The organism is Shewanella sp. SP2S2-4 (assembly GCF_031932025.1).
Lineage (GTDB): Bacteria > Pseudomonadota > Gammaproteobacteria > Enterobacterales > Shewanellaceae > Shewanella > Shewanella baltica.
Window position 1 is genome coordinate 115,343 of record NZ_JAUOER010000004.1, and the last position, 57,671, is coordinate 173,013.

A 57,671-nucleotide genomic window follows, 5' to 3' on the forward strand; every position below is an offset into this window, starting at 1 on the left:
TTGCCAACTGGTTATAAGGTGCGCGATAACCGCGCGTAGGGTTGCCGCCTTTTTCTTTCTCTGCACGCTCAAGCTCCCGGGCTTGATTTTCTTTTTCCAGCCACTGCTCTAACACACCACGAATATCACTAACAAACACTTCACTTAAATAATGGTGAGAGTAAAAGTCGTTTTCGTTGCAAATACCGACTAATGCCATAGTTATAGCCCCTCCGAGCCGGTTAGTACTGCCACCAGTTGAATATATGGCGAGGTTTCTGTGGTCATGGTGTCTTCAATCCAGCGTAAATATTCATCAAAAATGTGTTCAATTTCACGTTGGCGCCGGGCTTTTTTATCATTGACGAGCTTTTCAGCTTGTTTACTCTCACCAAATTCCAGCTCTAACTGCTTAATTTGTTTATCACGTAGCTTATCGAGCTTCTCCATTTGCTCATTGAGCTTGTGGTTTAACTCAGCCTCTTTTTCGTTACGCAGCTGCAGTAAATGTGGCCGTACCGCATCAATTGCATTGCTTAACAGCGCTTCCTGACGCTCGTGACTACGCTCGCCCCCTTTGTTCGATAAAGTGTGCAGGTGGAATGGATAACGCTGAATAAAATCTTCAAACCGCTCGATACCGGTGAGCTCACCGTCTTCAAAGCTCACCACCAGCCATGGGTTCACCACTGGGTGCGATTTGCGGTTAGGGAACAAGCCTGAAAGCACAAAATGATCTTCGTAGCTGTCGAACAGGGCCGGCAGACGCAGCACCGGCGCTTGATGGCGGCCAAATGCCCCCATCATTTTATCGCCCAACCATTGTGATACCGGGTTAATAGGCCAGAGATATTGGATTTTCGGCCAAGCTGTTTGCTCACTGCGACAGCGCACAATTTCCTGGTTGATCACATCAAGCTGGTTGCTTAAATAAAGCGTGTGGTTGTTCTCTTCTTTGGGCTGAATTTCCACTGGCAAAAACTTAAAGCGTTGACGAAGATCTTTAGGCGCAAACAGTGAAACTACGCCGTTACTATCCTTTTCATATTTGAGTTTCTGCCCCTGTTGGTTGAGATACTTTAGCGCGTTTTCACAGTAATCAAGATCATCTCTGAACAAGGAAACTGACAATGCAATATCATCTCCCTCTTCAGTGTGAGACACCGCGTTTGCAAACCCGGCAAACAAGTCATCTTCTTCAAGCTCGCTATTCTGGCTGTAGAAGTTATCTATCCAGTCTGCAGGGTCAAAGCTGATGTCATCATTCATCATTTGCTCAGCAATTTGCGCTTCTTCCTCTTCCTGAGAATAAGCACGGGTGAACTCTGAGCTATCGCCAATGTTTTTCTGCGCTTGATCATCCTTATTGATCAATACTTCCAGTACGCGGGTATCACCGCTGATACGAGGGTTATTACTCTGTGTAAGCAGATAGCGAATTTCAGGCTGATGTTTCTGACCATAACGATCGATACGCCCATTACGCTGTTGGAATACCATAAGCGACCAGGGCACATCGAAGTGAATCATTTTATGACTGAGGTGGTGTAAGTTAATACCTTCTGATGCCACATCAGAACAGACAAGTAAGCGCAGTTTGGAGTTTACTTTACCAAACTCTTCCACCACGTTCATGATGTCAGTATCAGGCATGCCACCATGCAATTGAGCAATGGCCTCGTCGGTTAAGTTAAAGTCTTGCTTCAGGTTTTGATAGAGAAACTCTAATGTTTTGAGGCTTTCAGTGAAAATAACTAAGCGATCATCTGTTTGGTTTTTCTTCCACTGCAGATCTTTTTGCATCGTCGTAAGCAGCTGTTGGTACTTACTAAAACTGACTTTATCTACGTTACGCAGTGCCGATGCAAGATGCTCAAGTTCATTAATGTCTTCTTGGTAATCTGTATCGTTATGCTGTTTGATTTTTTGTTCTAACTTTTTAATGCGGTTTTCAACTGTAGATAAACAGGCCATAGGGCTTGAGAAAAGCGCTTTTTCTAAGGTCACTTTGAATAATTTGGCGCCTTTGTTGCCAGATTCTAAATTGCGTAATGACATATCCACTAAGCGGCGATAAACCTCTTCTTCTTGCCCGCTGGCCTTTGCATACACCCTTTCGATATTACGCTCAGGAAACTCGCCGACCATCTGATCTTTAACATCTTTTTTGAAGCGGCGCACAACAAGATTTTTATCTTTAAAATCGTCATAGCTGTAATCACTGGCGTTGGCAATAGCGGTTGCATCCAGCATATTCATTAAACTGGCAAAGCTTTCTGCTTTGCCGTCGTGAGGCGTTGCTGAAAGCATCACTAAGGTATCGCTGCGCCGTGCGAGCAATTTAGCTAACTTACTACGCTGTGATTGCGAACCACGCTCGGCAACGTTATGTGCCTCATCGATTACAATAATGTCCCAATAGGCACTCTCCAGATAATGACGGTATTCGACATCTTGTTTCAGCGTATCAATAGAGATGATGGCCTTGTCGTAGTAGTAGAACGGATTATGGTTAGTTGGTATGCGATTACGAACCTGCTGGATCCCGGTAGAATCAAGCCGCGTTAATGGTATTGAAAAGCGGCTCCAAAATTCCTTCTGAAACTGGGTCAGCATCGATTTCACCGCTAACACAAGAATGCGTTTACCTTTACCGCGACGGATTAATTCGGACACTAAAATACCGGCTTCAAGGGTTTTACCTAAGCCAACCGCGTCTGCAATTAAAATGCGCTGACGAGGTTGTTTAAGCACCATTTTGATAGGGTCTAGCTGAAATGGCAGTGGGTCCATCGCGGCTTTATGACCAAGATGCACTTTTTCATCCGTTGGCACACGCTGGCGTAACATACTTTCGATGTACAATTTAGCGGCACTATAGCCGGGTGAATCGTCCTCGACCAAAATCGTGTTCTTTGGATCAAGAATATCAATTCTGTTTTCCAAGCTGGTTAAAAAGCGCCCTTCTTTACCACGAACGAGCTCTGAGATCCCTTCGCAGGTAATAAGTTGACCGCCATCAGTACTGTTGTCGACTTTTTGAATTACCCATTCGGCATCTCGAATTACGATGCGCATGCCAGGGGCATAATTGACTTGTTGGTCGATCATAATTGTCTCTTGAATTCTTTATGAGCAAAACATCTCATCAAGGTTAACTTTTTAATTATTTTTAGTTTTCGAAAAATAATTGGTATCAATCATCTAAACCGCATAAAAGGTAGTTATCGGACAAATTTCGTTCATTACTAGTTCGAAAACACACGACTTAATATGGACGTAATCACCTTTTATGTAGGTGACTAAGCCACTTCGCTATGTGTAAATGTTTAATACTTTATAAACTCGCAGATAGCCAATCATTTTACACGGATTCAATAGCTAAATCTGTTGTTTCTACGAGCTTTTTAAAAAATGTCAGGCATTTTTTCATATCTGGTCGGCTTACTAAATGAGTGGCTTGCTTATCATTGACCGAGCGATGCACCGCCTCACCTCGCTTCCTGATCCATTGGTCCAGTTTCGATTTAACTTGATCAGCATCGCCATCAATCCAGGTCCATTTTTCGGTTACGTCAAGGTGTAAAAAGCGCTCAAACATTCCTTTGGTTTTTCTGGAATTGGGCGTATGGAAATACCTAAGCTCTCTTTCAAGTGTCGATTTGATGAACTTTCCGACATTAGATCCTTCGAGTGTTCGTAAATCAGTGGTCAGCCTCTCCTCTATGACATCTTCCACGTAGGTTTCCCAAGCGGTCAAGGTCATGATCAATGCCGCTCGCTTTAGCTCTTCAGGCTCTCTTTCTCTACCCTCCACCTGATTTAGCTGATCATAGGCATACAAAATCCGTTCGGCGTCTTGAATTGCATTTTCAAAATTGTCTCTGGCTTTCGACACGAGTACTCCTTTACCTTTAATGTTGATTATTTTGAAGATCTAACCAGCTTGAAAACTGATGCAACGGGTCACAGATCTTGTCCATCGGCGACAAACGCGACCCAATAACAATCCCATGAATACTCAATCCGCTATTATCCTTACGATGACTAATTTTACGGGTTAGTCCAGAAGACACCGCAAACTCACCATCGCTAACGAGCAATATATCTGCTTGATGCCATTTATTTTTATCACTTTGCTCAAGAGCCAAATTAAGTGGACCCTCTGCATCTGTACCGCCGCCGAATGACATGGACAGAAAAAGTATCATCCGCTCTAAACCCTCAGCATCGGGTGTCAGTTCCATTTCTGTCACTTCTCCGCGGCTACCAAATAGGTAAACATAACAAGCACGTTTTTCGGTTTTAGCCACACTGATACATTGCAACACCAGCGCCTTGGCAACATTCTCTGGTGTTCCTTGCATGGAACCAGAAGTATCTAGACAAACAATCATGGGACCACGGTTACGATTTATTTTGAAGCCGGATTTTTCTTCCTTAACCTCTTGATCAAATGTAACCTGTTCAGTGATGATGTCCGTGCCTTCAACAGCATAACTGAGCAATGCATGCTCAGCTCGCCGGGCATGCCAAAGTTTTTTAAGGACTGGATGCCCCAAAAAAGCCGCTTCTTGAGGCAACATTCGACTGATTGAGTCAGAACGAGTGATCCCTTTGGTTTCCATTGGCACAAGCGGCATAGAAATCTCTTTATCGCGCCTTTTCGTTACGCTCATCTTAGAGATAATTTCTTCAATCACGGGCTCACCGTCGCAATCTTTCATGCGCCCCAGGGTTTCAATCACTTCACGCAATTGTGGGATTTGCTCGACCAGCTTCTGTAATCGCACCATGTTCATCCAACCATGGCTTTGCAGCATTCCTTTCGATAGGTCCCAACCAAGACCAGTGACCACACCTAAATCATCAAAAATCTCTGAAAGTATTTGCCAGACTTCCAACCTTTCGGCCCAAACTGATGGCAATACAAATGGATGTTGTCCACTAACATTAATTAACTGCAACCAGGCCTCTAATTCAGCCTGGAGCTGATATTCAAGTTTTTTTGCATCTGAAAGAACAAGTGAATTTTTAAGTTTGGCTGAATTTCGTTTGATTTGGATAGCGGCGAATTCCTCTTTCAGCACTTCTAACGCCTGCTTATATTTGATTTGAGCTAATTGCCGAGCAAGGATTAATGCTCTTGTCTGAGCACCTTCAAGAGCAGATAGTAAATCCAGTATCAAGGCATCGGTGACTTGCGGATTATTTTGACAATAAGTTGCAATACCTGAACGGCTAATTACATTAACAATGTTTTGCTGAACAGCCTCAGGTAACCAAGGACAAGGTTGTGACAATGACTCTCCCGCCAACAACTGATTTCGCAATAATGCGATAGTCATACAGCGAGTAGATAAATCGCCTCCTGGTAGGGTAGCTACAGCTGGCACCAACGAATCAGGTAATAAATCAATATCAACTAACTGCCGCTCCAAACCAGCTAAAATATTAAGTGCAGGAGCCAGCTGTGTTGGTTTTTGTTCATTCACAGAGTTCACCCTCTAACACTGCATCAACTGGAATGCTAGTGTCCGACAAATCAACTTCTTGTTCCCGTGGCAAGGCTTCAAAACCTTGTTTCACTTTTACCAGACGATTGGATAATTTATGGCTGTATTCAAGGGCGTTATCTAAACTCGCAATCACTTTAGAAAGCAGTTCAGGATTTAACCAAAGATGGCTTTCAAATACTGTCTTAGCATCTTCTCGCTGTTTGCTTAAAGCGTTGATGTGGTTTTTTATCAACGCAAGAATTTCTTCTACGCCAGCAACACGCCCCTTAATATGGTCTTCAGAATAACTAATTGATTCCATAACGGGTTTAAATGCTTGATTAATCATAATGGCATTTAATGAAGAGCTATAACGCCCGCGACTTGAAGTTGTCTCTTTATTGTCATAGTCATCCCAATAGAGAACTTCACCTTTAGCATTTGTTTTTTGGACTTCTCCAGAGGATTGTAATGTCTGTTTACCTTTATCATTAATAAACAGTGGCCGACCTTTGTTGTCTACTTTCTGCTTTTGTTGTGACTTATCAGCCTTTAATCGTCCTTCCCAAGTTGCCACTAAACTTGATGCACGTTCATCGGTAAAATCACCATTGATGGCTACAGCTTGATTATAGAGCTCTTGCAGCCCAGAAAACTCCTCCGGCTTATTCCACAGACAATGAGGTAAAACCCATGCATCATAGTTACTCACTTGCGTCAATCCAGAGGTGAATGCTGATACCTTCATCAGTTTTATCAACTTGAGCCAACGCCTGTCCGAAACGTAAATATTCTCTCGATTTAGATATGTCCGAAACTCTTTACACAATGCCAACACAGAAGAACTCAGGGTAACCTTGTCAGCTAACTGCTGCACCTCAGCAAGATCTTCTAGCTTGAGTCGGATATTCAGCTCAGGCTCAAATTTTTCAGCTGAAAGCTGCAATAATTCACTAAATGAACTATCGGACAATGGACCGACAAAACTACGTAACATAAAGCGATCATATAAAGCAGAAAGCTCCTCACCTTCCGGTAACTCGTTACTCGCAGCAATAACCGAAATTAAGGGCACCTTGTATCGACGATTACCATTATCAAATTCTCGCTCGTTTAATATGGTTAAAAGACTATTCAAAATGGCACTGTTTGCTTTAAAGATTTCATCAATAAAAGCTACTGATGCATCAGGTAGATAACCACTAGTTAAACGAGCATACCTATCATCCTCTAATGCACGAATAGAAAGAGGCCCAAAGACTTCTTCTGGGACAGAAAAACGTGTCAACAAACGCTCAAAATAACTCGCTTCAACAAAGATATTTTTTAGCCGTTTGGCTAGTTCACTCTTTGCGGTGCCCGGAGGACCTACAAGCAAAACATGCTCACCCGCAAGTGCGGCAAGTAAAATCAGCTTAATTTGTTCCTTTCGCTCTAACAGACCAACATTCATCGCAGCCATAAGCTGTGAGATTTTATCTTTACGTGAGAGTGGTTGTATTGCCGTTAATTGTGTCACAGTGGATCTCCTTATGTTGAATTGCATTCCCTGGCTTAATTCAGGGTCAAACTCATATAGCGACTTTTATGCCAATTTAGTCATTGTCGTTTTCTAGACCGAGTTTTTTAAGGCGATTATTTAAAGTTTGGTGATTGTTGTAGCCGAGTAACAACGCCGCTTTACGTTTATTTCCTGACGTAAATGCCAATCCTCGTTCTAAATAGTGTCGTTCTACTAGATCAATAATACTATTTATATCAACACCTTTTGATATATCTCTTTCGAGAATGCCCTCACTATTTTGGAGCGTCGAAAGTATCGCCCTGCGAATATCAACTTCTTCCAATACGGCAGTTTCAGACCATAAGGCCGCCCTAAGAATCGTTGCTTTCAGCTCTCTGATATTTCCAGGCCAACGATGATTACTGATAATTTTTTTTGCAGCAGTGGAAATTTTTTTACCACCTAGAGAAGGGTATTCTTGTGTGAGCATGGCGGTAAACTGATCTGCTAGATGGTCTAAATCGCTTTGTCGAGACCTTAGAGGTGGTAAGGACAACACACCAATGGCAACCCTATAGAATAAATCCTCCCTGAACCTACCCTTGGAAACGTCAGCCATCAAGTCTCGATTAGTTGCTGTGATTAAACGGAAATTGCTGCTACGTTCTTCACTATCTCCCAATCGAGTGAATTTACCATCCTGCAATACTCTAAGGAGCCTGACTTGGGCTGAACTATCAAGCTCGCCAAACTCATCCAAAAAAAGAGTACCTGAATGCGCCAATTCAAAAACTCCTACCTTATCTGAAACCGCACCAGTAAAAGCCCCCTTTTTATGACCAAAAAGTATTGAATCGATAAGTTCTGAGGGAAATGCTCCACAATTGATCGCAACAAATGGTTTGCCCCTTCTCGCACTTGCATTATGAATTGCCCGAGCAAACATCTCTTTGCCGGTACCACTCTCACCACAAATCAGCACAGATACTTCATGCGATGCTAAAACTTGAGCCTTGGCTTTAAGTAGTAACATTTCAGGATCAAGGGTAATAATGTCATCAAAGGCGGGATCAGCATCAGAGCCCAATAGACCAAGTTGCCCAAGTTCAATAGGGGCCAGATTAGTCATAGAAGGAATATACTCAGCAGTGAGCTTAAAAGGAATTTCTACAGTATTAACGCCTTGTTCTTTTGATGCTTGATAAAAGTTGCAGGCGAATCGAGTTTTACCGAGTAATATCCATACAGCCTGCATAGCAGGTGTACCCGGGCTCAGTAAAATAGACAGTGCAATGGCTTCACGATTAATACCGTCTAGTAACCGTTCTGCAGCGAGGTAAATTTCTCCAAAATCAACTGGCGAGGATAAATCCGCCTTACGGGCATGAACAGGGAAACTAAGATTGTCACTGAGTAGTTTAAGGTAGGGAGCAACTAGATCCGACGGATAATTATAAATAAGCTCAAGCCGATCAAAAGCAACAACAGATACTGCCGCCCATATAGGGCCAGTCATTTTAATATCATTTGATTCTAAATCATTGCCGCCAATCCAACTAACCAACACTTTTTCGTTAATTATGTTCATCCATAAACCAACATTTAAATTTATCAATAGTAAAAGCAAGCATGCCGTGCTGGCACTTATTTGTCAGACTTGTAGCATTTCATAATCTACAGAAAAATAACCATTTTTCAATGCATTTGAATCAATATTGCCTATTACAGCACTTTGTTTTTCATTTTTGTTTATGTCGATTACTACCTAACAATTAATTACCCTAAAGATTGCCAAAATCGGCCCTTATATTTCTCTTTCAACCCATGCAACAGACCTACTGCCCAGTTTCACTGCTTTGGGGGAAAAAGCCTTTATCGACATATTTGTAAATGGTTGAACGGGCTAAGCCAGTTGTGTCAATCACGTCTTTTATTCGAATAGCTATGCCAGTAACTTTCAACTTTTCCAAATCTTTTCAGATATATATCACTCCTGTGCATAAGTCCATTAACGCTTTAAAGGAGCCTGATATGTCAACAAAAGCGACGCACGCCAAAACTAAACCAGACAACTTGATAGACCAGCCGATTAACCAGTGGCCGCAGACTGCCGAAGAAGTCCTAGCCTCTGCCGCCAATATCATTGCCGAACGCTATGTGAAGAAGGACGCCTATACCAACCCTCAAGCCACTAAGGATTTCTTAACTTACAAACTCGGCGGTTATGAGCGGGAGGTGTTTGCGGTGATGCTGCTCGATAACCAACATCAATTACTTGAGTTTAAAGAGTTGTTCTTTGGCACTTTAGATGCCGCCAGTGTTTATCCACGTGAGGTGGTTAAGGCTGTGTTGGCCGCCAATGCCGCAGCGGTGATTTTTGCCCATAACCACCCATCTGGCGAGTCTGAACCTTCGGCTGCAGATAAGAACATCACTCAACGGTTAACCGATGCATTAGCGCTTATCGATGTGCGTGTGCTTGACCATATAGTGGTTGGCCGCACGCCAGTGTCCTTTGCTGAGCGCGGCTTACTCTAGCCAGCGTTTAAACCTGTCACGCCAAATCAAGGAGTCCATCATGATTGAATTTACCGATAGTTTTTCACAGGCCTGTGTTGCCGAGGCCTGCGCCGCGTTTCCTGAACTGCGTAACCGCTTAGCGGTTGAGCTGATTTTGCCGATGTTTGTCCGCCCACTTAATGCCATGGGCCAAGTGATTGGCAAGCCGATTGTGGCACCAAATCCAAAGCTGCATAAAACCGTATTGAGTGTATTTCACCGTGATGTGGTTGAACACTTACCCAAGGAGATCAGCTTCTGCCGCTATGCTTGCCCCTGTGATAGTAATGGTGTGCCAACAGGTGAATGGCAGCGTGTGATCAACGGTGTGTACTTCAACCATGGCAGCAATGAACAGCCTAATTGGAGTGTGCACACCTAAAAACTATTACCCGCCCTGTATCCAGCCCACTAGCCAGTTGTATTCACCGCTTGTACTCGCCTAGGCATTTATCACCGCTCTCGCTAGTCCGCTAACAAGCAATCCACTACCTGAGTTTCATCCTTCAACCATTGAGGTCACTATGACAACCCTAAAACTTTTCGATATTGAGCACGCCTGGGGCCTGCCCCGTAAAGTGTCCCCCCGCTTTGGTGCAAGGCTGATTTTACGTGGTCTGCACTTGGATTATCTCCATGACCGTTCAAGCTTTGTCGGTGAATTTCCACCAGCAATTAAACAACAATTTGTAGAGGCCTTTCCGGCCATAGTTAAACAGCTTGAGCGGCTGGTGGCCACCGGCGAGATTGATGCTACTGAGAAGCACTGCATCACCATTGAGCACGCCGGCTTTACCTGTGAGGCTGACACCTTAGGCAGCCATGGCTATTTGTATATTGCGATTTATCAAACCGAAACTAAACCAAAGCTAAGCCACTGACCACCAGCAACCTCGCCCTCACTCGATAACCCGTTCATTATCGTAAGCCAGTACCAATCTCGTTAAACATAACCACCAAACTTTAATCTCCCAGCTCAAAAGCCTTAGCAAGCCGCCCTTAGCGACTCACATTAAACCGCTTAGCCAACAGTCGTTCTATTAACCAAACCGCATAGACAGCAAAAGCCAAGGCGTGACTGCGCCTTGGCTTTTGCGTATGCCCGTTTTTAAATAAGGAATATTCCATGACATTAACTATCAAGCGTAATCAACTGCCAGCGATGCCTGATCGTTTTTACCAAGTGATCGAAAAGGAACTGGCTGAAGTCGCACCAAAAGACGCCAACGCCATCACCCTTAATTTTCGCGATCCCGACTACAGCGCCGAAACGGGCGGCTTTCATCCTGTCGAAGTCCGGCTTGAGAAACAACAAGATCACTGGCGTTTAGTGTACGTCACCGACTTTGCTTTTCGTGGTCATCCTTTCCCTGAACTGGTTAAAGACATCGATATCTGCTTTAACAGCAAGCAGGTCTATAGCCTGTTTAGTGGCTGGATTACTGAGCGAGAATCACAGGGGCTGATTAAGTTGTTCAGCGATAACTTTGTCAGTTACTATCAGATGGAAGCCTATCAAGTGCAGGTGAGCTTGGATTAACCCGCATCGTTATTTCAATGTTGTTGAACACCAGCAAGTTCCCGTAACCATAAAACGGAGACACTCAAACCCTTTCCCCATGCGGCTTTCAACAACGCAAGTGCCCAAAAACACGCGATAGCGAAAAATGAGGTTCAAACCGTTAAAGATCAATACACAGTTAAGCTTATCAGCTATCTGCTCGAAAGACAGTTTATAGCCAGCAACTGGCCGATGTCTGGAATATCGGCCTTAACCTGGCCCTTAGGATCTTTGACTTACTGGCCATTAAGTTCAGCGATATCGACGGCGACCGCTTAAATATCATTGAGCAGAAGACCGGTAAACGCGCCAGCATCAAGCTCAATCCGAAGACGCTGGCGTTGATTGAGGCGATCCACCAGCGTCACCTTGAACTGCAAGCAAGAATTTGCCTTGCGATAGCATAGTCGATTATTTTATCAGTCAACTGTTCACAGTATGTTTGCATTGATCATCTTTAATGCCGTATCCAGAGCATCCCCAAAATTTACCAAAACGGCCTTCTCGTTGCTTCATCGGACGCCCACACTGCTCACAAATTCTCAAACTATTCAGACAAGCAGTATTATTGCACACACTGGCGCTACGACCATCAACGGAGGGTGCACCACACTTTATGCAAACTCTTGCTTTACCTACCTTACAGCCTAATCCGGTGCTGCAGCTATAAAAATCACTATATTGCCCCTTTAATAAACGTAGATAACCGTCGACACAATAGGGACATTTGAAGATCTTCCGGTATTGATCCTGAAACGCTTTAGAGAAAATATTGATGTCATATTTGGGGGCCAACAGCTCAGTGATAAATTCTGAAGGCGCTGTCGGATCGGCAATGATGTAGGATTTCTTCTTTGCCCGCGTTATACCCACGTAAAATAGGCGGCGTTCTTCTGAATGTTTAAACGAATCCAAAATGGGGAGAAGCGCCTCGACAATCGCTTCATCTCGGTTTTCATTCGGAAAGCCATTTCGCCCCTGAAAAAAACCAATCAAAATGCAATAGTCCGCTTCTAAACCTTTTGATTTGTGAAAACTCCAAAAGTGAACCCCATCCAGCAATTTGCTGGCTTTAAGTACGGCTCTTGCATCATTGAGCAAATAGTTATAGCGCGCAATAACCGCAATACTACCTGCTGAGTCGTTTTCGCGGATCTTCAGTACAACCTCTTCAACACGCTCATAAACACCGTCTTTATTACCCACTTTATCATCCAGCAAATACACCTGCGAACTATCGACTTGAGTATGTGTTTCGATATATTTTTTGTACTGCTCAGGGTTTTCCATGATGAATTGACCTGCCGTGTTCGCAATACTGTTGTTATAGCGAAATGTCTTCTGGAGCTTAGTTTCGGTATAGCTACCGACCTTCTTACCAAAACGTGTTGTCAGTTCTAGTTTGCCACCAGAGAATCGATATATAGACTGCCAATCATCGCCCACTACTGTTAAGGTCGGGCAAGGCCCCTTATCAATGAGCGCCTCAATGAACTCCATACGAGCGGCTGAAATATCCTGAAACTCATCTACAAGGATGTAGGTCCACTCTGGAGTGTATTTTGCTTCGTTCACCACATCGGTGGCTCGGATAATCATGTCATCAAAATCAATCGCATTTTGGCTCTTAAGTTCTTCGGTATACCCCCGGTGAAGAGCTCCCAGAATATCGGCAATTTTTTTGGGTTGAGCGATACCAGATTGCTTTAATCGATCGTGAATCGCCTCATCAGAGAGACGTTCAACCCGGATTGCTTGCAATGCCTTTACTAACAGATCACTCCAAGTTGCGACCAGCCCTTCATCTTCCAGTTTCTTGAAGATCTCTTTGAGGTCTATCGGCGTTAGTGCAATACCTTCATCCATAAGTTTTCGCTCCAAGCCGGACTCCAGGGTCCCTTCTAACCATTCATAGTGGAATGTCTCAATTAGACGGGTCTCACATTCAGCATGGAGGAGCCGCTTATTTTTCATGGACTCGTTATAAGCAAGGTAGTCTATGTCAGGTCTGGTTTTTCCTTCCCTGTCTATGCCAAAGTGTTCAATATATACATGGGTATCGCAAATATGAAAGTCAGGTCGATAATCGAACCCTATTTCAATCCGCCGCTTACTCACATATGGCGGTTCATACCGATAGTTGATGCCGTTCATCACCAAAAAGTTGGCGATCTGAAGTTCTTGGTAACCTTTGACCTTCTCGCCATTAAGGGTGCGGAATTCATTGTCCCGAATATAACGCTCATAATTATCGTTAGATTTGAAATCAAAGGGATTTACAGGTTCTGGGAACAAGCTGATAAAACTCAACATACGAGTGTTGTCAGACAACAAATACCGTGTCAGCCAATCAGTCACCCACTGTTTTAACTTGATATTATCTTCGGTGAACACACTCATGTAGGTAGGGACGCCACATTCACGGAGCAATTTACGACCGAGTGCGTGAAAGGTTGAAATATGCGGCGAGGACTGCAGTTCAATACCGCCCTTTTTTGCTTTTTCTTCAAGCCGTTGTTTAAGCTCCTCGGCAGCGGTTTTGTTATACGCTAGAACTAAGATTTCAGACGGCTTAGCTAACCCACGATCGATAAGGTCGAGTGCCTTGGCAACCATTACCGAGGTTTTTCCTGTACCCGCAGCTGCCAGCACCATGTTTTTATCATTGGAACGCAACACGCCAAGGCGTTGCTCATGAGTCAAAGGATTGGATTCAACACGGTCAAAAAAGCTGCTTCGCTTCTTGAGTTGATGAGATTCATGGTATTCGCGAATAGCCTCTGGGTGAACAGGATGAAAACATACGATCTCTTTCACCTGCGAAATGAAATCTGGCGCCAAATGAGCATCCCAAAGTGCCTGCTGTTGACTATAGTTTCTCGCCAGTTGAGCACATAATGCTGTTATTTGGTCAAGCCAAGAATCACGCGGATAACGATTAACAACAAAAGAGTTAAAATCTTGGAAAACTTGAGAAAGATAGCCACATATAAAGTCAGCAATCTTCCCATTGAGTAACGCTACAAAAACTTCTGCGTGATGCTTAGAAAGAAAGCGATATTGTTCAATCTTAGAGCCGACGGAAATCGTTAACACGCCACCAAGTAGCCCTGGCACGTAGACTGCGAACTGTTTGCAATCTTTAAACGAGCATGAAGACACTTGTTCGTTCTGAGCAATAATCACTAGGGAATCATCGATTAAAGCAAGGGCTTTACGGCGCGAAAAATATTTTCCAATCAGGTTAAATTGCAGGCAGTTATTTGCGCTAGACATGAGCACGATCTCTTGAAAGAACGATCAGAAAAAACATATTGGTACAGTTACTTTGTGTGTTAGTAACTACAAACTGTATAAACTTTTTAAGTAAAGTGCACTTTAATCTATATTAACATGCAGAAATAGCGTGCTTACGCTCATATTTGAGCGGTTTTCGAAGCACAACCAGCAAGATACTGTCGACAGGAGCGTCTATTTTAGGATTTATTAAAGGCATTTCTGTCACCGCATAATTCCACTACGCTATCCTTTCCAGTATTCACTTTTACACTTTACTTTCTACCCATGCGGCAGCTTGGCTATCGAGTGACACTGGTTTGGGGAATGTTCCTTCTGCGATGTACGTGTAGATAACGTAGCGCATTAAACATTTGCAATTCAAAAAGTTAGCCTGTCAGACTGGCTTCATGATGAGTTCATCGGTTAGTGTCTCATTACATATGTCCTTCTAGTAATTTTTAACTTTTTCCTTATTCCCAAATCTTTTCAGATATATATCACTCCTGTGCAAGGCCATTAACTTGATATGTCAACATGACTATGTCTGAGCTTTTAGCCCGCAACTGGCCGATGTGTGGAATATCGGCCTTAACCTTGCCCTTAGGATCTACGACGTTGTCTCGATTAAGTTCAGTGATATCAATGGCGATAGGCTCATCATTAAGAAAAAGTAAACCAGTAAAATAGCCAATATCACACCCGCGCCCTTGTTACCCTAAGTGATTACGTCAAGCCTCTGTCGTTAACAACAATCTACCCCGCCTGCAACGCCCGTCGTTAGCGGGCTTTTTGTTTTGGAGTCCACCATGAAAATACACCACGAAACCATCCTGCCACTGCCAGAGCCTTTTTATGAATTGTTAGAACGGCAACTGGCCGCACTCAATAACCCGAGTCTCAACATCGTCACCCTGAACTACCGCGATCCCGACTACAGTGTGGAGAGAGGTGGTTATCATCCAGTGGAGATCAACCTCTACCGCCAGGGGGATTGCTGGTATCTCAATTACTTCACCGACTTTGCCTACTGCGGCGGGCCCTTCCCTGAGCTTGAGAAAGAAATGGAAGTGCTGTTTCAGGAGAAGCAGGTCTACAACAGCTTCTTTGGCCGCTGTAACCTCGAGCAAGCCGACAGCTTGGTGAGGTTGCTGCTGGAGAACTTCTGTAACTACGTGGAGATGGAAGTCTATCAGGTTCAAGTCAGCACCGACTGAACTTGGTGCCCACAAAGGTATTTTGGGAACCAAGCAACGCAGGCCCCATGCGGGTTTGCGATGTGCTGGTGCCCACATTCATTACATAGCCAATTGAGGGAACCAAGCATGAACGAAGTCGAAGCGGTCAAGAACCGCGACACCATCAAGCTTATCAGTTACCTGCTCGAACGTCACTTTGGTGAGCAGATGGCGGATGTCTGGAATATCGGCCTTAACCTGGCCCTTAGGATCTCTGACTTACTGGCCATCAAGTTCAGCGATATCGACGGCGATCGCTTAAGCATCATCGAGCAGAAGACCGGTAAACGGGCCAGCATCAAGCTCAACCCGAAGACGCTGGCATTGATTGAGGCGATCCACCTGCGCCACCCCGAGCATATCTACCTGTTCCAATCCCACCGTTCAAGCCAGACCAAAGACCGGCAGGCCCCCGCGAAACCGCTGACACGGCGTGCCGTCGCCAAAGCGTTTGCCTTTGTCGGTGACGATATCAAGTTAGCCCTGGGCACCCATTCGATGCGTAAAACCCGGGGGTATCACCTGTATCAAGCATGCAAAGACATTGGCCGGGTGATGCGCATGCTGCGGCATCAATCGGAAGCGGTCACCCTGCGTTATATCGGCATTACTCAACAGCAAATCAATAAAGCTTTGTCGAGCTAGAAATCTGAGGTCAATCAGCACGCCCTATTCAACCCTATTAGCAGATGCGACCTAGGGGTATCTGCGTTGTTTTTCTTGGAGTACATACCATGTATAAATTTCATCCAGGTGATCATCTGGTCACCAATATCGATCCGCTTGGCTTAACCGAACACCATGGCCTCTATGTTGGCCATGGCAATGTGATTCACTTATCTAAGCAGGGCATCATCGAAGAAATCGACCTGCAGCAATTTGCTGGTGGCCACAGTATCAGAGTGAAAAAGTCCACGCTGTTTCCCTATCAGGCCATTGAGCTAGCGCGCAGTCAACTGGGTCACAGCCCATACGGCGTTGCTACCAATAATTGCGAGCACTTCGTCAATGAATGCTTAGCGGGAAGTAGCACCTCCAATCAAGTCAGTAATCTCACCCACATTGCGCTGCAAGGCTCCGCCAGAGCAGGCTTACTGGGGAGGAGCGCGTCAAAGCTTGCCACGGGGACTGTCGCAAACGTCGTGTTAGCCTCTACTGCCATCAAAATGACCGGTGAATACCTAGGGCTACCCGACAACGTCAACACACTACTAGGGACACCTGGAGATCTTGTCGCTAAACCTGCCGAATGCCTACTAAAAGGCACCAGCCAAACTCTAGGTGAAAGTTATGCTTGCTTACGTCAAGGAGAAATAACTGATGCTGGGATCAAGCTCGTCACGGGCAGTGTAGAAACCGGCTTAAACACCGTGCTGACGACAGCAGAAGTGGGCATCAATGGCGTAAAAGCCGGTGCTGAGCTGATAGCCGATGCATGGCATTGGTTAAGGTCATGATGCTTCACCTGCAATATTGAGAGTACTCAGTCACCCATTAGCCAACCCCTCTAAACGAAGCGGCATCACTTACCGCTATCGTTTTCACTCCTATTGCGATTACGCTCAGTGCGTTAACGCTAAAGATTAGCCTTATACTGAAGCACCATTTATGCCCAGTTAAGCGATACAAACTATCTTCTATCATCCTTGAGCTTTATTGCGTTGCTCGAGCTGACGAGTAAACCGTGTAATCATTATTTTTTTGTACCACGTTATGCTAAGGTATTACCTAGTAGTACTAAGCATTACCTATAGAGTAACAGATGAGCACAATCAAACCCGTGTCGGTTAAATTAGATGCCGATATTAAAGCCAGAGTCGAGCATTTAGCTGAAACGCGTAAACGTTCATCACACTGGATGATGCGTGAAGCGATCCGTGAATACGTTGAGAGAGAAGAGAAACGCGAGGCACTGCAGCAAGAAGCGTTACGCGCATGGGAAGAACACCAGACATCAGGCTTGCATGTCACCGGTGACGAAGTGGTGAGTTGGCTGGAGTCCTGGGGAAGTGAAAATGAAAAGGCTACCCCTACCTGCCACAAATAGTCTTCACTGCCACTGCGTTAGCTGATTTAGAACGCTGACCTTTAGCTCTTCGTATTTAAGCCTGACGCTCGATGAATTAACTGACCGCTTTACCTTTTAAATTTAGACTGTATCACTGATGATAAAAAAGGCCTGTCCAATACTAAAATAATCGCCATAATATATCTGCAGCTCACTCCACTATCAATTAGGAGATAGATAGACTTCCGAGTTAAATACACTAGTCTCAAAAACCCTAATTTCACCTGCAGTCAATGAATGTGCTAAATTCGATAATTTCATGTAATTTTTATCATCCCAATGTTCCTCCGGTACCCATGTTTTCATTATTGGAATGCCTGAGTTTTCTTGACGAACAAAAGGTATATAGCAATTTCTTGTAACCACAACAAAATCTTCAAATTTCACATCGGCATCTGAGTAAATCATTCTAATTGTATTCTCATTAAATATACCTGCTACCGTATCAACAACGACTTTAATGCTCTGTTTACTATTACGAGTAATCATTCTTGCCATTGCATGCTCAGATATATACACTAATGCTCTGATACAATATCCATCATTTCGCATAGGCCGTTTTTTATCCACTACGTGGGAGCAAAGTGGATAAAAATGTTCATCTTTTGTATATTTATAACCTTCTATGTCAATAGCCGTGGCGCCAACATATATATATTCTGTTAGCTCTGCGGTTTTTCCCTTGTTAAAAGTTTTATGTTCAATCAATAACTCAGACAAAGATTCTCGATTGATATCAAGTTGTAGTTGATAAAAATTTTTCAATGTTTTATTTTTTCTTTCAAACGCTAAATTATGCTTATCATTCACCGAATTAAAAAGCTCCCTGAGCCGTCTAAACTCTCCTCGTATAAAAGCCTTTGCAGCACTTTCGTTAGATATTTTGATTAGTTTACTGTTATCCATATACACTCCTTTGCTAACTAAATAACATATAAGTAACGTCACATAAATTTTGTAAATTCTGGACTCGAAAAATACCTATCAATATCTACCTGACTACAGCTACTCGTTTGTTCATGGGCCAACAATTTATCTATTGGAATTATCACACCTTCAACATCTGTCGTTGACGTAGCTTTCAGCCTAAATGCATACCCCGAATCTTCACCAGATTCCCACACAAAGACGCATGACACGGAACCATAATCATCCCATTTTTTCCGACACGCCCTTTTCTTCTCAACAAGTTTAAGGCTCCATCAGGGCCTTTAATAGCCATTTCTACCGATGAATGTCGTGCTTTTCGCCATGGACTGCGAGTATGAATAGCTCGATAGTTTATCGTCATTGCTTTGCTCCCTGCCTCTATCGGTTGTTTCGTTTAAACCATCTATTATTTTAGCAGGCTTCATATCAAGGCATGTCAAAAAATTCACAACAAGTGACCGTCTTCGTTAGCTAGTTTATTGTAATTCCGAAAGTGGTCGTCCTATCTATGGCAATGACTATTGTTTTAGGGAACTGCTTATCGACTTTGGTGACACCGGTTATCTGGCAATGTACCAGTATGATGGCAGCGAACGATTGACCGTATTGTGTGTTCGACATCAAAAGGAAGCTGGCTATTGATCTGGCTGCGCTACGGAGTGTTCTAGTGGACTATGTCTCAAGTCTGCCAGGGTGAAAATGCCATTGCTCTATATGAACGCTAAAGCAAGGGGGCTTAATCCCTTGCTCATCACTCCTTTATTTTGACTCACTCCACCAGCAACCTCATTTAGTAAGCGAATCACTTGGTAATCATGCTGATACGCGACTACAACCAAAGTTGTGATTGCCATTCCCATAAATTTTCGTGTCAGTTTTAGCAAAATAACTTAATCTTTTAAACAAGTCTTGGTAAATGTAAGTGAAATCAGCTTGGTTACGACACAGTAAATATTGAGCATTTTCTGGGAAATGGAGCAACCCTTGAGCATTGAAAATATCTAACCTTAGTGCACTCGCCCAAGCTTTGTGTATTCTGTTATACATATTAGCCCGACCCAATTCAAATTTCCCTAAACTTTTATATGCATGGCCATTGAAGAACAAACAGACATGGTAATGACACTTATCCCTTCCACTCATCTCTTTAACCCAAATGTAAAATAACTCACTTGCATGAACCTGACCGTCAGTTGTGTTTCGTAGTTTCGCCTGATAATCCGCTTTTAACTGGGCTTTCAATGATTCGAAGAAACGGGTGATCACTGCTGTATCACTCGATTCAAACGTATCAGGAAATCGTAGATCAACTCTTATCGCAAACACCTTTGAATACTCCATGACCACGCCATTTATAACCTTTGTAATTTTATTCAGATATTCTTCAATAGCACCATTCTTAAAAGAAAGTGTTTGCAATCCATCATATCGAGGTGTTGTTAACACCGTTAAATTCCTATTAAAAATACTATCCATAACTCACCCTCCCTTTCCCATCATTATTTAAAGGGTGTAGTCAACCATTCAAAATTAATAAACTAAATTTGATGAATACGAAACACCCAAGCAATACACCAGACAACTAAATCAATAACATTAAGCAAGTAATATATAAAATACAGATATAATACTATTAAAACCCTAAATCAAAATTATCGAAAACCAACCAAGTTCAAGCGAAACTTTAAATTTAGATAATAAGTTTACTGAGATCAATATTTATCACCACTCTGAATTAATATGCATACTATGAGCAAAATAAATAAATCTTGAGAAATAAACGTTAAACGACTTATTTTGATTAAAAAGTAACACTCATGAATAGTGCGCCAGATTTTCAGCTAATTTGGCATTGTCAGGAGGAAGATCGCAAAATAAATCCATTACTCTAGTCTTATCTATCATAATTTCTGCCATTGGGTTGCTTTGCTTTATATAATCTAATACAGCTTGTAAGTCGGCTTTTTTACGAATACAGTTTGGACCATATTGTAAAATATAATTTTTTCTTATGTATCTTATTCCCGAAGCGGCAAATGGCTTCAGCCATTCGTTCAGCGCACATGCATCCAGCACATATTTAGGTGGAGGACAAAAGACTCGCATAAAATCATTTGAGAAATAACTTAACAACTCAACGGCTAACCACAAGGATTCTAAAGATATTTCAAAATCGTCTGGATGTTCAAAACAATGGATCAAGGCGGCAACTCTGGCAATGTTCTCTGATAACTTGGATGCATGGTCTCTTGCACATGCATACATGCCCCCGGGAGCCATTTTAGTTTCGATGTCATTATAAATATTCCACCAGACTTTTTCAGCTGCCGAAGAAAAAACCACCTTTTGTCGATGCCGATAATCAACTAATCCCAATGACTGCTCGAGTAGTTGTCTAATCCTGCAATTAAACTCTTCGATACCCTCACGGGAATGCCGATGACCATTAGCTTGGCGAAAACCACAGGTAGAAAGTGGCTCGCAAACCAACATCCGAGATAGAAAGCCATTATCACGGACATTAACGTTAGACTTATTCAAAAAGTTCTGTAACGTATCTGGTTGCACCATGATATGCATCGATAGTCGAATATCGTTTAATTTAAAAGATGGTGAGGTTTTTCGATTTACCGTCATATCATCACCACTCCACATCGGGTTAAAATTAGCAGAGTTGCTCATAACCCTACTTTTAAATATTAGATCTCCTTCACTGGAGCCGAAAAAAACATTAGGCAGATCATTTTTTAAACCATCAAGTAACGCTTCACTGGTGGTATCCTCATATATCACTCTAGGGGCTCGAGGTTTTGTAGGTTCTTGTTCAGATAATGCTACCAATTGCTGGGTTGTCTGTTCATTTTCAGCATTATCCAGCGTAATAGTCTTTTTTAATTTTGCTTTTTTTTCCTTATGTATATCCATCTGAATGTTGTAGTCTTTTAAACTTTTCTGATAAACAGCCTCTTGTTCTTTTTCAATACTTTTAATCTCTCCCATGAACAAGTTATCAACGGTCGATTTACGTTCACCCGATTGTGCAATGGTCATTACCATGAGTGATACTGGAGCGATTTTCCGAGTTGGAATTTCAACATTGAACACCCCTTGCATAGCGGTTGCCATCGACGTTAACTGACAAGCCAAGATCATACCGTCTGGTGCTTGCAGAAATGCTCTTGCTTCTTCAAACGCTTTCTCCATCTTAGGAGCGACGGTTAGATTTGGAACATAACCGTAGGAGATTGGAAATAATTTCTGGTAATAATAACTATTCATAATCCACCTTTATTTAATAAGTTAATCACTCTTAAGGTCAGTAAAATCTTCTACCTTGTAGCCACTGTTCGACTTCTTGCATGTACCAGCCAACGGCACGAGCGCCAAGGCAAACTTTTCGAGGAAAAAGTGGATCAAACCTGGGGGATTTGTGATTGAGTTTATCGTAGATAGTTGAACGCGAAAGCCCTGTAAGCTGAACCAAGGTCTTCAGTCTAATAATGGAATTGCTTGTGAGAGTTGTGTTCATAATCGTCCTCAGAGTTGTGAATAAACGTCTACAACCCTGAGATTAGATGGTTATCAAGCATGAATAAACGGGGTGAAAACGGTCCCCCTAGCTCACCTAAAATGCATTATTAATTGTATTATATGCGTTTTTTTGGTGCCCTAAGAAATTCTCTCGGTCTTAAAATTAATTCAGCATATTTAGCATTATCACTCGAAAAGCCTTCTCCCTCTGATCCCTCTAAAAACTTTTGTATTTCAGATGTTATATTTTTATCGTAAGCCTGCTTATGATGCCAAAAATGCTCGAGGCAGTGAGTTAAGTATGGAAACTGGCAACCATCTGCAATCGATTTAGTTTTACCGCATCGACCATCAGGATTAGGGTTGAGAAAAAAAGCCGCCGCTTCTGCCTTTTTTTGAGCATAACCGAGTTGATTCATAATCAACTCTACCAATCCTTTAGCTTTAGGTAGCTTAGCTGTTTTCCCCCAATAATAACGGAAACCTAAGATAGATAATTCGTCAAGGTCTGATTTTTTACGTAACATGTCATCAATATAGTAAGGACTATCTATTGGTATATCGCTTATAGATGTTTTTTTATCTACATCTTCGACAATAAATTTAACAACATCCATTTCATACACATATACTGAATCAACAGATGCCTTTAAATCTTTAAACTCATTTTCAATGCAATTATTTTCCTTCCATTCATTTACTGATTTAGCTGAAAAAACAAATTCTACTTCAATAGAATTTCTAGCAATAAACATATCAAACTCAGTCATCGAACCTTGTTTTTGGCGTAAATATTCTGTTTGACATCCCTTTCCATCAAGAATTTCAATATCACCATTTGAATCAAAAAACAAGATAGCGAGAGGATTTCTTACGCTGCATCGCCTTTGTTTTAAAAGCACATTTAAATCTTCTTTTTTCAACTGAACATATGAAGCATGTTTAATTAAGTGAGCATCAAATACTGGTTTAACGACATTAGGTTTACCCTTAAACCTAGTATGAGCATTTAAGCCACGGGTTGTGCGCAAATTTCTTCTGAATAAACTTTTATCACCTTTGTAGGTAACCCAGACATTTATGTTAGCGGGAACTTCAATTAAAACAGGTTTATTTTGTTCAAATAGATAAACCAAAACACTGGTAAAATCTGTGTTTAACTTTATTTTCGATAACTCTATAATTCGACCCATTGAAGCTACCACTCCACATTAACCTGCTATTTTTACTACTAATAGCAGAAATAGCACCAAAATCCCATTTCATTCTAAAATTTGAGACAAATCTTTTGCTTAGATAAAATAAGGATAAAATCACAGTAAAGCCACGAGGATGACCGGAGTGTTGGCCTAACCTAAATCCTCTCTAAACCACTTTCAGATCTCTTAAGCCAGTTACTGACAAAGAGCCCACTGCTGCAGTGGCAATATGATTGCTCCACCACTCCATTAACTTGGTACGTCGCTCTAGATAGGTAGTGCGATTATAGGCACTGCGGATTTGGTTTTTATCAACATGGGCTAACGCAGCCTCAATAACATCACCATCAAAGCCTTGTTCGTTTAAGGTAGTGCTCGCCAGCGAGCGTAAACCATGACCCGTTGTTCTTCCCTTTAATCCCATGCGCCCTAATGCTTTGTTGATGGTTTCTGGATCTGTGTGCTTTTTGGGATCTTTAGAAGACGGAAAAACGAATTGGCTGTGTTCACCAATCGGCTTAACAGTTTCCAGTATCGCGAGGGTATGCTCTGTAAGCGGGATAATATGCTCACGATTCATTTTCATGCGCGATTCAGGAATAGTCCAAAGTTTGGCATCAAAATCGATTTCTTCCCAACGGGCTCCGGCCGCTTCATTTGGCCTGGTCATTGTGTGCAATTGCCATTCAATCAAACACCGAGTCGTTAACAGTAAATTAGCGTTTGCGACGATCTGCAGCAACTCAGCTAGCTCTGCTGGTTTTAATGCCTTCAGATGTTCCACTTTGCTTTTTCTAAAAACTTCTCGAATACCTGACAACGGATTGGCATGAATGTAACCAGAGTTAACCGAATAGTTCATGATTTCATTCAGCAACTGAGCGGTACGTTTAACCGTTTCAAGATGCCCTCTCTGCTCTAGGGGCTTTAGCGCGGCAATGGCTATGGGAGCCGTCAGTCTGCTAATCGCAATACTTCCCAGCTTAGGGAAGGCATACAGCTCAAGCTTGCGCCAATTACCTTGAATGGTTTTAGCTTTAATACTGCCCTGCTTTGAGTCCATCCACATTTGCGCAATATGCTTGAGAGTTTGAGCGTTCTCTGTTGCTGCTTTTAATTTGTTTTCAACTTTAAGTAATTGAGGGTCGATGCCTTCGGCCAAATGTTTTCGCGCTTCTAGTGCTTTATCTCGCGCCTCAGCTAAGGATACGTCAGGATATGAGCCTAAACCAAAATAGGTGGGTTTGCTGGTGGAGGGACGTATGTATCTAAATTCCCATGTTTTCCCTGCTGTGCGCACATAGAGATAGAGATTGCCACCATCTGACAATCTATAGGGCTTTGCTTCCGCTTTAGCATTGAGCACCGCTTTTGCAGTCAGCTTATTTGTACTTCTTCCCATACCGTTCTCCTCCCTCAAATTAAGCCCCAAAGTAATGCTTGATTTTGGCATTATTTCGCACTCTAAAATCAAGCATTACTTATCACTGAATAAATTCAGATAAATCAGGATATTGCCAAGTTAAATCTGGGCTATAAAATCGAGAAAATCAAGTAAAAAAACGGCATAAAAAATGGGTATTTTTTGAAGTAAATAGTAATGCCAAAATTTGCCAAATTTCCTTGGCATTACTTTTGGCATTACTAAAGATTTCGGATGCTGTAGGATGGCATTAAACAATATAGGATTGTAAGTTATTGATTTTTATAAAAAACAGATAAGAAAAAAGACGTCCTAGGACGTCTTTAAACTTGAATTTGGCGGTGAGAGAGGGAGTCGAACCCTCGATACGTTACCGTATACACACTTTCCAGGCGTGCTCCTTCGGCCACTCGGACACCTCACCATATGTCGATTTATGTTAGCGTGGTTAATCTTTCACGTTTAACAATCGCTAGCGATTTCATATAGCCTTGCCGAGAGGCTTTCATCGTTAACGGAGCGGTACTGTACGCAAAAGCCTAAAGGGGGTCAAGTAAAAAAGACTCAGTTTCAGGCGGTTGCGCAATTGCTAAACAAACCGCCGTCATTTCCTGAATCTTTTCACCGTTTTATGTCGTTAATTGACGGTAAATTTGTGTACTTCTTTTGACATTAAATTCGCGTCATATGTCAGGGCTTTAGTCAGTTCCCTAAGCTCATCGGAGATCCTTTGGGTATTGAGGTAAATCTCACTGATCTTCAATGCATTACGGTTTACGTCTTCGGATACGGCCGATTGCTCGTGGGTTGCGGTGGCAATTTGCTCGTTCATGCGGTCAATAATGTCGACTTGCTCCACAATCCGTTTCAGTTCAACGCCCGCTTGCTCGGCCTCATTAACACTGTTATTCGCCTGCGCCAAGCCTCTGTCCATGGCTTTTACCGCAATGTTCGCCCCTGCCTTCAATCTATCTGTCATGTTTTTAATATCAGAGGTCGAGGTTTGTGAGCGCTGTGCCAAACTGCGGACTTCATCGGCAACAACGGCAAAGCCGCGGCCCATCTCCCCAGCTCGCGCGGCTTCAATCGCGGCATTGAGTGCGAGTAGATTGGTTTGCTCTGCAATACTGCTGATCACCTCAAGCACAACCACTATGCCATGAATTTCACGTTCTAAGTCGTTGATGGCTTTAGAGGCTCCACTGATATCATCGGCTAAGGCTTTGATCGCTTTACTGGTTCGGCCGACTTCGAGGTTACCTTCTTTAGCCTCTATATTGGCGGCGGAGGACGCTTCGGATGCCTGCACGGCATTGCTGGCAATCTCGGCCACTGTCGCACTCATTTCAGTCATCGCCGAAGCCACTTGCTCTGCCTCGCTGTGGCCCGCCATCACATCTTGCTCCATGGCGTGGGTACAAAGGTCCATTTGCGCTACCGCTTGCTGTAGTTTCGCGCCGCTAGCACGCACATGCAGGATCACCTTTTCAAAATCACTCATCATGTCGTTAAAGGCGATGGCAAGTTCACCAAACTCATCCGAGCTTGTTTGAGTCAAACGCACGCTTAAATCGTAATGTTTACGGGCTTGCGTAATGGTCGAATATAAATGATGCACGCTGTCGTGCAAGTAGCGGATCACAGATAAACTCAATATCAACACAATCGCTAATACTGAAATTAAGGTCGCAAGCACTAAGAACATTTTCTCATTTGCTAAGGATAATCTTTCATGGGTGGTATTGAGTAAATCTGCCGAGACTTGTTGTTCAAATCCACGTAATAACTCAATCCGCGCGGTCGATTTACTGAACCAATCTTCGGGACTTTGTTGCTGGATTTTTTGATTGTCTTGTTCAAATGCAAGCTGACGTAACAACTCAACATCGTGCATTGCCGCAGAACTCTGCAAACGATTAAATGCCGCTAACAAATCTGAGTCTGCTAATGCTAAGAACCGTTCTTGATAGGTATTTTGCTCCGACACTAAGGTAATAAATTTAGCGTAAACCTTAGGCTTAAATCCGGCTTGGCCGAATGTTGAACTTAACACCGCCCTTTCTATCCCCGCCCTCTCCTTTAATTGCAAAAAAGCACTAAAGGCAGCAGCTTTGATGGCGATTTCTTGGTTGGCACCCGTTTTTGCGGTTTCATCGACTATCGCCAGTAGTAACTTATTTAACTGAGTGTAATAGGCGACTTCGTCGGCGACGCTGATACTTAAACTGTCCACCTGTGAGCGAATTGAATTTAATCGCCCTAACTGTGAATTAAGTTCCTTAAGTTTAGGAGCAAATATCGCTGGCAGCTGATTTTGAGTGATAAATTGCTGATAGAGACTAAGCTGTGTATCCGTTAACTGTCTTTGGCTTGGTATTTTACTGGCGAAGGCTTTTCCTGCTGAGCCGATAAATCCTGCACTCATACCGCGCTCTTTTTGTAATTCGTGCACTAAGTTACTGTTTGTAACAGCCAACTCACTCAGTTGCACCACTAAGGTTAAATCTTGCTTATATTCATATTTTTCAATGAGGTATAATGTGCCGCAGAGGAAACAGGCTAATAAGGGAGGTAAGACAACCATTAATAATTTTTGTTTTAGACTGAGATTACCAATCCATTGCCATTTCATAGAAATATCCTTTTAAACTTAGTGTTAGACCAAATAACCAAACACTAGGTATAGCATATGATTAACCATATAACGACTAAGGCTTATGGGAAAACTCAGGTTAATCCTCTGATAAAAGAGGATTTACCTCATGTCTCATCAATAGCGTTAGATTTGGCTTTTCGGGTAAGGTGAACCGTGGGATAAACATCAAACGAGTCACTGATAAAAACAAAAAAACGCACGGGATAAACTCCAATACGTTTAAGTAAAAGAAGAAAAACTTAATCCTGCGGGGTAATAGGACGTTAGCTAAAGAGCTGCGGGAATAATCCCTTTACACCTGCCGCAATCACTTCAATACCTATGGATAGCATCAACAGCCCCATAAGACGAGTAATGACGTTAATCCCCGTCTTACCCAAAATCTTATAGATGACGGATGCCATTCTAAACAGGCCAAAACTCACTAAACCAAACACAATCACAGTAATGAACATCGCAATGATGTTCGACAATGAATTATGCTCGGCGGCAAAGACAATCACCGAACTGATAGCACCAGGTCCCGCCATCAGTGGCAAAGCCAAAGGCACAACCGCCACCGACTCCATCGCCGAGGATTCGCGGTCTTCCTCTTGGTTACGCTTCACTTCGCCTAACTTACCTTGCAACATCGACATCGCAATAATGGCGATCAGGCTACCACCCGCGATCCTAAAGGCTGATAACGAAATGCTGAACATATTCAGAATGTGCTGACCCGCCACAATCGTGACTAAGAGGATCACCACAACCGCAAAGTTAGCCACTTTACCCGTGTGATTTCGCTCAGCTTCAGTTTGATGGCTGGTTAAGCTCACAAACACAGGCAACAACCCGACCGGATTGATGATGGCAACTAGGCCAAGAAAAAATTTAACGTAAAGAGTTAACTCCAAGTTGCTATCCTTATGTGCGTGTCACGCCGTCTTCATCAAAATTTGCTTGAGGGCAAGTATAGTATCTCAAGCGCTATTGACTGAAAAATGAGATTTTTGAGGTTAAATCACAACTTCGAATAATATTTAGTTATCGAAGTCGATGCATTTTCAACGCAATTTTAAACAAACAAGTTACCCTAAGTGTAGTTTTATTACATAAAAGCCCGATATTGTCGGTGGGGTCACACTTTCAACGCGGCTTTAGGTGTAATTTTCTACCATAAAGAGGATTTAGTGAATGCCTTGATTCACTAAATCTTTTTAGGAGTATTAATCATGACAGTGACCAATGCACAAGAACTGGATCTCATGGTCGAGCGTGTAGCGAAAGCACAAGCCGAGTATGCGACATTCAGCCAAGCGCAAGTCGATAAAATTTTCCGCGCAGCTGCCCTTGCCGCTGCCGATGCGCGTATCTCGCTGGCGAAAATGGCCGCAGCAGAAACTCGCATGGGTGTCGTTGAAGACAAAGTGATCAAAAACCACTTTGCCTCTGAGTACATTTATAACAAATACAAAGATGAAAAAACCTGCGGGATTTTATCTGAAGACGTCACCTTCGGCACTATCACCATTGCCGAACCTGTGGGCATCATTTGTGGCATAGTACCGACCACGAACCCAACATCGACCGCGATATTTAAGGCCTTAATCAGCCTTAAAACCCGTAACGCAATTATCTTCTCGCCCCATCCTAGGGCCAAAGTTTCAACCACAACTGCGGCAAAGTTAGTGCTGGATGCTGCCATAGCTGCGGGTGCGCCTAAAGACATTATTGGCTGGATTGATGAGCCCAGTGTCGCACTGTCGAATCAATTGATGACTCACCCTAAAGTCAATTTGATCCTCGCAACTGGTGGCCCTGGCATGGTGAAAGCCGCCTACTCTTCCGGTAAACCCGCGATTGGCGTAGGTGCGGGTAACACGCCTATTGTTATCGATGAAACCGCCGACATCAAACGCGCAGTCAGTTCGATTCTCATGTCAAAAACCTTCGATAACGGCGTGGTCTGTGCCTCAGAACAAGCTGTGATTGTGGTTGACAGTATTTATGAGCAAGTAAAAGAGCGCTTTATCTCTCACGGTGGCTACATGCTATCGAAGGATGAAACCGCGGCGATGCAGCAGGTCATTTTAAAAAATGGCGGTTTGAATGCCGATATCGTTGGCCAAAGCGCCGCCAGTATCGCGCAAATGGCGGGTTTTGAAGTGCCGCACTGGACTAAGGTTCTGATAGGTGAAGTCACCGACATTTGCGACAGCGAAGCCTTCGCCCATGAAAAATTATCGCCACTGCTTGGCATGTACCGCGCCATAGACTTTAACGATGCCATGGATAAAGCCGAAGCCTTAGTCGCACTTGGCGGCATTGGTCACACTTCAGGGCTTTATACCGACCAAGATACCCAAACCGAACGTTTACATGCCTTTGGTTTTAGAATGAAAACGGCGCGTATCTTAATCAACACCCCAGCCTCACAGGGCGGGATTGGCGATCTATACAACTTCAAACTAGCGCCTTCGCTGACGTTAGGCTGTGGTTCTTGGGGTGGCAACTCGATTTCAGAAAACGTTGGCCCGAGCCATCTGATCAACAAAAAAACCGTCGCTAAGAGGGCCGAAAACATGTTGTGGCACAAGCTTCCTGCATCTATCTATTTCCGCCGCGGCAGTTTACCCATCGCACTCGAAGAACTGAGCGATAAAAAACGCGCGCTGATCATCACCGACAGATTTTTGTTTAACCACGGTTATTGCGACGAAACCATACGGATTTTAAAGGCCCAAGGCCTTGAAACCGAAATCTTTTACGATGTTGAAGCCGACCCCACTCTAGCCATAGTCCGTCAAGGCGCTAAGGTGGCCCAAAGCTTTAAACCCGATGTGATTATTGCGCTCGGCGGCGGCTCACCAATGGATGCGGCGAAGATTATTTGGGTGATGTACGAGCATCCCGATGTGGATTTTGCCGATTTGGCGCTGCGCTTTATGGACATTCGTAAACGTATCTACAAATTCCCTAAAATGGGCACCAAAGCCATGATGGTGGCTATTCCAACCACTTCAGGCACAGGTTCAGAAGTCACGCCTTTTGCGGTAGTGACAGACGAAATTACCGGTAAAAAATACCCGATTGCCGATTATCAACTCACGCCCAACATGGCGATTGTTGATCCTAACCTAGTGATGGACATGCCTAAATCTCTGACCGCCTTTGGTGGCATAGATGCGGTGACCCATGCTCTTGAAGCCTATGTCAGCGTGATGGCGAACGAATACAGCGACGGCCAAGCACTGCAAGCCCTCGACTTACTGTGCAAATATTTACCCGATGCGTACAACTTGGGCTCACAGTCACCCGTCGCCCGTGAAAAAGTCCACAATGGCGCCACCATCGCAGGTATCGCCTTTGCTAACGCTTTCCTCGGGATTTGCCACTCAATGGCGCACAAACTGGGCGCAGAGTTCCATCTCGCCCACGGTTTAGCCAATGCGCTGCTGATCAATAACGTAATACGCTTTAACGCAACGGATCTGCCCACTAAGCAAGCGGCCTTTAGCCAATACGACAGGCCAAAAGCCCTGTGCCGTTATGCTGCCATCGCAGATCACTTGAAACTAGGCGGAAAAACGGATGAAGAAAAAGTCGAAAAATTGCTTGAGAAAATCACACACCTCAAGAAGACGATTGGCTTTCCTGCTTCTATCCAAGAAGCCGGCGTCAACGAAGCCGACTTCCTCGCCAAGTTAGATGAATTAGCCGAAGATGCGTTCGATGATCAATGTACCGGTGCCAACCCACGTTACCCCTTGATTAACGAGCTGAAACAACTGTTCCTCGATAGCTATTATGGCCGTGACTATAGCGATAACAACTAGGCCATCGCCTAACTATGCTAAGCGTGTGCTAAATAAACGCAGCGCGACATAAATGAAAAAGCCCTCGAATGAGGGCTTTTTACTGTGTGATGTTCCGTGAATGACCTAATTAAGGAGTCGATGCATTAATCGATCGCACGTAAAATCACTTCACTAGCCGCTAACTCAACTTACGATCACTAAACTAATCATTCATAAACCTAATATCACTAAAATGGTCATCACAACAAACAACGACTAACGCTGCGCCAGAACATAATCGATGGCGCTGGTGATGGCCGCAACCTGCGCCAGATTACATTCGGCAGGCGTGGCTGTTGGGCTATCTGGGTACACTTCTGTCGTTGTGTTATAGATACAACCCGTGACACTGCTGCAAAGCCCTAATGACTTAAGCGGATAGTTAATCACCCCGTGCTGCACCACAGTCGAGCCAATGATCTCGCCTTTCTCGTCGGCAGGAGCAATGTGCGTCACTTTGCTCACGCCATCGATAATCGCTTTTTGGAAGGCATCCATTGAATGTTCGGTATCACCCACAGCATAAAAGCCATCTGGGATAGTGCCTTTGTCATATTCAATGCCATCGCGGGCGCAAAGCGCTGGGCGAAACTCTAACTCATCTGAATCTGTGGTTTCATGTAAATCCACATGCACATCAAAACCTTGCTCAACTGAAGTAACGGAAGCAACTAAAGCCATCAAGGCCGTCGATTCTTCTGCTGGGCTGTTGGCATAGAATGAACGGTTTGGATCGATAGCCTTTGGATTCCAGCGATTAATAGTCTCGTAACCCCAAGGACTCACGCACACGGCAACTACTAAGTTCACCTGTTGCACGTAATTCGCCGCTTCATTCGTTAAAAAGGCCAATGCGCCATGCACACCGCTGGTCTCGTAACCATGCACGCCGCCAGTCACCAGCACGTTTGGCTTTTGTGGATCAAACTGCTGGCTTTTTACCGCAAATAATGGGTAACGCTCGGCGTTAATCGACAAAGCGCCATATTGCACAATGCCAAGCCCAAGCGCAGACAGCTCTTCTTCCATCGCCTTGAGTGGCGTCACTACATCATCCTGATATGAACGCTTGATTTGGGTGCTCGCCAGCCATGCGGCTTTTTCAGTCTCGCCCCATTTCTCGCCAGCGGTGCCGATGGGATAAAATGTTAAATTTGCCATAATTCCTCTATTTTTAGTTCTATTCGGTAAAGTTCTTTTTATTCCAGCTCTTTTTATTCAAGTTCTGTTCGTTCAAGTTCTTTTCGCTCAAGCTTTTTCGTTGAATTGCTATTCAGTCGGATGATAGTGCTCGTGTTTGGATGATAAATGAGTACAGCCGACTCAAAGCGTCAACTGCATGGGAATATCGCGGATCCCGCCGCGCTCTCGCTCGGGTCCAAGGGGCACAAAGCCAAAGCCTAAGTACACAGCTTGTGCATTCAGCGCCGAGTTCACGGTAAATACGCCCGGATTGCCTTGGGCTAAACATTGAGTTTTTGCATGTTCCCATAACATTCGCGCTACGCCTTGTCCCTGCGCATGGGAGGCAACAAAAAGATGATATAAGTGACTATTCGCCTTCATCCCCACTACACCTGCAAGTTGGCCCGAGTCCGTTATGGCGACATGATACTGATAACCCATAGCAAAGTAGCTACCAATCGCTTCAATCGACATGGCATTCACTAAGATTGCAGCGCCCTCTTCAGTGCATGTTGGAGCGATAAAGTCTTGGGTTAACTGAGTGAGCAATTCGCTTATTTCAGGGATATCAGCTAAGGTTGCGGCTCGAATATTCATCTTAACTCCTTGATTAAAAATAAATCCATTACATGACGCAATAAAAAGCCAGAACAGAGTCCTGGCTTTTTAAGACGCTTGAACAAAAGACGCTTCGCGTAAAACACTTTAATAGTTAATCACATCAAACGACTCGCCGATGATAACCCTATCAGGGCGAGCCTTACGTCTTTTATTAAACTGTCATTCACTGTTTGTTATTAAACAGTCTGTCATTCAACAGTCTGTTATTGTGCTAGCAGTTACTGCTTAGTCCAGCGGTCCATCCAACCTAACACATTGGCATACCATTGCTCTAAGTTTTCAGGTTTTAAGATCCAGTGGTTTTCATCTGGGAAAATCAACAACTCAGATGGAATACCTTTACGCTGCATAAAGCTAAAGGCCGCTAAACCTTGATCATAAGGAACACGGAAGTCTTTCTCGCCGTGGATAACCAACATGGGCGTTTTCCAGTTTTCCACATAATTCACTGGGTTAAACTTCTCATATAAGGCTTTGTTATCTGAGTAAGTGCCGCCAAATTCATACTCTGGGAACCATAATTCTTCGGTCACATGGTACATAGAACGCATGTCGAACAGGCCAGCGTGGTCAACAAGACACTTGAAACCATCGTTCCAGTTACCTTGGATCCAGTTCATCATGTAGCCGCCGTAAGAACCACCGAGTGCACAGGCGTTTTGCGGATCGAGCCATTTTTGTTGTTGGCTCACTGCCGCTAGGCCTTTTTGCAGATCTTCTAATGGCTTACCGCCCCAATCTTGGCTGATAGAATCCGTAAAGGCTTGGCCGTAACCAGTAGAGCCGTGGAAATCAACCATAACAACGCCATAGCCTGCACCCGCCCATAACTGCGCGTTCCATCGACCGCTGAAGGCATTACCAAATGAACCCTGCGGTCCGCCATGTACTAAGTAGGCAATCGGGTATTTTTTACCTTCTTGGAAGTTAGCAGGTTTGATCCAGTAACCGTAGACGTCTTCGTTATTCCAACCCTTGAAGCTGAACTGTTCAAACTTACCGAACTTGATCTCGGCCAGTTTGTCTTTGTTCACTTCAGTCAGGCGCTTAAGGCCTTGACCATCTGTGGTGATACTGTAGAGATCGCCCGGCTCAACTAAGGTTTTGCTATCGAAAATCAGTTCATCGTTAGTGACCGCAATTAAGCTGTTTGTGCCATCGCTGTAGATAGAACGCACATCGCCAAATTGAGTATTCACTTGGAAAATAGACACTTGGCCTATGTCTTGCGCCGTGACGTACAAGGTACGATTGTCAGGGGCAAACATCAGTGAGCTTGGGCTACGATCCCACAATGGCGCCACTTCTTTAGTTTGGCCAGTGGTAGTATCGCGCAGCATGATGCCATAGCGATCCGCTTCAAAACCCGGCTTCTTCATCGCTAAATAGGCCATGTAACGACCATCGCTCGAAAACGTTGGCTGCGCATCCCATGCGAGATTATCTTTGGTCAAGTTCGTTGCAGTGCCGCCAGTAACAGGCACTTGCCACAAATCATAGTTAGTGGTCCAAGCTTGATCTTTGCTCGGCGCTTTAGCGCTATAAACGACGAATTTACCGTCTGGGGTGAAGGTCACTTCTTCCATACCCGAGAATGGTTTTGGCGGCGTTTCAGTGTCTAAACCTTGGGTGACATCAACAACTTTAGTCAGTTTCTCACCGTTGACTGCGCCAACAAATAAGTGGCTACGGGCGTGATCTTCCCAAGTGTCCCAGTGGCGGACCATTAACTGCTTGTATTCGCGCCCCGTCGATTTACGCTCAGATTCAGCGGTAAATTTATCCTTTGAGCAGGCTAAATCCTTACACTCTGGGAATACACGCATGCTGAGTACAACTTGTTTACCGTCGTTTGATAGTTTGTAACCATCTATATCCAAAGGTAAATCAGAAACTTGAACCGCTTCACCGCCCGTTAATGGCAGTTGGAATAGCTGGCTTGAACCGCTACGACCGGCAAGAAAATAAATCGATTTGTCGTCAGTGGCAAAACTCACATCGTGCTCAGTGCCCGCAGCAGAGGTCAGTTGTAACGGTTTCGCTTTCGTGTCAGTCAGATCCAATAGATACAGATCAGAACTGCCCTCTCCCTTATCGTTTACCGTTTTAAGACCATAAACTAATTTAGTGCCATCGTGGGACACTGTCGCAGAATGCATCTTATTGAGTTTAATGAGTTGTTGCACAGTAAAAGGCGTTGGATCGGCCGCTTGGGCAGATAAGGCCAAGCCTGCGGCGCCGAGCGCGAATAGGAGAGGAGCTATTTTCATTGTTATGTCCGTCTTTTGTTGAACAGGTTCGAGGCTTGCAAATATTCGATAATCATCATTGCTGCAAACACGAATGTTAAAAACGATCTGAGATCGTATCTTTTGAAGATAAGCTTGCCACACTATCGAAACAAAAACGCTCAGGCAAGCCAAATGGCGAACCTGAGCGTATTTTTTTGTGACAAAATGTCAGTGGCGCAACGATTTGTCTAAGGAACTGATATCAGATTACCGAAGCAACCGATATCAGAGCGCAAACTTAAACTGCTTTGCTTAAAAAGCCATCAAGTTCAATCCGCTAATGCCTTAGCTTCACTCCCACTTAGGCTTTCGCGTTGGCGATATTCACTTTCCAAATTGCTGGGCCAGTTTCATGGGCGTTCACGCCGTTTGAATCCACAGCCACAGTCACTGGCATATCTTGCACGTCAAACTCGTAAATCGCTTCCATGCCTAAATCGGCAAAGGCCACGACGCGAGAATGTTTAATCGCTTTTGACACTAAATACGCAGCGCCGCCAACGGCCATCAGATATACCGCTTTGTGTTTTTTGATTGATTCAACTGTCGCAGGGCCGCGCTCAGCTTTACCTATCATGCCCATCAAGCCTGTTTTTTCTAACATTAAGTCTGTGAATTTATCCATACGGGTTGCTGTAGTTGGGCCTGCAGGACCGACAACTTCAGTACCGACTGGATCAACGGGGCCAACGTAGTAAATAAACTTGCCAGTAAAGTCCACGCCTTCTGGCAGACCTTCACCACTTTCGATTAGGCTTTGAATGCGCTTATGGGCCGCATCACGACCTGTGAGCATTTTACCGCTCAGCAGAATAGTTTCACCGCTCTGCCACTGCTCGATATCCGCTTGAGTCACAGTATCTAAGTTAACACGGCGCACATCATCACCCACTTCACGGGTGATTTCTGGCCAATCTGACAATGATGGTGGCGTCAATTCAGCTGGACCTGAGCCATCTAAATGGAAATGTACGTGGCGAGTCGCTGCACAGTTAGGGATCATCACCACAGGCTTTGAAGCCGCGTGGGTGGGCGCCGATTTGATTTTAACGTCTAACACTGTGGTTAAACCGCCAAGACCTTGGGCACCTATGCCTAAGTTGTTCGCGCGCTCAAAAATGTCTAAACGCAGCTTTTCTTCGGTTGTTTGCGCGCCACGGGCCATCAACTCATGGATATCCACGCTTTCCATCAGCGCTTCTTTGGCTAATACGGCGGCTTTTTCTGCCGTGCCGCCAATGCCGATACCCAGCATACCCGGTGGACACCAGCCAGCACCCATAGTCGGTAACGTTTTTTCTACCCAAGCGGCGATATCATCTGATGGGTTTAACATCACCATCTTAGCTTTATTTTCACTGCCGCCGCCTTTAGCCGCAATCGCCACTTCGATATGGTTGCCTGGCACCATGTCGATATGCACCACAGATGGCGTGTTATCTTTGGTATTTTTACGGCTGCCCGCAGGATCTGACACTATTGATGCACGCAGAGGGTTATCAGGATTGGTATAGGCACGACGAACACCTTCGTCGACCATTTCCTGAATTGTCATATCGGTTTTGTCCCATTGGACACCCATACCCACTTTAACGAAGGTGGTCACAATCCCAGTGTCTTGACACAGAGGACGCTTGCCTTCGGCCGACATACGCGAGTTAATTAAGATCTGGGCAATCGCATCCTTCGCCGCAGCACTTTGTTCACGCTCATAAGCTTGGCTCATGGCATCAACAAAATCCTTCGGGTGGTAATAAGAGATGTATTGCAAAGCATCCGCCACACTTTCAATAAAGTCGGCTTGCTTAATCACAGAATTGACAGACATTTCATGGTTAGATGACATAGTAGGAGCGCTCCAGCAGCCTTTGCGGCCTAACTTGTTTTTTGTGTAATTCTTTCTGGGCCAATATGATACTCTTTCCCATCTTTTTGGGCTACATCACATTTTGAATAGGGTTAATCGATGGCAATTAGGGCGTCAAAACAGCTTGCATTACGCCAACTTGACTGGACATTAAGCACCGCAGCACTGTTCGAACACTTTGCCAATGACCCGTGGGCAATCCTGTTAGATTCGGCGAACGCGCCGCATCAGGATGCCAGATTCGACATCATTTGCGCCAATCCCATAGCAACATTAGTGACTCAGGGCGAGCGTAGCGATATAAAGCTCATCGATACGAGCTTGAGCTTACCCGAGGCGATGGACCCAAACCGTGATCCCTTCGACCTGCTCAACACTTTATTAAATCATTGGTATTCAAAATCTTTTGATTGCGATCTGCCCTTCAGTGGCGGCGCCATGGGCAGCTTTAGTTACGACTTAGGCCGTCGCATCGAATCCCTGCCAACAAGCGCTCAGCAAGATATTCAACTGCCAGAGATGAACATCGGCTTTTACGACTGGGCGTTAGTTTATGATTACCAAGCCCAGTGTTGGCATTTATTGCACTATTTAGGTGAAGCAGCACTCGACATTGAATTGAATAAAATTCAAGCGAAAATGGCGCATAAGCCAAATACCGCCGAATTCATGCTCACATGCCCATGGACTGCACAAATCGATAAAGCCCAATACACGGCCAAATTTGAGGCAGTACAAACCTATTTGCACAGCGGCGATTGCTATCAAATAAATTTAACCCAAAGATTTGAAGCTGACTATCAAGGCGACGAATGGTCGGCTTATTGCCAACTGCGCAATGCCAATAAAGCACCCTTCTCGGCCTTTATGCGTTTACCGCAAAATGCGATTTTATCGATTTCACCCGAGCGCTTTATTCAACTTCGCGGTGATGATATTCAGACTAAACCCATCAAAGGCACGCTGCCGCGCCACGCGGATCCAACGCTCGACGCCAAATCCGCGAGCACCCTTGCCAGCTCGCCAAAGGATCGCGCCGAAAACGTCATGATTGTCGATTTGCTGCGTAATGATATCGGCAAAGTGGCAACTGCTGGTTCGGTACGTGTACCGCATCTGTTTGAGATTGAAAGCTTTCCTGCCGTGCATCACCTTGTCAGTACAGTGACGGCTAAGCTTGATGCTAAGTACAGCGCCAGCGATTTGCTGCGCGCGGCGTTCCCCGGCGGCTCAATCACCGGCGCACCGAAAATCCGTGCCATGGAAATTATCGAAGAACTCGAACCTTCACGACGCAGTCTGTACTGTGGTTCTATGGGTTATATCAGCCAAGATAGCCAAATGGATACCAGTATCACCATTCGCACTATTGTGGCTGAGCAGGGGAAACTCTATTGCTGGGCGGGCGGCGGCATAGTGGCGGATTCAGAAGTGAATGCTGAATACCAAGAAACCTTCGATAAGATCAGCCGTATTTTACCTTTGCTTGGCGCAGAGCCGCAAAAGCCGTAAGCTTTAAGACTAAACAGTAACGAGAACGTCGATGGATCAAGCGGAATTTAGACTCAGATTTAATCTGCACCCTTTAGCGCTGCAAGATCCGGCGGCCTTCCCACACCTTGGACTGCGCAAAGCTGCGGTGTTGATCCCACTGCTGGATATCAACGGTGAACTGAATCTGATTTTAACCCAAAGACCCATGCACCTTCGCGCCCATCCGGGGCAGATCAGTTTCCCCGGCGGTAAAATTGAGCCCTACGATGTCGATGCGATTGCGGCGGCGTTAAGGGAAGCTGAAGAGGAAATTGGATTATCGCGGTATAACGTCGATGTGGTGGGCACATTTCCGGCCCACAATACCTTTACCGGATTTGAAATCACGCCAGTGGTCGGCATTATCAAGCAGGCATTTGATTGGAAACTCGATCCCGGTGAGGTAGCCGATTGCTTTACTGTGCCATTAAGCTTTTTTATTGAGCCGAGCAATCGCCACCAAAAACGCTTTTTACGCCAAGGGCGCTACTACAGCGTGCATTTCATCCCCTATCAACAACGCTTTATTTGGGGCGCGACCGCGGCCATTATCGACCATCTGTGCCGCCAGTTAAGCATTCCTGCCGATATTCTCTGACTTCATTTGCCATCGCTAAACCGTTAAAAAGCCAAACTGTTAAATTAGCCAAAGAATGGATAGCTTAAACCACCAAGTGAATATACAAACCGGCGACAATCGAGGTTAACAGCAACATGGGAATGTTAAACCAATAACCCATACGGCTATGGTGGGCGACATAATAGTTAAACGCTAAACTGACTAAACTAATGCCGCCACAGGTCCAAATCAAATACTGTAATAACTGGGTTTCGTGTGGATCCCAATGAACTCTGAATGTCGCGCCACGGCTTAAATAATCGCCGACTTCGCGGTCAGGCCTCGCATCACCGAACACTAATAACGCATAGACGGCCAACGCCCAGCCTAAAATGGATAATGTCGCGAGGATAATTTGAAATATTCTAACTTTACTCATACTGCCTCCCGCCGTTTAACTCACGATATCGCTAAATATCGGTAATATTAACCTCAGGATACCTTTTTCAGCTTGAGAAAAGCCACCAGCAAGGTAATATAAACCTCCAAAATTTTCATATAAAACGTTTCGTTGGAGAATTAAGCAACAATGAGCATCGCATCTGTCGCATCTGTATTTAAAGGTGAGCACGCCGTCGGTTCTAAAGTCACAGTTCGTGGCTGGGTCAGAACCCGTCGTGACTCTAAAGCCGGCATCTCTTTTTTAGCTGTTTATGACGGCTCTTGCTTTAATCCTATCCAAGGCGTCGTGCCCAATAGCTTAGATAATTACGACAACGAAGTGTTAAAGCTGACTGCGGGTTGTTCTGTTGTGATGACAGGTGACGTGGTGGAATCTCCAGGCGCAGGCCAAGCATTTGAACTGCAAGTGACTGAACTTGAAGTTGCTGGCTGGGTTGATGATCCAGACACTTACCCAATGGCCGCTAAGCGTCACTCGATTGAACATTTACGCGAATTAGCGCACTTACGCCCACGCACTAACATTATTGGTGCCGTTGCCCGCGTGCGTAACTGTTTATCCCAAGCGATTCACCGCTTCTACCACGAAGAAGGCTTTATTTGGGTATCTACCCCACTGATTACTGCATCAGATTGTGAAGGTGCCGGTGAGATGTTCCGCGTATCGACCTTAGATATGGAAAACCTGCCGCGTACTGAAGCAGGTAAAGTCGATTACGATAAAGATTTCTTCGGTAAAGAAGCTTTCCTAACCGTATCTGGTCAGTTGAACGCTGAAACCTACGCCTGTGCACTGTCAAAAGTGTATACCTTTGGCCCGACTTTCCGTGCTGAAAACTCAAACACTAGCCGCCACTTAGCGGAATTCTGGATGGTTGAGCCTGAAGTGGCCTTCGCTAACTTAAACGACATCGCTGGCCTTGCCGAAGCGATGTTGAAATACGCATTCAATGCCGTATTGACTGAGCGTATGGACGATTTAACCTTCTTCGCCCAGCACGTTGATAAGACAGTGATCGACCGTCTGCAATCTTTCGTTTCAAGCGATTTTGCACAAGTGGATTACACAGATGCGGTTGAAATTCTGCAAAACTGTGGCAGAACCTTCGAGTTCCCAGTGTCTTGGGGTATCGACTTATCTTCTGAGCATGAGCGTTACTTAGCCGAAGAACACTTCAAAGCCCCTGTGGTAGTGAAGAACTATCCGAAAGATATCAAAGCCTTCTACATGCGCTTAAACGATGACGGTAAAACCGTTGCCGCGATGGACGTGTTAGCCCCAGGTATCGGTGAAATCATCGGTGGTTCTCAACGTGAAGAGCGTTTAGACGTGCTGGATATGCGTTTAGCTGAAATGGATCTAAACCAAGAAGATTACTGGTGGTACCGTGATATGCGCCGTTATGGCACAGTGCCACACGCAGGTTTTGGTCTAGGGTTCGAGCGTTTAGTGTCTTACGTGACGGGCGTTAATAACATTCGTGATGTTATCCCATTCCCACGTGCACCGCGCACTGCGAACTTCTAATATCCTTTTGATTGGGCGTGTGACTCTTTGGAGTAACAAGCTCAACATTAGAATTAAGCTAAGGCGTCGCTACTGCGCCTTAGCAAAACGAAAAGGAGCTGAATATTCAGCTCCTTTTTTGTTTCTGCGCTTTTGCTAGCATGCTGAGCTAATACTCTGAACTAATACCATGAGTTAGCACCATAAATTATCATCACGACCCAACACTAATGCCTAACACTATTACCTAACATCATAAAGCGAAACATCCACTCATTCGCTTGTTACTTATCCGCTTGATGCAGCGCCTGCGTGATATATTCCGCCACGTGTTTAGCTGCGATTTCATCGATTGAGGTTAACTTGATATGGCGGCGAAATTTGCCACTGCCTTCGAGCACCTTGTGTGGATCGCTAAAGTTTGCGCCCAAGCTAAACTCCAATGACACATGCTGTTTATAGGCAAACACCCCACCAAAAGCGCTCTTCGTGCTAAAGAGTATTCCACCATATTTAACAGTTTCAGTGATATCGAGCGAGGATAAGGCGGCAGTGGCTTTAACGGTTTGGCGCACGCCCTGGACGATTTCAAGCAAGCTCGGGCTCATAAAACCGATGTCTTCTAAGAGTTTTTCAAGTTGTTCATTCATCATCGCCTCCTGCGTAATGGTATTTTCCATAGCGGCCTTTCCATAATGTCGATTGTATCCTGTACAGTGAACTGAATAAAACCCCGTCAGACTCTCATAAACAAAATCAATCGCTTAAACGTTATCTCAGCATGCCAACTACCAAGTGAAGTCGCAATGCCATGCTGCCATTACAATCAATAAAAAGGCCAAGCAGGTATGCTTGGCCTTTGGCTGGAGATATCTAACTAACCTTAAATAACACTAAGCAACACTGAGCATAAGCAACATCAAGTAAAACTAACACGAGCCTAAGTCGCGCTAAGCCACACGAGGTCTCACTCTGTTTAAGATTAGAAGCCCTTCACACCTGCCATATCGGGGAGATGGTGAGCAATCCCCTTGTGGCAATCGATACAGGTCTTTTCGCCGCTCGCCAGTGACGTTGAGTGCATCTGCGCCGCTCTGGGTGATTGGCGGGTAAAGTCCATGTACGTAAAGTTATGGCAGTTACGGCACTCGAGCGAGTCATTGGCCTTTAACCGCGCCCACTCATGCTCAGCTAACTCACGCCGTTTACTTTCAAACTTTTCTCGGGTGTTAATCGTGCCGAAAACCTTACCCCACACTTCCTTAGATGCCTGCATCTTACGGGCGATCTTATCTGTCCAGTTATGTGGTACATGGCAATCTGGGCAAGTTGCCCGCACACCACTGCGGTTAGTGAAATGAATCGTTGTCTGTAACTCTTGATAGACGTTATTTTCCATCTCATGGCAACCGATACAGAAGGCTTCCTTGTTGGTAGCTTCAAGGGCAGTGTTAAAGCCGCCCCAGAAAATCACCCCAGCCACAAAGCCACCTAAGGTCAAAAAACCTAAACTGTAATGCACACTCGGACGATTGAGTACCTGCCAGATTTTTTTCAGTTTATCTAACATGCTAACTCCTAGTGTTTTTTCTGCTCAGCGTTGGTTTTGATCAGATGTTCCATGTCTACAAAGTCGTTTTCGAGCAGTAATTTGGCATCTAACTGCGGCACATGACACTGAGTACAGAAATATCGACGCGGCGATAATTCGGCTAAGAAGTTATTATCCCTGTCCATATAGTGCGTGACACTGACCATAGGTGCTTGGGAATCCCCGATGCGACTGCGAGCATGACAGGCCATACACTTATTCACTTTAAGATCGAGCTGATAGCCGTCAATTTTGTGCGGGATCACGGGCGGCTGCATGGGATAGTTACGCACTTCCTTCACATCGGTATTACGCACGTTTTGCATCGCTGGCGGCGTCGGCTCGACATTGATAGGCGCTTGGCGCAGGGTATCAATTTTATCTTCGGGAATACTGGCGGCAGATACACTTGTCATCATTAATGCGCCAAAGGCCAGTAAACCGATCACTGAAACTAATTTTAGGGTTTTCATCGTGTTCTCCTTAAACCTTGACGATCTTCACCGCACATTTTTTAAAGTCAGTTTGTTTTGACAGGGGATCTGTCGCATCTAAAGTGACTTTATTAATGAGCTGGCTAGCATCAAACCAAGGCACAAACACTAAGCCCACAGGCGGTTTATTACGGCCACGGGTTTCAACTCGGGTCTTAATTTCACCCCGTCGTGACACCACACGAATTTCGTCACCACGGCGCAAACCGCGTTTCTTGGCATCTTCTGGATGCATAAAACACACGGCATCGGGGAAGGCACGATAAAGCTCAGGCACACGTTGGGTCATAGAACCCGAATGCCAATGTTCCAGTACTCGGCCCGTCGATAACCAAATATCATATTCTTCGTCTGGCGACTCAGCGGCGGGTTCATAGGGCAGCGCAAAGATCACCGCACGGCCATCTGGTTTACCGTAAAACTCAAAACCCTTACCTGCTTTAACATAAGGATCGCTACCCTCACGGAAACGCCACTTGGTTTCCTTGCCATCCACCACAGGCCAACGCAGACCATGGGCCTCGTGATAAGCATCAAATGGTGCTAAGTCGTGGCCATGACCGCGTCCAAAGGAGGCGTATTCTTCAAACAGGCCTTTTTGCACATAGAAACCAAAATGTTTCGCTTCATCGTTCAGATACTTAGGATCCGCATCCGTCAACGGGAACTTATCAACATTGCCGTTTTGGTACAGAACTTCGAATAGGGTTTTGCCCTTAAACTCTGGATTAGCGGCTAACACATCTTTTGGCCACACTTCATCTGTGGTGAAACGTTTCGCAAACTCCATCAGCTGCCACAGATCCGAATGCGACTCACCCGGCGCTTGCACCATTTGATGCCAGAACTGAGTACGGCGCTCGGCATTACCGTAAGCCCCCTCTTTCTCAACCCACATAGCAGTGGGCAAGATCAAATCGGCGGCTTGAGTGGTAACTGTGGGATAAGCATCGGACACCACGATAAAGTTGGCAGGGTTACGGTAACCCGGTAGCCCTTCTTCGTTAATGTTCGGCCCCGCCTGCATATTGTTGTTCACTTGCACCCAATAGCAGTTCAAGTCACCGTCTTTCAGGCGGCGATTCTGCTCGACAGCATGATAACCGGGTTTAGGCGGTATGATACCGCTTGGAATTTTCCACGTTTCTTCAGCATGTTTTCTGTGCTCGGGATTGGTCACCACCATGTCCGCAGGTAAACGGTGAGAGAAAGTCCCGACTTCACGGGCCGTGCCACAGGCCGATGGCTGACCTGTCAGCGAGAACGGACTGTTGCCAGGGGTAGAAATCTTACCTGTTAATAAATGGATGTTGTAAATCAGGTTGTTACACCACACACCACGTGTATGTTGGTTAAAGCCCATGGTCCAGAATGACGTCACTTTCGTATTAGGATCAGCATACAGCTTAGCCAATTCGATCAGCTTATCTTCTGGCACGCCAGACAGTTTACTGACTTTCTCGACTGTGTATTCGGCAACAAAGGCTTTGAAGGCTTCAAAATCGATTGGCGTTGAATCCCCCGCCGTTTTGACGTTTTTGGCTTTCTGTTCAAGCGGATGAGTCGGACGTAAACCGTAGCCGATATCAGTCGTGCCTTGGCGGAAATTTACGTGTTTCTTCACGAAATCCCAGTTCACTTTATCGTTTTGAATAATATAGTTAGCAATAAAGTTCAACATAGCCAAATCGGTTTGCGGGGTGAACACTATCGGTAAATCTGCCAGATCGAAGGAGCGATGCTGGAAAGTCGATAACACGGCCACTTTAACATGAGGTTCACTCAAGCGTCTGTCGGTCACGCGGCTCCACAGGATCGGGTGCATTTCGGCCATGTTCGAGCCCCAAAGCACAAACGCATCGGCGGCTTCCATATCGTCATAGCAGCCCATTGGCTCATCGATACCGAAAGTGCGCATAAAACCGACCACGGCCGACGCCATACAATGACGCGCATTAGGGTCGATATTGTTAGAGCCAAAGCCCGCCTTCATCAACTTAACGGCGGCGTAACCTTCCCACACAGTCCATTGGCCCGAACCAAACATGCCCACAGCGGTTGGGCCCTTGGCTTTAATGGTCTCTTTCCATTTTTGCGCCATGATATCGAAGGCGCTGTCCCAGCTTATCGGCGAAAACTCGCCGTGCTTGTCGTATTTGCCATCGGTCATTCGCAGCATGGGCGTGGTTAAGCGATCGCTGCCATACATGATTTTCGATAGGAAATAACCCTTGATACAGTTAAGGCCACGGTTCACTTCACTGTTGGCATCGCCATGGGTGGCCACCACTTTGCCATCGCGAGTGGCGACAATCACAGAGCAGCCCGTACCACAGAAACGGCAAGGCGCCTTGTTCCACTCTAATTTGGTTTGTTCTGAGCTGGTTATCAGGTTACTTGCGCCAGCGGGCAAGGCTAAACCTGCGGCCCCTGCAGCGGCGATCACCGCGTTGGCCTTAATAAAGTCACGTCTGTTCATATTCATTCTTCACCCTCTTCGAGCGTTTCACTCTGGTGGTAAACCATAGTGGCGGATAACACACCCGGAATGGCATTGATCGCTTCTATGCAGTCCATCAAGGCGCGCTGAGTCTCACCTTCGATAACCACGACCAATTTCACTTCGTTGTTGACGGAAAGTTCGGCATTTTCAATGGTCATGATCTCTTGTCTAACATCTGCCATTTTCTGCGGTAAGACCTGCACCACTAAACTGGTGATATGGAGTTCTTTGCTCATCCGACATTCCACTCTTTGTCTAATATTTGATAATAAAGTGATTAACCCGCTCCCGGCGGTCCAGTCAGGATCTGACTAAACCAAATTGCAAAGCCCAAGCCACTGACCAGCAGCACGGACAATAACGGTGCGAGAAATACGGTTAAAAAGATAAAAATTTTCAGTTCTAAGGATTTTTCTTCTGCGGTGCTAGCACTCATGCATCCTCCAAGAGGTGTGTTCCTGCCATTTTTTCGCGCTGGAACAAGCGTCAGCGGCAGGTTTTATGTATATCCGTTGCATCTTTAACTCACTCAAACATCATACCTTTTAGTTGTTAACAAACTGTATACCTCCAAATTGGTAAAGCTGATGATGCTTGATCCAGATCATCAATTTGGCGATAGATTTAACTAGCTCATGGTTTGTAAACGATTTACTAGATTGTAATGAGGTGAATTCGGACAAAGAAGTTATTAAGGTGTGGCTAAAACATGGTCAAAGATCAGTTTTTTAGCAAGGTGAATGTTTAAAATTAGCGCTAAATATCTCCAAAGGAGTAAAGCAAACTGATTAGGGCGTGTTGACGTTTCGAGATTAAATGTTGTTTGCTCAGGTAAGTTAGTGACCGCAAAACGAGAACGACTAAAACCACAAAGTAAAAACGCCGCTAAGTAAGCTTAGCGGCGTAATGAGATAACCAAGAATAACAACTATTGAGTCGTAAATAATAAATTCACTGACCTCATATTTTTATACTTGTTGGATATGATTCAAAATGCGTTTTTCAGATATCGGATAAGCCGTGCCTAACACCTGCGCAAAACAGGAAACACGATACTCTTCAATCATCCAGCGCGCTTCAATTAACGCGGGCGGTGTCGGCTGCGATCGTGGCACTTTCGCCAATTGTGCATTCAATGCTTCCTGCACCTTGTTAATACTCTGCATATGCAAACGGTCACGAGTTGGATCGACAGGTAACTTCTCGACACGGATTTCAATCGCTTTTAAGTAACGCGCCACATCGGCTAAACGATTCCAACCGCAGGATTCAACAAACCCTTTAAACACTAATTTGTCTAATTGGCTTTGAATATCACTCATAGCAAAAGCGATATCTAAGCTAATTTTGCCCTTGAGACGCTTTTTAATGCTCTGGTATAAGGTCAAAATCTGCTCAACCTTCAGGGCAATTTGCTCTGCTGTCGGGTTGAGCTCTTGGCGAACCCAATCCTTTGCCTGCTCAAATTGGGCTTGATTACGCACATCGAGGGCTTTTTCATCCAATAATTGCTGCACAGCGGCGGCAATTATGTCATCAATCAAGATTTGCACTTGACCAAAGGGATTGAAATACATCGCCAATTTTGCTTTATTTGGCAAAGCTTGCTGCAAATGTTTTACCGGTGATGGAATGTTTAACAGCAATAAGCGTCGCAGACCTTGGCGATGAGCATCTAGGGCTTCAAATTCATCATCAAATAATTTGATCGCAACACTGTCTTTTTTATCGATTAGTGCCGGAAACGCCCGTACTTGGTAATTGCCTTTTTGCTGTTGATATTGCTGCGGCAAATCGCCAAAGGACCACTCGGTTAACGCTTCTTGCTCTATGCCTTTATCCGCCACCTGACGAATGGCCTTCGCCACCACGCCCTGCAACTCGGCTTTTAAGGTATCGAGCACCCGACCTTCAGCCACTAAGTTGTGTTTATCGTCTTCGATTTTAAAGTTCATCTGCAAATGCGCGGGCAGTTGCGTTAAATCAAAATCTTCCGGCGATATACGCGTGCCACTCATGCGCAATAATTGCTTGCACATGGCTTCAAGCAAACTGGCACTAAAAGGCACCATGGCCTGCACACAAGCGCGGGCATAGTCAGGCGCTGGCACAAAGTTACGTCGTAAACTCTTAGGCAAAGATTTGATCAGCGCGATGCACTTTTCTTCCCTCAGCCCAGCCACTAACCAATCAAAATCGCTATCGTCGATTTGATTGAGCAGCGCCACCGGAATGTGCACCGACACGCCGTCATCCGCCGCAGCGGGTTCAAAGTGATAACTCAGCTGCAGGCGCAAATTGCCCTTGTGCCATGTATCGGGGAAATCCAAGGTCGAAATATGGTCGGCATTGCGCTGCATTAACAGCGCTTTGCTGAAATCGAGTAAATCCGGTTGCTCGCGCTTGGCTTTTTTCCACCAGCCGAAAAACAGCTGGGCGTTGTAAATCCCCTCGGGGATCCGCGGCTCGTAAAAATCCACCAACACTTGCTCGTCCACCAAAATATCGCGGCGACGGGATTTATGCTCGAGGGATTCAATGTCTTCGAGCAGCTTTTGGTTAGCGACAAAAAACGCTTCTTGGGTTTGCAACTGCCCTTCTGCCAAGGCGCTGCGGATAAAAATCTCACGCGCTTCAACGGGATCGATGGGGCCGTATTGCACTTTGCGACGGTGTACAACCGTCAAGCCATAGAGCACTTGATTCTCAAGGGCGATAACGCTGCCAGGTTTTGCCTCAAAATGGGGCTCTACATAGCTTTTCTTAATCAAATGCGCCGCTAAGGGCTCTAGCCATTCGGGTTCAATTTTGGCGCAGCAGCGGGCGAATAAGCGCGATGTTTCGGTAAGCTCAGCGGCCATGATCCACTTAGGGCCTTTTTTGGCCAACGGCGAACCGGGAAACACAAAGAATTTACGATTACGCGCACCTAAATACTCGTTATTGTTATCTTTAAAACCAACATGGCTCAACAAGCCCGACAACAGCGCACGGTGCAAGGTATCGTAACTTGGGGGCGTATCGTTTAAGCGCCATTTTAAATCGTGTACGGCTTGTTTAAGTTGGGCGTATAAATCCTGCCACTCGCGAACGCGCAAATAGGCCAAATACTCATCGCGGCATTTTTTACGGAACTGACTAGCAGATAACTCTTTTTGCTGATCTTTTAAGTGCTGCCACAGGTTAATCCAACTGACGAAATCGGAACTGGGATCGGCAAAACGGCGATGAGCTTCATCACTGGCTTGCTTCTTCTCCATCGGACGCTCACGGGGATCTTGAATCGATAAGCCCGCAGCAATCACCAGCACTTCGTTCAAACAGCCTAACTGCTGACTCTCGACCACCATACGCGCCAAACGCGGATCCACAGGAATTTGCGCCAGATTACGCCCAAGTGGTGTCAATACTAGCTTGCCGTGTTTGCTCTCAACCGCTTGTAATTCTTCGAGCAGCAAGAAACCGTCGCGGATATGGCGTGGATCGGGTGGCTCGATAAACGGGAAGCCGCCGATATCACCTAAACCGATGGCGAGCATCTGCAAAATGACCGAGGCCAAGTTAGTGCGCAGAATTTCAGGATCGGTAAACGCCGGACGATTATTAAAATCCGCCTCATCGTACAAACGAATACAAATACCCGGTCCCACACGACCACAACGGCCTTGACGCTGATTGGCGCTCGCCTGAGAGATAGGTTCAATCGGTAAACGTTGCACCTTAGTGCGGTAGCTATAGCGGCTAATGCGCGCTGTACCTGGGTCGATAACGTAGCGAATACCCGGCACAGTCAGCGAGGTTTCCGCCACGTTCGTCGCTAGTACAATCCGCCGACCTCTGTGACTACTGAAGACTTTGGACTGCTCGCCATAGGACAAACGCGCGTACAGCGGCAAAATTTCGGTATCGCGGTAATTACGCCGACTTAATTGTTCGGCCGTATCGCGAATTTCCCGCTCGCCGTTCATAAAGATCAGAATGTCGCCCAGCCCTTCGGCCACCAGCTCATCGACGGCGGCAAAAATGCCTTCAATTTGATCTAAATCGGCATCGCTATCTTGCACTAAGGGTCGGTAACGGGTTTCGACCGGAAAGGTACGGCCCGACACTTCGATAATCGGCGCATTGTTGAAATGCTTAGAAAAACGCTCAACGTCTATGGTCGCCGACGTGATGATGACTTTGAGATCGGGGCGTCTTTTAAGGATCTGTTTAAGGTAGCCCAGAATAAAATCGATGTTGAGGCTGCGCTCGTGGGCCTCATCTATGATGATGGTATCGTATTGGTCGAGATTGCGATCTGAGGTCAATTCCGCCAGTAAAATACCGTCGGTCATCAACTTAATATACGAGTCACTCTTAAGCGCATCGGCAAACCGCACTTTAAAGCCGACCACTTCACCGAGCGGGCTTTGTAATTCTTCAGCAACTCGGCTCGCCACGCTGCGCGCAGCCAATCGTCTTGGCTGGGTGTGGCCAATCATGCCACGGCAACCTAAGCCGAGTTCTAAACAAATTTTGGGAAGCTGCGTGGTTTTACCCGAGCCCGTTTCACCGGCAATGATCACCACTTGATTGCCTGCAATCGCGCGTGCAATGTCATCGCGCATCAAAGAAACGGGAAGGTTTTCAGGATATTGGATTTTAGGGCGAGCGTTACGGCGCTGCTCAACCTTCTCAAACGCCGCCTGCGCTTGCTCACTCAGCTGGGCTAAGACTTGGGTTTTTTTATCTGAGTCGGCTTCTTTATTGAGCTTAAATAAACGACGACGGATCCTAGACGCATCAGCCTGATAACAAAGATTAAGAAAGGCGTTCGATAGCGGATGTTTGTCTGAGTTCAAATCCAAATTCCATTGCTAGCATCAAAAACGGCGATCCTAGCAAGGAAAGTGGCGCAATGGTATTGCTAATTTACTCTGCACTCAGGATAAAGGGTGTCAGATTATGTCCACAGCGGCTCAGATTAAACCGGTGACAGATAGCATTGTTGCATATAGATATTCATCGCTTTGAGCACATTAGTGCGATTTATCGTGCCTATCACTTTACCGTGTTCAACCACAGGATACACCTTAGGTTTAGGCCCGAGCATTTGTTCGGCGAGTTGCAAAATACTGTCATCAGGCCCGACAAACAGCACTTCAGTACGCATACAGTCCTTCACCACTGATGTCATATCGCAGTGATAGCTACTCTTGATCATCACAGCCAGACAATCCTGCTGGGATAAAAAGCCCACCAAATCACCCGCATCATCAACCACTGCAGCACCCATTTTATTGTTATCTAACAGCTTTTCGACCGCGGTCGCCAGCGACATATTCGCGCGCAGTAACACGGGCTGACGATCCATATGGTCACGAATCTTAATTAAGTCCATAGTCTTCCCCTCGAATTAACCCTACGTTTGAAGTCTAGTCAAAATATCGGCAAGGATGTGCGATTTATATCGATTGCGCTTATCTAGTGTGTAAACCGAATGTCAAAAAGTGCTGACAGAATAGAAAGAAACAACAAACGGATACACAGCACGATGAGATAATAAATGTCTCGTTAAGTGTTAGACGAAGCTGCTGACTCGGCAAACTTGGCGGCGTCTTGTACGGCTTGTAAGTCCTCTTCAATATCAAGCACCTTTTGTGAACGCTTAAGTGCCAGCCGCCCGTGGTACTCAGCGGCCGCACGTATTTCCCCGTCACCGCTGGATGCTAACGATTCAAGCGCTTTTTGTAGCCGTACAGCGACTTCCACCACTCCCGCGCCGTCTCTGGCTATCGCGGTAAACGCATCATCAAACATGTCCTGCACATAAACGTGAGGGACTTCAATGCGATCGCACTCTGGCGCGGGTTTATCATCAACTGCTGCGGGTTCACCCCATAGGGTAAACAGCCGTACCAGTGTGCCTATAATGCAAATGGCCGTACCAGGGTCATTGACCGCGGGTGATAAGGCGCGGCCAGCGATTTCCGACAGTACCACCAACCCAAATCTCGGATCGTCGTCAAAAAGACGGGTATCACCAATCTGGAATGACTCGGCAACACAGGTGCAATCAATCTCAGTCTGCTCCGCACCATCGGCGCTAATGTATGCCAATGGTCGATTGGGCGTGGCGAACGTGCCCGGCAAGGCTGCAATCACGACTCGCACCTCGTTTTTCTCTGCCCAGCGCTGTATCGCGGCAATATTAATGTACTGAACATAACCGACGTTAGCCGCGTACACGGCTCGTCCACGCGCTTGGGGACGCACTGAAACGCCGCCAAGATGTGGGGTATTGCGTCGCCGTGTCAGGGCATCTGCCGCCGCCTTTTCAACTTTCTCAATTGTGGTTGCCATGCGGCCAAGACGAGCTATGCGATCCACCCAACGTACAAAGGTAAAGATCACCATGCCAAAAATAAACGTGGTCAGCAGGAAGAGGATAAACAGACCCGCAGTTTGAAAGTAATCATTTTTAACCGCAGTGAGTGCCACAATACTGAAGATAAATGCCCCAACAAAGGTCGATAGCGCATTTTGAGAGGCATCATCGGCGACAACTAAAATAAATGAACGTGGTGTTGCCGTGTTAGCCGCCGAAGCATAGGCCGAGACCATAGAACCCACGGAAAAAGTGGCGATAACCAGCATGCTGGAAGCCATAACGGATAACAGCGCCTCGATGGAGGCCGATGACACCTTAGGTGCAATCTCAACAAGCTCAGTACCATCTGCCAATTTTGCAACGAAGGCGACTGCAATCGATAATAGGCAAACAAGCAGTGGTTTCACCCAAAGTCGATGGCGAAACCGATTGAGGAAAACCCTGACGCGGTCGGTTAACACGGTAGAAATCATGTCAATATCCTTATACGTTGAGTGCAACCTCATGAAGACGCGATGTGTTCGCTGGACACAAACTGCAACTTTGACTGTGAGTTAAGTGCGGCTTTGCGTTTGATGATTGTACGTCTAATGAAATCAAACAACGCTTTATATGCACATACCATAGACTAATCGTAATAGCTCAAACCTATCAGCTTCTTATCCAGTCTTAAAGCAAAAAACCGTAAGCAAAAAGCGAGTGCCACTTTCGCAGCACTCGCTTTTTAAGGTTTCTGAGCCATGTTTCTGTGAGATATTTCTAAGCTATTTTTTACACCAACTTGTAAACAATCTTGTAAGCAATGTCAGGCACGAACCAACAGCTTTTACAATTCAAGTTATTGGTCTTGCCAAATCAGCACTTGGGCGGGTTCGCCATTGCTACGGGTTGCGCGGTACATGCCTTCGGTATTAAATGGCGTAGCGATATTACCGCGCTGATCGACGGCAATCACGCCACCCGAACCGCCAGCAGTAATAAGCCGCTGATTGATCACTTCATCGGCGGCTTGAATAATGGATTTCTGCTGGTATTTCACTTTGGCACAAATATCCCCCGCCACTTGGTAACGAATAAAGAACTCACCGTGTCCGGTTGCCGATACGGCGCACACCCCATTTTCAGCATAGGTGCCGGCACCAATCACAGGAGAATCACCAATGCGACCGAAGCGTTTTGCCGTCATGCCGCCAGTTGAGGTACCAGCTGCTAAGTTGCCATTTTTGTCTAAGGCGACGGCGCCTACGGTACCAAATTTGTAATCGAGATCTTGCATCTCAACACTTGCGACTTGCTCTGATTTAGCCGCAGCTTGCAGTTTTTGCCGAGCATCGAGTAATTGCTGATAACGCTCGTCAGTATCAAAATGACCGTTCGGCACTAAGCTAAAGCCTTGTGTCAGTGCAAATTCTTCTGCGCCTGCGCCCGAGAGCATCACATGTTCAGACTTATTCATCACGGCTAAAGCGAGATCAATGGGATTGGCGATATGGCGCACTCCAGCAATTGCGCCGGCATTCATGGTTTTGCCATCCATAATGGACGCATCTAACTCATGCCCGCCGTCATAGGTGTACACAGCGCCTATGCCAGCATTGAACAGTGGGCTATTTTCGAGAATATTAATGGCTGTTTGCACCGCGACTAAGCTGTCACCGCCCTCTTCTAACACTTTTGAGCCTTTATCGACCGCTTCCTTTAACTTATCTTTGTAGGCTTGGCGTTGTTCAGGGGTGAGATTAGCCTTAGAAATCGTGCCAGCGCCGCCGTGGATCGCAATCGCAAACGGTTTGTCATTGGCAAAGGTGTTGTGTGACATAAAAAGTAAACCCGAGATAATTAAACTAAAGGTGGCTAATTTTGTTTTCATTCTTTACATCCCCTTAAAAAGTAGCGTCCTTTGTACCCATTTCATCGTGTAATTTCAATCATCTCCTTGCCTGTTGGTTTTATTCTGGCGACAATGATGCCACATCACAGGGACTATAAAGTGCAGCCATTTTTGCAAATCACCTCACATTACTTTCGTTTTTGCTTATTTCTGAGTCTGATTTCAGTCACATCCGTCGCTGCGGCGGCAGATGAATTTATTAAATTATCTGTCACAGGCGTGAATGAAGCTCTGCAACGTAACATAGTTGCGCACTTAGGCACCTTACCCGAATCCGAGGTGCAGCGCCGTGCCTTTCTGTTTAATGTCGATGACAATGTCAGCACAGCCTTAGAATCCATGGGTTACTATCATGGCGAAGTGGAAGAAAAACTGACGGAACATGACAAGGGACCGTGGGAACTAAAACTGGTGATCACTGCCGGCGAGCCAACCATAGTTCAGTGGGTCGATATTAACTTCAGTGGTGAAATGCTTGATGATCGCGCCTTCGATCAATGGCTGGCTAAGGTCAACTTAAAGCCTGGCGATGTGCTAAACCACGGTGTATATAGCGACGTCAAATCGCAACTGGTCACCTTAGCTTTAGCCCGAGGTTACTTCGATGGTGAATTTACGGAATCACAGATTAAAGTTAACCGCGACATTAATACCGCGCAGGTAAGTTTACATTTCGACTCTGGTAAACGTTATAAATTTGGCCAAGTCAGCTTCGAAGGCCATAGTTTAGAACCTGAAATTTTAGAAGATCTTATCCCTTTTAAGGCAGGTGCTTCATATTCAACCCGCCGTGTGAGCGCGCTGAATCGCCAGTTATTAGATACGGGCTATTTCGCCAATATCAAAGTGATCCCGCAAATCGACGGTGTCGAAGAGAGTCATATTCCTGTGCTGGTCGAATTAACCCCTAAGGCAAGCCACGCCATTGAGCTCGGTTTTGGTGGTGATATTGGTAAGACAGACCAAGCTTTCGACCCAAGGGTGCGCGTCACTTGGCGCACGCCACAAATCAATAAATACGGCCATTCACAGGAAACCAGCCTCGAATGGTCACCGGATAGACCTAAGTTATTAACCACTTATACTATCCCCTTGACACATCCCTTAGATGATCAATTAAAAATCCGCGTCGGTTTACTGCGGGATAAATACGGTGTGACCCAAGTGTATGACGCCGAGAATCGCGATTTTAGTAACACAGGTCAGCTTGAATCGACTAAATACCTTATTGGACTATTGCGCCAACAAAGACTAGAAAATCAGTGGCTAATGAATTATTCACTTGAGGCTATTCGCGAAGAATACACCCAGTCTGATGTCGATTATATGCCGTCGTTTTATCTGGCTGGGATCAACTTTTCGCGAACGACGCGGGGAGATAATTCACTCGATCCTAAGTCTGGTTTCAGACAGATTTACAGCCTAGACTATGCCGACCCTTATTTAGGATCAGAAACCCGCTTAGCGCGCCTTCAAGCCAAATTTAAATGGATTGATACCTTCTTCGACAATCACAGGATTGTTGCGCGTATCGATTTAGCCGCCAACTTAGCCAACGAGAATGATCTGGCTTCTATCCCGCCTTCGCTGCGCTATTTTGCCGGTGGTGATCAAAGTGTACGGGGTTATGGTTATCAAGAATTGGGTCCCTATTTAGATTATGTCGCAGATGATGGTAAAACCAATCGCGAGGTCATAGGTGGCCGCTATTTAATGGTCGGCAGTTTAGAATATCAATATTATGTAACCCCCACTTGGCGGGTCGGTACCTTTATCGATGCGGGTAACGCCTTCGATAATAATCAATTTGAACCTGTTGTCTCTGTCGGTGGCGGTATCCATTGGATCTCCCCCATAGGCCCAATCAAACTGGATTTAGGGGTTGGATTGAAAGAAACCGATACCATTGAAAGATCATGGCGTATTCACCTGACCATGGGGACCGATCTATGAGCCAGCCCCCAGAGCATAATAAGCCAACAGAGCAAGACGTAATAGACAGCCCTATCACCGAAGTCACTGAAGCCATTGCGAGTTCTGTCACCCAATCGGTGTCATTCATCCAAAAACTGTGGCGACAGTTCAAACTCTGGACTCGGATTATCATCTATGTGCCATTAGGGCTTTTAGTATTAATCGCCCTATTACTCGGCACAGAGTTTGGCTCGCGCATCACAGTAGGCTTAGCCGATCAGTTTGTGCCCGATCTTGATCTGACTTACACCTCAGGCTCCATTAATAAAGACTTAGCCCTGTCCCATGCGTCTTGGTCTATGGCTGGCATCAAGGTGCAACTTGAGGATCTGCATTTACTGTGGCAACCCGCCTGTTTACTACAAAAACGTTTATGTGTTAATGGCTTATCTGCGGCCAAAGTCGATGTGACTATTGATACCTTAGCCCTGTCTGCCGACACAAACGAAACCCCGATAGTGCCGCTCGATGAAGAGCCCAGCGAGCTGCAATTACCCTTTGATATTGAGTTAGATTCCGCGGAACTCAACGCTGTGAATATCCAAGTTGATGAGATGCAATTTACGGCCAATCGCCTTAACGCAGAGGCAAAGTGGCTTGCCGAAGGCTTGTCGATTAAGCAGCTTTTCAGTGAAGGATTGTTCGTGCTGATCCCCACAGCAACCGATGCCGCACACACGAACCAAGCAGCGACAACGACGGCTTCTAACGCCGACATAGCCGAGAGTACGACACCCAACGCAGCGGCCAGCACAGCCAGCACAACAGCCAATGCGACGCCTGATCCATCGGCCAACTCGCCGGCAAAAGACAAGCCAGCAAAAAACAGTAGTGCAGAGTGGGCTCTAGCGCATTTGCCACAAGTGTTTATGCCTTTTCCTGTGACGGTCAATGCCCTCACACTTGATAACACCACGCTGCAAATCGGCGATCGTAAAGATGTCTTTAGCCATGCCGAGCTGCAAGGTCATTTCCGCGAATATCAATTGACCTTAGATCATCTCGCTATCAACCATACAGATGGCAGCGCGGATATCACAGGCAGCTTAACGCTCGATAAAGATTATCCACTCGATTTAGAAGCCAACCTCACCCTTAACCAATTAGCCGAATTACCTGAACTGACTCATCAAGTACTAGATGTAAAGCTGAGCCAAAGCTTAGGGCAACTACAAGTCAACGCTGTCGCCAAGGGCGATGCCGACTTCACGCTAGATGGGCAGATAACGCTTCGCGATCCAAGCCTGCCCTACAAGGTAAAACTTGAACAGACACGGCTGCAGTGGCCGCTAAAAAGCCCTGAATACTCAGTCAGCGATGTGGCACTGGAAAGTCATGGCGATCTCAATCGTCAAGAGGCGAGCCTTAAAGGTGAACTGACGACACCATTCCACAAAGTGCTCGCCATAAACACTAGCCTTCAGCATCAAGATGCTAAGTTAACCATTAATAATCTTGATGCAACGGGCGCGATTGGTCAGGTCAAGCTCACGGGCGAACTCGATTATCAAAAAGCCATTCGCTGGAACGCCAATCTCTGGCTCAATGACGTAAAACTG

44 protein-coding genes, 1 tRNA gene and 4 pseudogenes (2 of these 49 running past the window's edge) are annotated in these 57,671 nt (G+C 45.4%); 16 read left to right on the forward strand and 33 right to left on the reverse strand.

Annotated features, from left to right (window positions below):
- The 7 genes and pseudogenes from Q4Q54_RS05190 to Q4Q54_RS05220 form a co-directional block, all read right to left on the reverse strand.
- Nucleotides 1–199, reverse strand: partial view of an Eco57I restriction-modification methylase domain-containing protein gene (locus Q4Q54_RS05190; RefSeq protein ID WP_311987893.1) — the 5' portion only. 4,634 nt of this gene lie to the left of the window's left edge; 199 of the gene's 4,833 nt are visible here — the first part of the coding sequence; it begins with the start codon at nt 197–199; the stop codon falls past the left edge of the window.
- Nucleotides 200–201: 2 nt separating this feature from the next.
- On the reverse strand, nt 202–3,090 hold the full coding sequence (locus tag Q4Q54_RS05195; protein WP_311987894.1) for a DEAD/DEAH box helicase: 2,889 nt from the start codon (nt 3,088–3,090) through the stop codon (nt 202–204).
- Nucleotides 3,091–3,343: 253 nt separating this feature from the next.
- The gene (locus tag Q4Q54_RS05200; RefSeq protein ID WP_311987895.1) at nt 3,344–3,877 is read right to left on the reverse strand and encodes a HEPN domain-containing protein; all 534 of its coding nucleotides are present in this window, start codon (nt 3,875–3,877) and stop codon (nt 3,344–3,346) included.
- 16 nt (nt 3,878–3,893) lie between these two features.
- Complete coding sequence (locus Q4Q54_RS05205; RefSeq protein ID WP_311987896.1) at nt 3,894–5,474, reverse strand: VWA domain-containing protein; 1,581 nt, start codon at nt 5,472–5,474, stop codon at nt 3,894–3,896.
- Nucleotides 5,467–6,996, reverse strand: a complete 1,530-nt coding sequence (locus Q4Q54_RS05210) for an AAA family ATPase (protein ID WP_311987897.1) — start codon at nt 6,994–6,996, stop codon at nt 5,467–5,469. The genes Q4Q54_RS05205 and Q4Q54_RS05210 overlap by 8 nt, the downstream gene beginning before the upstream one ends.
- A 76-nt stretch (nt 6,997–7,072) precedes the next feature.
- Nucleotides 7,073–8,569 (reverse strand): sigma 54-interacting transcriptional regulator, encoded by a 1,497-nt coding sequence (locus Q4Q54_RS05215; protein WP_311987898.1) that lies wholly within the window; start codon nt 8,567–8,569, stop codon nt 7,073–7,075.
- A 216-nt stretch (nt 8,570–8,785) separates the two neighbouring features.
- A pseudogene (locus tag Q4Q54_RS05220) lies at nt 8,786–8,927 on the reverse strand (AlpA family phage regulatory protein).
- Nucleotides 8,928–9,012: 85 nt separating this feature from the next.
- Here Q4Q54_RS05220 and radC point away from each other — a divergent pair.
- From radC to Q4Q54_RS05245, 5 genes and pseudogenes are all read left to right on the forward strand, one after another.
- A complete protein-coding gene (gene radC / locus Q4Q54_RS05225) occupies nt 9,013–9,519 on the forward strand; it encodes a RadC family protein (protein ID WP_311987899.1) in 507 nt (168 codons plus the stop codon).
- A 40-nt stretch (nt 9,520–9,559) separates the two neighbouring features.
- Nucleotides 9,560–9,922 carry a hypothetical protein gene (locus Q4Q54_RS05230; RefSeq protein ID WP_248084380.1) on the forward strand — a complete coding sequence of 121 codons (363 nt, stop codon included), beginning with the start codon at nt 9,560–9,562 and terminating at the stop codon, nt 9,920–9,922.
- Between the two features lie 142 nt (nt 9,923–10,064).
- On the forward strand, nt 10,065–10,421 hold the full coding sequence (locus Q4Q54_RS05235; protein ID WP_248084379.1) for a type IV toxin-antitoxin system YeeU family antitoxin: 357 nt from the start codon (nt 10,065–10,067) through the stop codon (nt 10,419–10,421).
- Nucleotides 10,422–10,666: 245 nt separating this feature from the next.
- Nucleotides 10,667–11,080, forward strand: coding sequence for a DUF2787 domain-containing protein (locus Q4Q54_RS05240; RefSeq protein WP_248084378.1), 414 nt, complete (start codon nt 10,667–10,669; stop codon nt 11,078–11,080).
- 117 nt (nt 11,081–11,197) lie between these two features.
- Nucleotides 11,198–11,469 (forward strand): annotated as a pseudogene (locus Q4Q54_RS05245) (site-specific integrase); the annotation flags it as partial.
- 55 nt (nt 11,470–11,524) lie between these two features.
- Here the strand turns inward: Q4Q54_RS05245 and Q4Q54_RS05250 are convergent.
- Nucleotides 11,525–14,377: a UvrD-helicase domain-containing protein gene (locus Q4Q54_RS05250; RefSeq protein WP_311987900.1), complete on the reverse strand. Its 2,853-nt coding sequence runs from the start codon at nt 14,375–14,377 to the stop codon at nt 11,525–11,527.
- A gap of 268 nt (nt 14,378–14,645) precedes the next feature.
- Nucleotides 14,646–14,744, reverse strand: coding sequence for an AlpA family phage regulatory protein (locus Q4Q54_RS05255; RefSeq protein ID WP_248084376.1), 99 nt, complete (start codon nt 14,742–14,744; stop codon nt 14,646–14,648).
- A 187-nt stretch (nt 14,745–14,931) separates the two neighbouring features.
- On the opposite strand from Q4Q54_RS05255, the pseudogene Q4Q54_RS05260 reads away from it, so the two are divergent.
- The 5 genes and pseudogenes from Q4Q54_RS05260 to Q4Q54_RS05280 form a co-directional block, all read left to right on the forward strand.
- Nucleotides 14,932–15,051: pseudogene (locus Q4Q54_RS05260) on the forward strand (site-specific integrase); the annotation flags it as partial.
- A 135-nt stretch (nt 15,052–15,186) separates the two neighbouring features.
- Nucleotides 15,187–15,594, forward strand: a complete 408-nt coding sequence (locus Q4Q54_RS05265) for a DUF2787 domain-containing protein (protein ID WP_311987901.1) — start codon at nt 15,187–15,189, stop codon at nt 15,592–15,594.
- A gap of 108 nt (nt 15,595–15,702) precedes the next feature.
- A pseudogene (locus tag Q4Q54_RS05270) lies at nt 15,703–16,268 on the forward strand (site-specific integrase).
- A gap of 81 nt (nt 16,269–16,349) precedes the next feature.
- Nucleotides 16,350–17,072 carry a lecithin retinol acyltransferase family protein gene (locus tag Q4Q54_RS05275; protein ID WP_311987903.1) on the forward strand — a complete coding sequence of 241 codons (723 nt, stop codon included), beginning with the start codon at nt 16,350–16,352 and terminating at the stop codon, nt 17,070–17,072.
- A gap of 305 nt (nt 17,073–17,377) precedes the next feature.
- The gene (locus Q4Q54_RS05280; protein WP_311987904.1) at nt 17,378–17,662 is read left to right on the forward strand and encodes a CopG family ribbon-helix-helix protein; all 285 of its coding nucleotides are present in this window, start codon (nt 17,378–17,380) and stop codon (nt 17,660–17,662) included.
- Nucleotides 17,663–17,845: 183 nt separating this feature from the next.
- Here Q4Q54_RS05280 and Q4Q54_RS05285 read toward each other — a convergent pair whose 3' ends face one another.
- The 9 genes from Q4Q54_RS05285 to Q4Q54_RS05325 all read right to left on the reverse strand — a co-directional run bounded on the left by Q4Q54_RS05285 (nt 17,846) and on the right by Q4Q54_RS05325 (nt 28,318).
- The gene (locus Q4Q54_RS05285; RefSeq protein ID WP_263166378.1) at nt 17,846–18,589 is read right to left on the reverse strand and encodes a hypothetical protein; all 744 of its coding nucleotides are present in this window, start codon (nt 18,587–18,589) and stop codon (nt 17,846–17,848) included.
- Between the two features lie 837 nt (nt 18,590–19,426).
- A complete protein-coding gene (locus Q4Q54_RS05290; protein ID WP_311987905.1) occupies nt 19,427–20,089 on the reverse strand; it encodes an inovirus Gp2 family protein in 663 nt (220 codons plus the stop codon).
- 339 nt (nt 20,090–20,428) lie between these two features.
- Nucleotides 20,429–21,892: a YfjI family protein gene (locus Q4Q54_RS05295; RefSeq protein WP_311987906.1), complete on the reverse strand. Its 1,464-nt coding sequence runs from the start codon at nt 21,890–21,892 to the stop codon at nt 20,429–20,431.
- A gap of 37 nt (nt 21,893–21,929) precedes the next feature.
- Nucleotides 21,930–22,142 (reverse strand): AlpA family phage regulatory protein, encoded by a 213-nt coding sequence (locus tag Q4Q54_RS05300; RefSeq protein WP_311987907.1) that lies wholly within the window; start codon nt 22,140–22,142, stop codon nt 21,930–21,932.
- Between the two features lie 118 nt (nt 22,143–22,260).
- Entirely contained in the window at nt 22,261–23,337 is a 1,077-nt protein-coding gene (locus Q4Q54_RS05305) for a cytoplasmic protein (RefSeq protein WP_311987908.1), read from the reverse strand.
- A 172-nt stretch (nt 23,338–23,509) separates the two neighbouring features.
- Complete coding sequence (locus Q4Q54_RS05310) at nt 23,510–24,745, reverse strand: tyrosine-type recombinase/integrase (RefSeq protein ID WP_311987909.1); 1,236 nt, start codon at nt 24,743–24,745, stop codon at nt 23,510–23,512.
- Nucleotides 24,746–25,102: 357 nt separating this feature from the next.
- Nucleotides 25,103–25,190 (reverse strand) — tRNA-Ser (locus Q4Q54_RS05315).
- A 213-nt stretch (nt 25,191–25,403) separates the two neighbouring features.
- Nucleotides 25,404–27,398: a nitrate- and nitrite sensing domain-containing protein gene (locus Q4Q54_RS05320; protein WP_311987910.1), complete on the reverse strand. Its 1,995-nt coding sequence runs from the start codon at nt 27,396–27,398 to the stop codon at nt 25,404–25,406.
- Between the two features lie 287 nt (nt 27,399–27,685).
- The gene (locus Q4Q54_RS05325) at nt 27,686–28,318 is read right to left on the reverse strand and encodes a YchE family NAAT transporter (protein WP_006086441.1); all 633 of its coding nucleotides are present in this window, start codon (nt 28,316–28,318) and stop codon (nt 27,686–27,688) included.
- A gap of 318 nt (nt 28,319–28,636) precedes the next feature.
- Here Q4Q54_RS05325 and adhE point away from each other — a divergent pair, with 318 nt between their 5' ends.
- On the forward strand, nt 28,637–31,240 hold the full coding sequence (adhE, locus tag Q4Q54_RS05330) for a bifunctional acetaldehyde-CoA/alcohol dehydrogenase (protein WP_311987911.1): 2,604 nt from the start codon (nt 28,637–28,639) through the stop codon (nt 31,238–31,240).
- 237 nt (nt 31,241–31,477) lie between these two features.
- Here adhE and Q4Q54_RS05335 read toward each other — a convergent pair whose 3' ends face one another.
- The 4 genes from Q4Q54_RS05335 to Q4Q54_RS05350 all read right to left on the reverse strand — a co-directional run bounded on the left by Q4Q54_RS05335 (nt 31,478) and on the right by Q4Q54_RS05350 (nt 37,204).
- Nucleotides 31,478–32,422, reverse strand: coding sequence for a M14 family metallocarboxypeptidase (locus tag Q4Q54_RS05335; protein WP_311987912.1), 945 nt, complete (start codon nt 32,420–32,422; stop codon nt 31,478–31,480).
- Nucleotides 32,423–32,584: 162 nt separating this feature from the next.
- Nucleotides 32,585–33,043: a GNAT family N-acetyltransferase gene (locus Q4Q54_RS05340; protein ID WP_106650363.1), complete on the reverse strand. Its 459-nt coding sequence runs from the start codon at nt 33,041–33,043 to the stop codon at nt 32,585–32,587.
- 242 nt (nt 33,044–33,285) lie between these two features.
- Nucleotides 33,286–35,337: a S9 family peptidase gene (locus tag Q4Q54_RS05345; RefSeq protein ID WP_311987913.1), complete on the reverse strand. Its 2,052-nt coding sequence runs from the start codon at nt 35,335–35,337 to the stop codon at nt 33,286–33,288.
- A gap of 322 nt (nt 35,338–35,659) precedes the next feature.
- Nucleotides 35,660–37,204: a fumarate hydratase gene (locus Q4Q54_RS05350; RefSeq protein WP_006081415.1), complete on the reverse strand. Its 1,545-nt coding sequence runs from the start codon at nt 37,202–37,204 to the stop codon at nt 35,660–35,662.
- A gap of 120 nt (nt 37,205–37,324) precedes the next feature.
- Between Q4Q54_RS05350 and pabB the strand changes: the two genes are divergently transcribed.
- Nucleotides 37,325–38,737 (forward strand): aminodeoxychorismate synthase component I, encoded by a 1,413-nt coding sequence (pabB, locus tag Q4Q54_RS05355; RefSeq protein ID WP_063882782.1) that lies wholly within the window; start codon nt 37,325–37,327, stop codon nt 38,735–38,737.
- A 31-nt stretch (nt 38,738–38,768) separates the two neighbouring features.
- Nucleotides 38,769–39,356 (forward strand): CoA pyrophosphatase, encoded by a 588-nt coding sequence (locus tag Q4Q54_RS05360; protein ID WP_063882784.1) that lies wholly within the window; start codon nt 38,769–38,771, stop codon nt 39,354–39,356.
- A gap of 64 nt (nt 39,357–39,420) precedes the next feature.
- On the opposite strand, the gene Q4Q54_RS05365 is transcribed toward Q4Q54_RS05360, so the two are convergent.
- Entirely contained in the window at nt 39,421–39,756 is a 336-nt protein-coding gene (locus Q4Q54_RS05365; RefSeq protein WP_006081412.1) for a hypothetical protein, read from the reverse strand.
- A gap of 150 nt (nt 39,757–39,906) precedes the next feature.
- Here Q4Q54_RS05365 and asnS point away from each other — a divergent pair, with 150 nt between their 5' ends.
- Nucleotides 39,907–41,307, forward strand: coding sequence for an asparagine--tRNA ligase (gene asnS / locus Q4Q54_RS05370; protein ID WP_105252305.1), 1,401 nt, complete (start codon nt 39,907–39,909; stop codon nt 41,305–41,307).
- A 263-nt stretch (nt 41,308–41,570) separates the two neighbouring features.
- Here the strand turns inward: asnS and Q4Q54_RS05375 are convergent, their stop codons facing one another.
- The 10 genes from Q4Q54_RS05375 to Q4Q54_RS05420 form a co-directional block, all read right to left on the reverse strand.
- Nucleotides 41,571–41,936: a DUF1801 domain-containing protein gene (locus Q4Q54_RS05375; RefSeq protein WP_310795218.1), complete on the reverse strand. Its 366-nt coding sequence runs from the start codon at nt 41,934–41,936 to the stop codon at nt 41,571–41,573.
- 332 nt (nt 41,937–42,268) lie between these two features.
- Entirely contained in the window at nt 42,269–42,856 is a 588-nt protein-coding gene (locus tag Q4Q54_RS05380) for a cytochrome c3 family protein (protein WP_259582965.1), read from the reverse strand.
- 8 nt (nt 42,857–42,864) lie between these two features.
- The gene (locus Q4Q54_RS05385) at nt 42,865–43,350 is read right to left on the reverse strand and encodes a nitrate reductase cytochrome c-type subunit (RefSeq protein WP_311987914.1); all 486 of its coding nucleotides are present in this window, start codon (nt 43,348–43,350) and stop codon (nt 42,865–42,867) included.
- 10 nt (nt 43,351–43,360) lie between these two features.
- Entirely contained in the window at nt 43,361–45,850 is a 2,490-nt protein-coding gene (gene napA / locus Q4Q54_RS05390; protein ID WP_220593040.1) for a nitrate reductase catalytic subunit NapA, read from the reverse strand.
- A 2-nt stretch (nt 45,851–45,852) separates the two neighbouring features.
- Nucleotides 45,853–46,110, reverse strand: a complete 258-nt coding sequence (locus Q4Q54_RS05395) for a chaperone NapD (protein ID WP_006086429.1) — start codon at nt 46,108–46,110, stop codon at nt 45,853–45,855.
- Nucleotides 46,111–46,151: 41 nt separating this feature from the next.
- Nucleotides 46,152–46,310 (reverse strand): nitrate reductase, encoded by a 159-nt coding sequence (locus Q4Q54_RS05400; RefSeq protein WP_028760147.1) that lies wholly within the window; start codon nt 46,308–46,310, stop codon nt 46,152–46,154.
- 532 nt (nt 46,311–46,842) lie between these two features.
- Nucleotides 46,843–50,718 carry an ATP-dependent RNA helicase HrpA gene (hrpA, locus tag Q4Q54_RS05405; protein WP_409438280.1) on the reverse strand — a complete coding sequence of 1,292 codons (3,876 nt, stop codon included), beginning with the start codon at nt 50,716–50,718 and terminating at the stop codon, nt 46,843–46,845.
- A gap of 122 nt (nt 50,719–50,840) precedes the next feature.
- Nucleotides 50,841–51,257: a CBS domain-containing protein gene (locus Q4Q54_RS05410; RefSeq protein ID WP_006081403.1), complete on the reverse strand. Its 417-nt coding sequence runs from the start codon at nt 51,255–51,257 to the stop codon at nt 50,841–50,843.
- Nucleotides 51,258–51,430: 173 nt separating this feature from the next.
- Complete coding sequence (locus Q4Q54_RS05415; protein WP_311987916.1) at nt 51,431–52,720, reverse strand: DUF2254 domain-containing protein; 1,290 nt, start codon at nt 52,718–52,720, stop codon at nt 51,431–51,433.
- A gap of 365 nt (nt 52,721–53,085) precedes the next feature.
- Nucleotides 53,086–54,117: an isoaspartyl peptidase/L-asparaginase gene (locus tag Q4Q54_RS05420; RefSeq protein ID WP_311987917.1), complete on the reverse strand. Its 1,032-nt coding sequence runs from the start codon at nt 54,115–54,117 to the stop codon at nt 53,086–53,088.
- A 120-nt stretch (nt 54,118–54,237) separates the two neighbouring features.
- On the opposite strand from Q4Q54_RS05420, the gene Q4Q54_RS05425 reads away from it, so the two are divergent.
- Both Q4Q54_RS05425 and Q4Q54_RS05430 read left to right on the forward strand, forming a co-directional pair.
- The gene (locus Q4Q54_RS05425) at nt 54,238–56,091 is read left to right on the forward strand and encodes an autotransporter assembly complex protein TamA (RefSeq protein WP_063882887.1); all 1,854 of its coding nucleotides are present in this window, start codon (nt 54,238–54,240) and stop codon (nt 56,089–56,091) included.
- Nucleotides 56,088–57,671: the start of a translocation/assembly module TamB domain-containing protein gene (locus Q4Q54_RS05430; RefSeq protein WP_311987918.1), read on the forward strand. Its footprint extends 2,451 nt past the window's final position; the window shows 1,584 of its 4,035 coding nt (coding positions 1–1,584); the start codon lies at nt 56,088–56,090; the stop codon falls past the right edge of the window. The genes Q4Q54_RS05425 and Q4Q54_RS05430 overlap by 4 nt, the downstream gene beginning before the upstream one ends.

What these genes read in the sequence shown, in the direction of transcription:
- Q4Q54_RS05195 (WP_311987894.1), bottom strand. Translation starts at nt 3,090, where the DNA reads ATGATCGACCAACAAGTCAATTATGCCCCTGGCATGCGCATCGTAATT.
- Q4Q54_RS05215 (WP_311987898.1), bottom strand. Translation starts at nt 8,569, where the DNA reads ATGAACATAATTAACGAAAAAGTGTTGGTTAGTTGGATTGGCGGCAAT.
- radC (WP_311987899.1), top strand. Translation starts at nt 9,013, where the DNA reads ATGTCAACAAAAGCGACGCACGCCAAAACTAAACCAGACAACTTGATA.
- Q4Q54_RS05230 (WP_248084380.1), top strand. Translation starts at nt 9,560, where the DNA reads ATGATTGAATTTACCGATAGTTTTTCACAGGCCTGTGTTGCCGAGGCC.
- Q4Q54_RS05235 (WP_248084379.1), top strand. Translation starts at nt 10,065, where the DNA reads ATGACAACCCTAAAACTTTTCGATATTGAGCACGCCTGGGGCCTGCCC.
- Q4Q54_RS05240 (WP_248084378.1), top strand. Translation starts at nt 10,667, where the DNA reads ATGACATTAACTATCAAGCGTAATCAACTGCCAGCGATGCCTGATCGT.
- Q4Q54_RS05250 (WP_311987900.1), bottom strand. Translation starts at nt 14,377, where the DNA reads ATGTCTAGCGCAAATAACTGCCTGCAATTTAACCTGATTGGAAAATAT.
- Q4Q54_RS05255 (WP_248084376.1), bottom strand. Translation starts at nt 14,744, where the DNA reads ATGCGCTACGTTATCTACACGTACATCGCAGAAGGAACATTCCCCAAA.
- Q4Q54_RS05265 (WP_311987901.1), top strand. Translation starts at nt 15,187, where the DNA reads ATGAAAATACACCACGAAACCATCCTGCCACTGCCAGAGCCTTTTTAT.
- Q4Q54_RS05275 (WP_311987903.1), top strand. Translation starts at nt 16,350, where the DNA reads ATGTATAAATTTCATCCAGGTGATCATCTGGTCACCAATATCGATCCG.
- Q4Q54_RS05280 (WP_311987904.1), top strand. Translation starts at nt 17,378, where the DNA reads ATGAGCACAATCAAACCCGTGTCGGTTAAATTAGATGCCGATATTAAA.
- Q4Q54_RS05285 (WP_263166378.1), bottom strand. Translation starts at nt 18,589, where the DNA reads ATGGATAACAGTAAACTAATCAAAATATCTAACGAAAGTGCTGCAAAG.
- Q4Q54_RS05290 (WP_311987905.1), bottom strand. Translation starts at nt 20,089, where the DNA reads ATGGATAGTATTTTTAATAGGAATTTAACGGTGTTAACAACACCTCGA.
- Q4Q54_RS05295 (WP_311987906.1), bottom strand. Translation starts at nt 21,892, where the DNA reads ATGAATAGTTATTATTACCAGAAATTATTTCCAATCTCCTACGGTTAT.
- Q4Q54_RS05300 (WP_311987907.1), bottom strand. Translation starts at nt 22,142, where the DNA reads ATGAACACAACTCTCACAAGCAATTCCATTATTAGACTGAAGACCTTG.
- Q4Q54_RS05305 (WP_311987908.1), bottom strand. Translation starts at nt 23,337, where the DNA reads ATGGGTCGAATTATAGAGTTATCGAAAATAAAGTTAAACACAGATTTT.
- Q4Q54_RS05310 (WP_311987909.1), bottom strand. Translation starts at nt 24,745, where the DNA reads ATGGGAAGAAGTACAAATAAGCTGACTGCAAAAGCGGTGCTCAATGCT.
- Q4Q54_RS05320 (WP_311987910.1), bottom strand. Translation starts at nt 27,398, where the DNA reads ATGAAATGGCAATGGATTGGTAATCTCAGTCTAAAACAAAAATTATTA.
- adhE (WP_311987911.1), top strand. Translation starts at nt 28,637, where the DNA reads ATGACAGTGACCAATGCACAAGAACTGGATCTCATGGTCGAGCGTGTA.
- Q4Q54_RS05335 (WP_311987912.1), bottom strand. Translation starts at nt 32,422, where the DNA reads ATGGCAAATTTAACATTTTATCCCATCGGCACCGCTGGCGAGAAATGG.
- Q4Q54_RS05340 (WP_106650363.1), bottom strand. Translation starts at nt 33,043, where the DNA reads ATGAATATTCGAGCCGCAACCTTAGCTGATATCCCTGAAATAAGCGAA.
- Q4Q54_RS05345 (WP_311987913.1), bottom strand. Translation starts at nt 35,337, where the DNA reads ATGAAAATAGCTCCTCTCCTATTCGCGCTCGGCGCCGCAGGCTTGGCC.
- Q4Q54_RS05350 (WP_006081415.1), bottom strand. Translation starts at nt 37,204, where the DNA reads ATGTCATCTAACCATGAAATGTCTGTCAATTCTGTGATTAAGCAAGCC.
- pabB (WP_063882782.1), top strand. Translation starts at nt 37,325, where the DNA reads ATGGCAATTAGGGCGTCAAAACAGCTTGCATTACGCCAACTTGACTGG.
- Q4Q54_RS05360 (WP_063882784.1), top strand. Translation starts at nt 38,769, where the DNA reads ATGGATCAAGCGGAATTTAGACTCAGATTTAATCTGCACCCTTTAGCG.
- Q4Q54_RS05365 (WP_006081412.1), bottom strand. Translation starts at nt 39,756, where the DNA reads ATGAGTAAAGTTAGAATATTTCAAATTATCCTCGCGACATTATCCATT.
- asnS (WP_105252305.1), top strand. Translation starts at nt 39,907, where the DNA reads ATGAGCATCGCATCTGTCGCATCTGTATTTAAAGGTGAGCACGCCGTC.
- Q4Q54_RS05375 (WP_310795218.1), bottom strand. Translation starts at nt 41,936, where the DNA reads ATGAATGAACAACTTGAAAAACTCTTAGAAGACATCGGTTTTATGAGC.
- Q4Q54_RS05380 (WP_259582965.1), bottom strand. Translation starts at nt 42,856, where the DNA reads ATGTTAGATAAACTGAAAAAAATCTGGCAGGTACTCAATCGTCCGAGT.
- Q4Q54_RS05385 (WP_311987914.1), bottom strand. Translation starts at nt 43,350, where the DNA reads ATGAAAACCCTAAAATTAGTTTCAGTGATCGGTTTACTGGCCTTTGGC.
- napA (WP_220593040.1), bottom strand. Translation starts at nt 45,850, where the DNA reads ATGAACAGACGTGACTTTATTAAGGCCAACGCGGTGATCGCCGCTGCA.
- Q4Q54_RS05395 (WP_006086429.1), bottom strand. Translation starts at nt 46,110, where the DNA reads ATGAGCAAAGAACTCCATATCACCAGTTTAGTGGTGCAGGTCTTACCG.
- Q4Q54_RS05400 (WP_028760147.1), bottom strand. Translation starts at nt 46,310, where the DNA reads ATGAGTGCTAGCACCGCAGAAGAAAAATCCTTAGAACTGAAAATTTTT.
- Q4Q54_RS05410 (WP_006081403.1), bottom strand. Translation starts at nt 51,257, where the DNA reads ATGGACTTAATTAAGATTCGTGACCATATGGATCGTCAGCCCGTGTTA.
- Q4Q54_RS05415 (WP_311987916.1), bottom strand. Translation starts at nt 52,720, where the DNA reads ATGATTTCTACCGTGTTAACCGACCGCGTCAGGGTTTTCCTCAATCGG.
- Q4Q54_RS05420 (WP_311987917.1), bottom strand. Translation starts at nt 54,117, where the DNA reads ATGAAAACAAAATTAGCCACCTTTAGTTTAATTATCTCGGGTTTACTT.